Genomic DNA, 57,671 nt, shown 5'->3' with positions numbered 1-57,671 from the left:
TGGCGTAGAGGCTGTTATCTTGTGCTTCATAACGGGCCTGCCCCCCGATGAGCGCCGCTCCGGCGACAAAGCCCTGTGGCACCGGGCTGGTAGGGCTGTCGCTGGTGAGCAGGTCCATGGCGCCAAGATCGATATCGGCACGCGCTGGCATGGCGGCAGCGAGGAGCAGGGCCGTCAGCCCTGCCGCTCTGATTTGACGAAAAAAGGTCATGGACACTCCGTTGTCACGATTGCAGGGGAAGCAGGTTATTTTGCGGCACTGGGCATCTCTTCACGTTTTGGCCAGGCATTGATCACCGCCTTGACCAGGGTGGCGAGGGGAATGGCGAAGAAGACTCCCCAGAATCCCCACAAGCCGCCGAAGACCAGCACGGCGATGATGATGGCCACCGGGTGGAGGTTGACTGCCTCCGAGAAAAGCACCGGCACCAGCAGGTTGCCATCGAGAGCCTGAATGACCAGATAGGCCACCATCAGCCAGGCGAACTCGGGGGTGAGCCCCCACTGGAACAGGGCGACCATGGCTACCGGTACGGTCACCACGGCAGCGCCGATATAAGGGATCAGCACCGAGAAGCCGACCGCGACCGCCAGCAGCACCGAATAGCGCAGCCCCATCAGGGCGAAGGGAACATAGGTGGCGATACCGACGATAAGGATCTCGATCACCTTGCCGCGGATGTAGTTGATGATCTGGTTGTTCATCTCGACCCACACCCGGTTGACCAGGGTGCGGTTGCGCGGCAGAAAGCGGCGCAGGCTGCCCATCAAGACCCGCTTGTCCTTGAGCATAAAGAAGACCATCAGCGGCACCAGAATGAGGTAGATCATGATGGCGACCACGTTGACCAGCGAACTGAGGGAGGCGCTTACCAGATGCTCGCCGCCACTGAGGATGCGCTGGCGAATATTGTCGATGACAGTCTCCACCAGACTGACGTCGATGAGCTCGGGGTATTTGTCCGGCAGGGTGCGGACATAATCCTGAGCGTGGGTCAGCATGGCCGGCGCCTCTTTGGCCAGATTGATCCCCTGACTGACCAGCGTCGGGATAAGACCCAGCAAGGAGGCGACTGCTACCGCAATAAAGAGGATCAGAATGACGCTGGTGGCCAGGGTGCGCGACAGCCCCGCTTTTTGCAGCCGGGCGACCGGCCACTCCAGCAGATAGGCCATTACCAGTGCCACCAGCAGGGGGGCCAGCAGATCGCCAAACAGCCAGATGATGGTGAAGCAGAACACCAGCAACAGGAAAAGGGTAACGGCATCTGGATCGGAAAAACGGGTCTGATACCAGCGCTTCAATACTTCTAACATGACTGCATCCTTACATCACTGGGGCTCAAGATGGTTGTTTCGCCCCGACAACCAACTGCAAAGAGAGGGTATTGTCCGGTTGTTGCTGCACCTCGACATGGTGGCCCTGACGGTGCAGATAGGCCGGAATATCCTGCCGGGAGCCCGCATCGGCCAGCCGGATGGTGACGGTTTGACCGCTTTTGGCCACCCTTAACCAGAGCTTGAGCCGGATCAGCGGCTCGGGGCAACGCCAGGGGGTCAGGTCGAGAACTTCCATGGGGGCTCCATCAGGCTGGTGGCCGCTATTATGGCCGTGATAAGAGCATGAAACAACGCTTGTAGCCCTTGATGGGCAAGGGTATTCTGCCGAGGCCCTTTCTGATGGAGATAGAGATAACGTGGCACGTTTTTCCCCCCTGATGGCATCGCTTCCCCTGCTGGCTTCCCTGATGGGCGCCACGTTTCATGCCGAGGCCAACAATCAGCTTCCCGACATCGGCACGGCCGGGGTTGCTGCCCTGCCCATCGAGCAGGAGGTGCGTTACGGCAACGCCTTTATGCGCTTTGCCCGTGCGGGTCTGCCGATCATCGATGATCCGGTGCTGAGCCAGTACATTGACGATCTGGGTCAGCGATTGCTGACCAACGCCGATGGGGTACGTTTCCCGTTTACCTTCTTCCTCATCAATGATCCCACCATCAACGCGGCCGCCTTCCTCGGCGGGCGAGTCAAGGTGCACACCGGCCTCTTCCTCTACGCCGACAGCGAGAGCGAGCTGGCCTCGGTACTGGCCCACGAAATCACCCACGTGACCCAGCGCCATATCGCCCGTTATATGGAGGCGCAGGCGAGCAGCTCGGCGGTGACCCTGGCCGGTCTGGTGGGCTCCATCGCGCTGGCAGTGATCAACCCGACTGCCGGTATCGCCGCGCTGCAGACCACGCTGGGCCTCTCCATGCAGTCGGCCATCAACTACACCCGCGACAACGAATATGAAGCGGATCGCATCGGCATGAAGACGCTTTATGATGCCGGTTTCGACCCCATGGGGATGGCCAACTTCTTCCAGAAACTGGCTGCCGAATACCGTTATGCCAGCAAGCCGCCGGAGATGCTGCTCACTCACCCGCTGCCGGAGACCCGGATCAGCGAGGCCCGCGCTCGGGCGGGCAGCTATGGTCGCCGCGACTTGCCGCCCAGTCTCGACTTCTGGCTGGCCAAGGTGCGGATTCAGGTGCGTTTTGGTACCGATACCCCGCAGGGGCTGCTGAGCTACTTTGATAGCCGGATCCAGAAGGGGGATTATCCGCTCAAGGATGCCGCCATCTATGGCAAGGCGCTGGCGCTGATCCAGCTCAAGCGCACCGACGAGGCGGATACCCTGATGCAGGAGCTGGCGGCCCGTCATCCGGAAGATCTCTTTATCGTCGATGCCCAGACCGACATCGATCTGGCCAAGGGGCGCAGTGCCCAGGCCATCGCGCGCCTCGAGAAGTTCCGCAGCCGGATGCCGGATAACGAAGTGGTGGTGGTCAACCTCGGCAATGCCTACCTCGAGAGCGGCAACTACAAGAAGTCCATCGCCATCCTCGACCCCTATGCCCGTGCCCATGAGGAGAACAATCTGGCCTGGAACCTGCTGGCCGATGCCTATCGCAAGGCGGGCAGAATGACCGAGCTGCATATGGCGCGGGCCGAGATGCTGGCGCTGCGCGGGGATTATCAGGCGGCCATCGACGAGCTGATCGTGGCACGCGGTACCACCAGCGATCGGATGACCCTGGCTCGTCTGGAGGCGCGTATCACCGAGCTGGAGCGGGCCAAGAAGGATCTCGACAGCCTCAAGGGCTAACGAAACCTATCAAACAAGGGCGCACTATGGTGCGCCCTTGTTGTTTATGGCGGTGGCGTTGATGTGGGGACGGTGATAGCAGCGATGGGCTAGTGACTCAGGCTGCTGGCGGTCGCCTTGAGCATCTCGATCTGCTGCTGGTCGAGCTCGCCGACCAGCGTTTGCTTGAGTTTGCCCTCACTATCGAGCAGGTAGCTGGTGGGCAGGCCGCTTGGGCGAGGGAAGGGGAGGCTGGCATCTTCATTGGCAATAAGGAGCGGCACCTTGATGTGATACTGCGCAGCCAGCTTGTCCAGCTCTGCTGGCGTGGTCGGGTCGTAGTTGATGGCCACCACTGTGATCTGGCCCTCCGCTGCCAGCCTGTTGAGGCGCGGCATCTCGCGCAGGCAGGGGGCGCACCAGGGGGCGAAGTAGTTGACCAGCAGCGGCTTGCCGGCAAAGTGGCGCAGGCTGACCGACTGCCCTGTGGCATCGGTAAATTCGGGGGCGGGTGTGCAGGCGCCCAGCAGGCCCGCCACAATCAGCCAACAAATTCGTTTCAATTCCTTTCCACTGCCGCTTACCCTGACCATCACTTTCCCCTACAATAGCGCCGTTTCTAGTCCCATCTTGCGATTAATCAGGGAGTTACCATGAGCGAGACCCAAATCTACCACAATCCGCGCTGCTCCAAGAGTCGCGAAACCCTGGCCCTGCTGGAACAGCACGGGATCGCCCCTGATGTGGTGTTCTATCTGGAGCAGGCCCCAAGCGAAGATGAGATCCGCAACCTGCTCTCTCTGCTCGGTTTTAGCGATCCCCGCCAGCTGATGCGCACCAAGGAGGATCTCTACAAGGAGCTGGGATTGGCCGGTGTCAGCGGCGATGCCCTCGTCCGCGCCATGCATCAGCATCCCAAGCTGATCGAGCGTCCCATCGTCATCAAGAACGGTCAGGCCCGTATTGGTCGGCCGCCGGAGCAGGTGCTGGAGATCCTCAAGTGAGCACCCGCTTCGCACGTTGGCTGACTCTGGTCGGCTTCTTCGGCCTGCTGTGCTGGGTCATCCTCTGGCATCTGTGGCTGTCGCCCCATCCGGACCTCAACCCCTGGCTGCTGCCGGTGATCTGGACGGTGCCGCTGCTCTTCCCTCTCAAGGGGATAGTGCAGGGCAACCCCTACACCCACGCCTGGGGCAACTTCGTGTTGATGCCCTATTTCCTCCACGCCCTCACCCTGATCACCACGGATGAGGGGGAGCGGTGGCTGGCGGTGGTGGAGCTGGTCTTCACCACTCTCGCTTTTGTCGGCACCATCTATTACGCCCGACTGCGTGGTCGGGAGCTGGGCTTAAGCATTCGCAAAAAGAAAGACGAAGCCAACTGATGACAAACGCCCCGCAAGGGGCGTTTTTTATGGGGAAGCAGCTCTATCCAGAGGGATCACTGTGGCCCTTGGGCTGCCCGATATTGGGCCAGCTGCTGCTGGCTAAAGTCCATCAGCGCGGGATAGAAGCGCAGAAATCCCGCCTCGCATGTTTGCCACTGCGACTCATCGAGGGTCAGTAGCGCCTCTCCCAGTTGTACCGGGCGGCGCAGTCGGCGACCTATGCCATTCAGCGCTTGCCCCAGCCCCTCCCTGTGGCGGTAGGAGGCGATCCAGTTCTGCTCGGCCATCCGCTTGAGGGGAAGCGGCAGTCCATCCTGCAGGCGTGGGTGATCCGCCAATAGCTGCTCATAACTGCGTTGCAGGAAGCGGGGCAGGGGCTCGGTACTGAACAGCTCCCAGTGCTGGCTCAGCCAGTGGTCGTAGATCATATCCACCACTATGCCGCCAAAGCGGCGCCAGGGGGCCTCGAAACAGGCGACGGCCGCCTTGTGCTCGGGGTGGCTGTCGGTGAAGGCATCAATTTTGCGGTGCAGCCAGATCCCCTCATCGAAGTGGGCGGCAAGCCCCGTGGGCAGCGTGCCTTTGACGAAATCGCCGAGCAGATTGCCGGTGAGGGAGCTTCGGGTGTGGGCAGCCAGATGGAGATGGGCCAGAAAATTCATCGGTCGCTGTGTGTCTGTTATGGGATGGCAAGGTGCTTCGAGCCTAACGGATCCCGCCTGCCTTGACCATGATCGGGATTTTGCTACTGCCAGGTGGCTGCCTCTTGCCGGGCAAAATTCGGGCGTGCTAAGGTGATGCCATCTTTGTCACAGGACGCGACAAACCACCATGATGCGCAAAGCCAGAGGCTTTTTTCTGGCCTTCTACTTCAAGCCTTTCTATCTCTCCGAGTGGTTCGACGAATAGATCGAACCTCTGGAGCAGTTCACTGACGCCCGCTCGGGCGTGATCTCGCTCATCCAGATTTTGCCGCTTTTGGTCATCGCATGCTTTCGCCTGCGGTGCCTTGTCCGCGCCTGTGCGCTTTTTATGTAATGGAGTACTCATGATGAAGATCAGACTGACCCTCTCAGCCCTGTTTGTTGCCAGCCTGCTGGCCACCCCCGCCATGGCCAAGGAGTGGAAAACCGTGCGCTTCGGGGTGGAGGGGGCCTACCCGCCCTTCTCCTGGACCGATGCATCGGGCGAGATCAAGGGGTTTGATATCGATCTCGCCAACGCCCTGTGTCAGCAGATGGCGGTCAAGTGCGAGCTGGTGGCGCAGGATTGGGACGGCATGATCCCGGCCCTGTTGTCGCGCAAATACGATGCCATCATCGCCGCCATGTCGATCACCGACGAGCGGCGCCAGAAGGTCGATTTCACCGAGAAATATGCCCATATTCCCAATCGCTTTGTGGCGGCCAAGGGGACCGAGCTGACGCTGACCCCGGAAGGCATGGCGGGCAAGCGCATCGGGGTGCAGCGGGCCACCACCCACGACAAGTACCTGACCGACAATTTTGGCTCGAATGTCACCATTGTCCGTTACGGCAATGCCGATGAGGCCTATCTCGATCTGAAAGCGGGTCGGGTGCTGGCCCTGCTGGCCGATGCCTCTGCCATCGAGCAGGGGCTGCTTGGCAAAGAGGGGGGCGACAAGTTCGACTATGTGGGGCCCGCCCTGACCGATCGCCAGTGGTTTGGTGATGGCATGGGGATCGCCGTGCGCAAGAGCGATAAGGAGCTCAAGGGCAAGCTGGACGAGGCGATCAAGGCCCTGCGTGCCAATGGCATCTATCAGCAGATCAACCAGAAGTACTTCAAGTACGATATATATGGTGGTTGACGGGGGGAGGGAGCTTGCTCCCTCTCTTTTCATTGGGCAAGCGACAATCGTGCAAGGAGGATCGCCATGTTGACCCTGATCGAGGGGGCCGAGATCTTCAGCCCTACCCACCTTGGCCAGCAGGATCTGCTGGTGGCTGATGGCCGTATCGCCTGGATGGGCAAGGGGTTGACGGTGCCCACAAACTGGCCGCTGCATCGGGTCGATGGTCGTGGCCGCTATCTGGTACCCGGGCTGGTGGATCCGCTGGCCCATATCACCGGCGGTGGCGGTGAGGGGGGCTTTGCCTTTCGCACCCCGGAGCTGGCGGCGAGCGAGGCGCTCAAGGCAGGTGTCACTACCCTGGTGGCGGCGCTTGGCACTGACAGCCTGACCCGCACCCCCGCGCAGGTGCTCGGCAAGGTGCGCGAGTTTCGCGCCGCCGGGGTGAGCGCTTTTATGTATACCGGCTCCTACCATCTGCCGGTCAAGACCCTGACCGGCACGGTGGAGTCGGACATCATCCTGATCCCCGAGGTATTGGGGGTGGGGGAGGTGGCCATCAGCGACCACAGATCCAGTGCGCCGACCCACGACGAGCTGGCCAGGCTTGCCAGCGAGGCGCGGGTGGCCGGGCTGCTTGCGGGCAAGAGCGGGGTCAGCTTCTTTCATGTCGGGGATGGCAAGGGGGCATTGGCGCCCCTGCGGGCCCTGCGCGATGAGACCGATATTCCGCTGCGCCAGCTCTATCCCACTCACTGCAACCGCAACCCCTGGCTCTTTGCCGAGGCCATCGAGTGGGGCAAGGCGGGAGGCTGGGTCGACCTCACCACCTCGAGCTTTCCCGATCTGCTGGAGGATGGCGAGCGGCTTGCCGCCGATGCGTTTCTCGAGCTGCTGGCCGCCAATGTGCCTGCTGATCGCATCACCTTCAGCTCGGATGCCAACGCCAGCCTGCCGCGCTTTGATGGCGAAGGGCGGCTAATCGAGATGCGCTGCGGCCAGATTGCCAGCCTGTGGCAGCAGTGCGTGCGCGCGACCCGGCTCGGTGTCTCGCTGGAGAGGGCGTTGGCCGCGGTGACGAGCAATCCGGCACAGGCGCTGGGGCTCGGCAGCAAGGGGCGTATCGGGGTCGGGCAGGATGCGGATCTGCTGCTGGTGCACGACCGGACGTTTGCTATCGAACGGGTTATGAGTGGCGGCCTGTGGCGCGAATAAGGCTGCGAGCAATATCGCAGCCAGTGCGTGGTTGCTCCAAACAGCAAAAGCCCGACAACAAGGTCGGGCTTTTATCTGCAATGTGGAAATCAGGCTTAGATCGCCAGAAACCCGAGGATCAGGATGGGGCCGAGCAGGCTCAGGATAAAGCCGGAGACAATGGCCACCGGCACCACCTGAATGCCCCCTGATTTCTGGATGACCGGCAGGGTGAAGTCCAGCGCCGTGGCGCCGCCGTAACCGATGGCCGCCGAGGGGTGGCGACGCATCAGGACCGGGATGATCAGAATGGCGATAAGCTCACGCCCAAGATCGTTGATAAAGGCAGCAGAACCGAGCACCGGCCCCAGTTTGTCGGCCACCAGAATGCCGGAGAGCGAATACCAGCCGAAGCTCGAGCTCATCGCAAGACCATGGGCAAAGGGCATGCCCAGCAATTGGGCCGCCAGCAGGCTGCCCAGCCAGCTGCTGAGGATGACGGTGGCGGCTATCTTCATCCCCCAGGGGTTGAGCAGGATCTGGCGCAGCCGCATGCCGGAGTTGCGCATCTGCACCCCGATGAGAAACAGCAGCAGCATCAGGGCCCACTCGCTCCACTTGTCGATGGGCAGGGCGCGCAGATCCACCAGTAGGCCCAGCAGCACACCGCCGAGTACCACAAAGCAGAGCTGCAGGGATTCCCACAACAGGTGTAACTTGCCCGGCATCTTGGCATCGCTCGCCTCGTGGGTCGGCGGCGTGCGTTTGTCGAGCCACCAGAGGGCCAGCAGGTTGCAGACCGTGATCGCGGTCAGCATCACCCCGGCGACCTTGAAGATCACCGCCAGATTGCTGCCCAGGTTCTCCACATAGGCAAGCCCGAGCCCCATCAGAAACAGAATGAGGTAGACCATCTTGCCCAGACTCTGGTTGACCAGCTTGATCAGTCGGGCAGAGGAGAGGGGAACCAGATAGCCGATTGCCAGTGGCAACAGGATCAGCAACACATTGAGCAGCATCGAGGCCTCGATCACAAAAACTGATAAAAACACCACCTTATCATTACTTATTGGCTCTGTGTCACATATCTCTCGCTTTCATGGCCGAAAACAGCCCTTTTAGGGGCGGATTGTTACTTTTTTGCCACAACCTCTCTGTTTGAAAAGGTTCTGTGCGAGCCCGAGTGCACCAATGAAATCAAGTCGATCCGATCGGGGGGCCGATATTTCGCTCGGCAAGGGGGTGCATAAAGCCATTTTGGTGCCGGTTTGGCACACATCACGCTTTTCTCTTGCCACTGATATGATTGGGGTATAAAAAGGCGTTATCGGAATAGCCATTGAAACGGCTGTTTATGCAAACAAAGTGCTGAAAAATACGCAAAGAGCGAATAAAAATAGAGCGAATCCCCTGAAGACCCTCGTTCTGTATTGTTTTTTCACTATCCGGGTGATATTTTCGCTGAAGGTTGCCATCGGTTAACTTTTTGTTAAATGGACGATGGTTGAGTCACGCCCCCTGCGGCGTCTAGGGACAGACAAGGTTGTAATGGATGAGCGACGTTGCCGCACTGGAAGTACGTGATCTGCACAAATATTTTGGCACCCACGAAGTGCTCAAGGGCATCGACATGACCGCCCACAAGGGGGATGTGATCTCCCTTATCGGCTCCTCCGGCTCGGGGAAGTCGACCTTTCTTCGCTGTATCAATCTGCTCGAAACCCCCTCATCCGGCACCGTCTCGCTCCATGGCGAGTTGATCCGGATGAAAACCAGCCGCGCCGGCGAGCGGTTGCCTGAGGATATGCGTCAGGTGGAGCGGATCCGCAGCCGACTGGCCATGGTGTTTCAAAGTTTCAATCTCTGGTCACACATGACCATCATGCAGAACATCATCGAAGTGCCGATCCAGGTGCTCAAGGTGCCTCGCGCCGAAGCACTGGCCAAGGCAGAGCAACTGCTCAACCGGGTTGGACTCTGGGAGCGGCGCGACTACTATCCCGGCCACCTCTCCGGTGGTCAGCAGCAGCGGGCCGCCATTGCCCGTGCGCTGGCGGTAGAGCCCGAGGTGATGCTATTCGATGAACCCACCTCGGCGCTGGATCCCGAGCTGGTAGGGGAGGTGCTCGGCCTGATGCGCGAGCTGGCTGAAGAGGGGCGCACCATGCTGGTGGTGACCCACGAGATGTCGTTTGCCCGGGATGTATCGAACAAGGTGATGTTTCTGCATCAGGGGCGGGTGGAAGAGGAGGGCAACCCCAAGGAGATTTTCGCCCATCCCAAATCCGAGCGGTTCAAGCAATTCATCTCCTCCATCTACTGATGGCGGGATGCCTGGTTACCCAATCAACTGTTTTATCAAGGAGAGATACATGAACAAGCTGATGCTGGCGACAGCCGTAGTTACTGCCCTCGCGTCCGGTAGCCTGATGGCCAAGGAGTGGAAAGAGGTCCGGATCGGGGTTGAGGGTGCCTATCCCCCCTTCTCCTGGACCGAGCCCAGTGGCGAGGTGAAAGGCTTTGATATCGACATCGCCAACGCCCTGTGCGAAGAGATGAAAGTGAAGTGCACCCTGGTTAAGCAGGACTGGGACGGCATCATTCCGGCGCTGTTGTCGCGCAAGTTTGACGCCATCATCGCCACCATGGACATCACCGAAGAGCGCAAGAAGAAGGTGGACTTCACCCAGAAGTACCAGCACATTCCGGCCCGCTTTGCCGCCAAGAAGGGCACTGACGTGCAGCTCGACAAAGCCTTTATGGAAGGCAAGTCCGTCGCGGTGCAGCGTGCGACCTCCATGGATACCTTTATTACCGACAACTTCCCCAATGCCACCATCAAGCGTTACGGCACCGCCGATGAAGCCTATCTCGATCTGAAATCCGGTCGTGTCGACTATGTACTGGCCGACTCTGCCGCCATCACCGACGGTCTGCTGAAGAAAGAGGGCGGTGATGCCTTCGAATTCGTCGGCCCGAAACTGACCGATCCCAAGTGGTTTGGCGAGGGTGCCGGTATTGCGGTGCGCAAGGCTGACAAGGATTTGAAAGAGAAATTCAACGCCGCCATTCTGGCGCTGCGTGCCAACGGCAAGTACAAGGAAATCAACGACAAGTACTTCGAGTTCGACGTATACGGCGAGTAAGTCCAAAGACGTCTACGGCAAGTAACGACAGGTTGATCCCGTCAGTAGTCATCGGGCCCGTCATCTCCCTGAGGGAGTTTACGGGCCCGCATTGATTGCAATGGAGTTGCACATATTTCATTCGGACTGCTATGGAGCCTTCTGGTTAGCAGGTGCGTGAAGATTCAGTGGCGATGGAGCTGCATATGTTTGATTTGAAAGGATACGAAGCCTCGCTGCTGGAGGGCGCCTGGGTCACCCTGGAAGTGGCGCTGGCCTCCCTGCTGCTGGCGTTGCTGCTGGGGATGCTGGGGGCGCTGGCCAAACTCTCTCCCTACAAGTGGGCTAGGGCCATCGCCACTGGCTACACCACCATCATTCGCGGCATCCCCGATCTGGTGCTGATGATGCTGCTCTTCTTTGGCGGCCAGGTGCTGATCAACGGCATCTGCACCTGGGTCAACGAGACTTACAACAGCTGGCTACTGGAGAGTAATCCCAATCAGGAGTGGGTCTCCCTGCTCCCGGACTATATCGACATCAGCCCCTTTGTGGCCGGTGTCGCGACCATCGGTTTTATCTTCGGCGCTTACATGACCGAGACCTTTCGCGGCGCCATTCTGGCGGTGGACAAAGGCGAGCTGGAGGCAGCACGGGCCTTTGGCATGCGGGCAACCCAGGTGTTTGTGCGGATCCTCTTCCCCCAGATGATGCGACACGCTCTGCCCGGGTTTGGCAACAACTGGCTGGTGCTGCTGAAAACCACCGCGCTGGTCTCCATCATCGGCCTCGATGACATGGTGCGCAAAGCCTCGTTGGCGGCGGGCTCGACCCAGCAACCCTTCACCTTCTACATGGCGGTGGCGCTGATCTTCCTGATCTTCACCGCAGTCTCCACCTCGGCACTCAAGTGGGCCGAGCGTCACTATGCCATCAAGACGAGGTAAGCCATGGATTTCTCAATCATTCTCAAAGAGTGGCCCACCTACTGGGAGGGGCTTTATACCACCGTCTGGCTGGTGGCCCTCTCTCTGATCCTTGGGTTGATGCTGGCGGTGCCCATGGGCATCCTGCGCAACAGCCGCAACTGGCTGATCAAGGGGCCAATCTGGGCCTATATCTACTTCTTTCGCGGCACCCCGCTGCTGGTGCAACTCTTTATCATCTACTACGGCGCCGCCCAGTGGGAGTGGCTGAAGAACAGTGCCGCTTGGTCGCTCTTCTCCGAAGCCTGGTTCTGTGCTCTGCTGGCCTTCACTCTCAATACCGCCGCCTATACCGCCGAGATCGTGCGCGGGGCGGTACACAATATGCCGCGCGGCCAGATTGAGGCAGCCAACGCCTTTGGCATGACCCGCTGGCAGACCCTGACCCGGATCATTTTGCCCAACTCGTTTCGTCGGGCACTGCCAGCTTATAGCAACGAGGTGATCTTCATGCTGCAAGGCTCGGCGGTGGCGGGCATCATCACCATCGTCGATCTGACAGGCGCGGCGCGGATCATCAACTCCCGCTACTACAGTCCGTTCGAGGCGTTTTTGACCGCAGGGCTGCTCTATATGCTGCTCACCTTTGTCATCGTCTGGCTGTTCAAGAAGTGGGAAGCGCGCTGGCACGCTCACCTGCGTCCGCGCAATGTGTAAGGTGTGATCTGCCAAGATGAGCGAAAATGGCTCCGCCTGTTGCAGGCGGGGCCATTTTTTATCTTCATCCTCTGCCCGCCCGGTTTGCCAAATGGCGGACGAGCAGGGAGAATGCAGCACTCCCGAGCGCCGCCAGTCGTTGGCTGTGAGCCTTATTCCCCAGTTCCCGAGGTTTTATGTACCGGATATTGTTTGAGCATCCCGCTTTCCTGGTTATCGACAAGCAGCCCGGCATCGGCATGCACGACGAGAAGGACGACGGTGAGGCGGTCAATCCGGGACTGGTCAATCGCGTGAAGGCCGATACCGGGCTCACCCTCTATCCGGTACACCGGCTCGACAAGATGACCTCCGGGCTGGTGCTGCTGGCTCGCACCACAGAGGCGAACCGCGAACTGAGCATGGCCTTTGCGGCCCGTGAGGTGAGCAAACAGTATCTGGCGCTCTCCGATCGCAAACCGAAGAAGAAGCAGGGCTGGGTGAAAGGGGATATGCAAAAGGGGCGCGGCGGCAGCTGGATGCTGGTGCGCACACTGGATAATCCTGCTATCAGCTGGTTTGATTCAGTGTCGGTGCGCGAGGGGCTGCGGCTCTATCGCATCAAGCCCCAGACCGGCAAGACCCACCAGATCCGGGTTGCCCTCAAAAGTATCGGCGCCCCCATTCTCGGGGATAAGCGCTATGGCGGTACGCCCTCCGATCGCGGCTATCTGCACGCCTGGCGGCTCAGCTTTACCCTTTCGGGCGAGCCGTTCGACTTTGTCTGTCCGCCCGATGTGGGGAGTGAATTTGTTACTCCCGAGCTCATGGTCGCCATCTCAGCCCTTGCGCCCTGATGCTTATGCGCCCAGCGTCTGACACCATTATCTATTCAGCGAAAGAGCGTGATCCTGACGGACGTGCACCGCGCTGGATCCTGGCCGACTTTGACGACACATTGGCTTCAGGCGACAGCCACGCCGGTTTGCTGCGCTATATTCTGCGCCGCCGGATCTGGCCGCTGCTGCTGTTGCCAGTGATTGCGCTGGGTGGCTTGGTCTATCTTCTTCCCAGCCAGCGGCGGCGAGGTATCTCCCTTATCTGGTGGGCCATCTCGTTGGGGCTTTCTCCTTTGGGCTGGCGCAAGCTGGTGCGCGCCTATTGCCGCACCAGGCCGGGGCTGTATCGTCAGGCTCGCGAATTGCTGCAAAGCGAGGGCGCGCGCTGCTGGGTGATCTCCGCCAGTCCCTGCGCGCTGGTGCGAGCCCAGCTCTATCAGCAACTGCCCGGCCAGTTGCCCCACCGGATCATTGGCTCGCAGATGCACTACCGTTTTGGCGGCCTGATGCCGCGCTTCTATTGCCACGGTCAGCACAAGCTGCTGCCGGAGATTTGCGCCCTCGATGCCGAGCTGGCCTTGAGCGACAGCCTGCACGATCTGCCGCTGCTGGGGTTGGGGAAAGAGGCGTGGTTGATCAATCCGACGCCTGTGCGACTGCAAAAGGCCCGGGTCTGCTTGCCCCATCTGATGGTCAAAAACTGGCAACTGTAATGCAAAGCTGACAGCCATGCGGGTCGTCACCGTTTGATCCGCAAGGCTGTGGCTTGAATGTCACAATCCATTTACATCTTTTGCTGCCAGCTGCGAAAAACAATCTGCAACCCGCCTCTTCTCTTCCTGCTACGCCCTGCTTCTAATGAAACAAGTTGTTAACACTTGCCGCACCGCGGGGTGCTGCAATCCGTTTTAACCGAATCAAGAGCAAGGAGCGCCCGATGAATGCCACCTCTTCCGCCACCCACACCATCAATCCGTTAGGCACTGACGGTTTCGAGTTTGTCGAGTACACGGCCCCCGATGCCAAGGGGATTGCCGCTCTCAAGAGCCTGTTTGTTTCGCTCGGGTTTGCCGAGGTCGCCAAGCACAAACACAAACAGTGCTGGCTCTACCGGCAGGGGGATATCAACTTTGTGGTCAATGCCGAGCCCCACTCCCAGGCGGAGCAGTTTGCCAGCCTGCACGGACCGAGCGTTTGCGGCATGGCATTTCGGGTGAGCGATGCGGGTAAAGCCCAGCAGTACGCCATCGCCAAGGGGGCCAAGCCTTTTGTCGGCAAGATTGGCCCGATGGAGCTCAATATTCCCGCCATCTACGGTATCGGCGAGAGCACTCTCTCCTTTGTCGACCGCTATGGCGACAAGGGCTCCATCTATGATGTGGATTTTGTCTTCTACCCCGACTGGCAGGCCCGGATGGCGGAGGTGGATGCCGGTCTTATGGAGATCGATCACCTGACCCATAACGTGCATCGCGGCAATATGGATGTCTGGTCCAACTTCTATGAGCGGATCGGCAACTTTCGCGAAATTCGCTACTTCGATATCGAGGGCAAGCTGACCGGGCTGCACTCACGCGCCATGACCGCCCCCTGCGGCAAGATCCGCATCCCCATCAACGAGTCGGCGGATGACAAGTCCCAGATTGAGGAGTACCTGCGCCAGTACAAAGGGGAGGGGATCCAGCACATCGCCATGGCCTCCAGCGATATCTACCACACTATCCGCACCCTGCGCAGCCGCGGTACCGGCTTTATGCCGACCCCGGATACCTACTACGAGAAGGTGAATAGCCGGGTCGAGGGGCATCAGGAGGATCTGGCGGCCCTCAAAGAGCTGCGCATCCTCATCGACGGCTCCCCCACCAAGGACGGCATCCTGCTGCAGATCTTCACCGATACCGTGATTGGCCCGGTCTTCTTCGAGATCATCCAGCGCAAGGGCAACGAAGGGTTTGGTGAGGGCAATTTCAAGGCGCTGTTTGAATCGATCGAGCTGGACCAGATCCGCCGCGGCGTGCTGGATGGCGGCGAGGATGAGAAGGGTGCCCGCAAAGAGGGAGCGAGCGATGCGTAACTGGATTAACTTCCCCCATCGGGAGGGGACCCACTCCCGGCAAGCCCATGCCGACCTGCCGGAGCAGGCCATCTATGAGCGCGAGCTGGGGCGAAGCGGCTTTTTCGGCCCGGCTACCCACATGCACCACAAGCATGCCCCCACCGACTGGAGCAGTTGGGAGGGGCCGCTGCGGCCACGGCTGTTTGACTTGAATGCCCTGCAGGAGGAGGTAAGCTCGCTCTCTCCCTGGGTGGCTCCCGACATTCTCAGCAACCCCCACTGCCGCTATCGCATCTGGCGGCTCTCCGAGGCAATGCCGTTTCTGGTTCGCAACGCCGACGGTGACGAGCTGCTCTTTATCCACGAAGGGAGCGGAGAGTTCTTCTGCGACTACGGCCACCTGACTCTTCGCGATGGCGACTACGTGGTGATCCCCCGCGGCACCATGTGGCGCATCGAGCCGACGGCGCCCCTGTTCATCCTGATGATCGAGGCGACCAACGACAGCTACCAGCTGCCGGATAAGGGGCTGGTGGGCAATCACGCCATCTTCGACCCGGCGGCGCTCGATGTGCCCGCCATCAATGAACGCTTTTTAGCCCAGCAGGATGAGAATCCCTGGTCGTTGCAGGTGAAGCGCCACGATCAGGTGTCGGTCATCACCTGGCCGTTCAACCCGCTGGATGCACAAGGGTGGCACGGGGATTTGTGCGTGGTGCGCCTAAACTGGCGGGATATCCGCCCGCTGATGAGCCATCGCTACCATCTGCCGCCGTCGGCTCACTCCACCTTTGTGGCGAGCCGCTTCGTGATTTGTACCTTCGTGCCGCGCCCCATCGAAAGCGATCCCGGCGCCCTCAAGGTGCCCTTCTATCACAGCAATGATGATTACGACGAGGTGCTCTTCTACCACGCCGGGGACTTCTTCAGCCGGGACAATATCGAGCGGGGCATGGTTACCTTCCACCCTGCCGGTTTCACCCACGGCCCCCATCCCAAGGCGTTTGCGGCGGGGCAGGCCTATGCCAAGAAGTTCACCGACGAGGTGGCTGTGATGCTAGACACCCGCGATGCGCTGAACGTCGGTAGCCTGTGTGAAGGGATCGAGAACACCCGGTATGTCTCCAGCTGGCAGCGCCTGGGCGCGGCTGCCGGCAAATAAGGAATCGCTTATGAAATTGGCAACATTGAACAATGGCAAGCGCGATGGCGCTTTGGTGGTGGTGAGCCGGGATCTGACCCGTGCGGTACGGGTGAGCGAGATTGCCCCGACTTTGCAGGCCGCCCTCGATGAGTGGGCCGAGGTTGCCCCCAGGCTGGAGGTTGTCTATCAGCAGCTGAACGAGGGCCGTGTGGCCGAGGCGTTCCCCTTTGACGAAGCGTCTTGCCTCTCTCCGCTGCCGCGCGCCTATCAGTGGGCCGATGGCAGCGCCTACGTCAACCATGTGGAGCTGGTGCGCAAGGCCCGCGGCGCCGAGATGCCCGAGAGTTTCTGGCACGATCCCCTGATGTATCAGGGGGGCTCCGACAGCTTTTTGGCTCCCCGTGGGCCGATTGCCATGGGTTCGGAAGTGTGGGGGATCGATTTCGAGTCGGAGGTGGCCATCATCACCGACGACGTGCCGATGGGGGTAAGCGCGCAGGAGGCCGCCAGCCACGTCAAATTGCTGATGCTGGTCAACGATGTGAGCCTGCGTAACCTCATTCCGGGCGAGCTTGCCAAGGGCTTTGGCTTCTTCCAGTCCAAACCGTCCAGCGCCTTCTCGCCGGTGGCCATCACCCCGGATGAGCTGGGGGATGACTGGCGCGATGGCAAAGTGCATCTGCCGCTTCTGACTCACCTCAATGGTGCGCTGTTCGGTGCGCCCGAAGCCGGGGTGGACATGACTTTCAACTTCTTCGAGCTGATTGCCCATGCGGCCAAGACCCGTCCCCTTGGTGCGGGCTGCATCATCGGCTCGGGTACCGTCTCCAACTACGATCGCAGCGCCGGTTCATCCTGCATCGCCGAGCGCCGCATGCTGGAAATTCTTGATTGTGATCAAGCTATAACCCCCTATTTGCAGTTTGGTGATAGAGTGTCGATCGCGATGGAGGATCGCTCTGGCCAAAACCTGTTTGGCACCATCTCTCAACAGGTGGTGCCAGCGAGCGGTCAGGGAGGTTAGATGACCAGCGCCGGTTGGCGGCAAGGATATTCGGGATATGTCCGGATCACGACGAGCCCTCAACCGGTGCCGGATACACAAGGAGGCAGGTGGCGAGCACCTGCCGGGCTTCGGGCCCAGATAAGATGCAGGGACAGATTATGTTGCAGTTGTTTGGCTATTGGCGTTCGTCGGCAAGTTTTCGGGTGCGGATCGTGTTGCAGCTCAAGGGGCTCGCCTACGAGCAGCATCCCATCAATTTGCGGCAAGGCGAGCAGAGCGAGAAGGCCTATCGCCGGATCAACCCGCAAGGGCTGGTGCCGTTTTTGGTGGATGGCGATGTGCAGATCGGTCAGTCGGTCGCCATCATGGAGTACCTTGACGAGACCTATCCAGCCTACTCTCTGATGCCCTCTTCCCCCGACGCGCGGGCCCGAGTGCGCCAGATCGTCAACATGATCGCCTGCGATATCCACCCGCTCAACAATCTGCGGGTACTCAACTATCTGGAAGAGCACTTCAGGGCCAACAACGAGCAGGAGGCCCGCTGGTATCGCTACTGGATTGACGAGACCTTCACTGCCCTCGAACAGCTGTTGATGACTACCGCCGGTGTCTACTGCGTCGGCAACGAAGTGACCCTGGCTGACTGCATGCTGGTGCCTCAGGTCTACAACGCCCGCCGCTACGACATGACCCTGGACGATTACCCCACCATCCGCCGCATCGTCGCCAACTGCGAACAGTTGCAAGCCTTTATCAAGGCGGCCCCTGCCAACCAGCCGGATGCGCAGTGACCTACTGACTTGAATCGCGGGATGGCGTCAGCACGCCATCCCGCGCGTTATATCTCCTCATCTCTTTATTTCCCTTCTGTATGCGCCTTGCGTGCCTCGTGTTGACGGCTGAATGTCGCCAAGGATCCTGCACTTGTCACACTTATCAATATTTTGCATCGATTGAGTCTTTATTGTTGGTGTTTTGGGCTGCCAGTCACACTCAAGTCAGTTGATTGGGCCTAGTATCGCCACGCCAGTGGAACAGCGGAAAGCAGAAATGCGCACAGGTCGCCTATCAGGGGGCCTTGGCTACCTCCCTGGTTTCCACGGTTTATCCGCACTGCTCTTTTTCGTGTTTACGGTTTGATGGCCCGCACTGTCCGGCCCGTGTCACCGCGCAGATCCCTGTGACAGCGGAAGGTTGACTGGCGCGCCACCGCTTATTTGCAACCACTCTGTGCAACAAGGAGATCTCATGCATTCCTTCAAAAAGTGCGTCGTCGCACTCTCCATCAACCTTGCTCTCTTCTCGTCGGCGTTCGCCTGTACCACCTTGCTGGTCGGCAGTGAAGCCAGCGCCGATGGCTCCATGATGGTGGCCCGCAGCGCCGACAGCGATGCCCTGAAAGCCCAGCATTTCGTGATCCATCCGGCCAAGCAGGGGCAGAGCGGTATGCACAGCTCCAAGGCTCACAACGGTGCTAATGATTTCCGCTATCCCTTGCCGAAAAACTCCCTGCGCTATACCACGGTACCGAACTGGAAGACCCAGCTGCACGGCGCCACCGGGTTCAATGAGAAGGGAGTAGGAGTGAGCGGCACCGAGTCCATTTTTGCCTCACCCGAAGCGCTTGCCTTCGACCCCTATGTGGAAGAAAAGGGGATCACCGAGGATGATATTCCCGATGTGCTGCTCTCCGGGTCCACATCGGCCCGCGAGGCGGTCGCCCTGCTGGGCAACATCATCGAGACCATAGGTGCGGGAGAGGGATTTGGCGTCGCCGTGGTGGATGATAACGAGCTCTGGTATCTGGAGACTGCCACCGGCCACCACTGGATGGCGCAGCGCTTGCCGAAAAATCACTACTTTGCCACCGGCAATCAGGGCCGCCTGCAGCAGTACGATCCGGCCAGTGCCGACATGATGGGCTCGAAAAATCTGATTGAATTTGCCACCGAGAAGGGGCTCTACCATCCGCAAAAGGAGGGGGCGTTCAACTTCTCGAAAGCCTATACCCGCGATGACGAGCGGGACCGCACCTATAACGATCCGCGAGTCTGGACCATCCAGCAGATGTTCAACCCCTCGCTCAAGCAGGCGGTGGATGCTGGTCGCCAGTTCCCGGTCACCCTCTCCCCCGAGAAGAAGATGACGCTGGAGGAGGTCAAGGCGGTGCTGCGCAATCACTATGACGGCACCGAACACGATCCCTACAGCAAGGGGTTGAACGGTCAGGAGCCGTGGCGCCCTGTCAGTGTGTTCCGCACCTACGAGTCCCACGTGATGCAGGTACGCCCCTGGATGCCGCGTGAGGTGGGGGAGGTGACCTATGTGGGCCTCGGCATGGCGGATCTGACCGCCTTCGTTCCCTACTACAGCGGTCTGGAAGCCTATCCGGCGCACTATGCCATGGGCAGCGACAAGGCCGACAGCGACTCCATCTACTGGAAATATCGCAAGCTGCAGACCCTGATAATGACCGATTACCCCAAATTGGCCCCCATGGTGAAGCAGGCTTACCAGAGTTGGGAGGCGAAGATCGCCAAAGAGCAGAAAGAGATGGAAGCCAACTATCTGAAAACGGTCAAAACCGACAAGGTTGCCGCCAACAGCATGCTCAACGACTTCAATTTGCGGGTGATGCAGGAGGCCGAAACGCTGACTGAAGATCTCACCAACCAGATCTTTACAGTGCGCACCCAGGATATTCAGGCCGATATCTTCTTCGCCAACAAGGCGAAAAAGGATTAACCGCGACGCACTCATCATGCCAAAGAGGGGGCTCGACGGTCAGCCTGAGCGGTCGCCGGGCAGATCGGTTTATCTGATCACTTTCCCACTATCGATGCCGGAGCCTGTGCTCTGGCATTTTTCCTTTATGACATCCCGCCAATGTGTCTGGCCCGGGTAGTGGATTTCGCTACCCGATACGAAAGCAGAGACTTTCATTCAGGTTTTTATTTCGCCTTTCAGCATATCAGGCATGTGATCAGCTACCCACTTTTGGTTATCTGATGGCTTTTATGCAGCTTTTCTGTGTTATTTATCACTACCCATTGATTCGACTGTGATGGGCACTCTCTTTATCCATCTCATTTTTTCTCGTTAATCCAAGGCGTTATCGCTTCATCAGACGGCTGTTTGCAGAAAAAGGCGGCTGCTTTCTGAATAAGGCGACCGCGCCGCCGGATCTCGTCACGGCATCATATCCGTCACTACTCACAGGACTACCGCAATGCATATTGTCGACAGATTTTTGGGATACACCGCCATCAATACCACCACCAATCGTGAAGCGGGCGCCGCCGGGGTAATGCCCTCCTCCCCGGGGCAGCGGGTGCTGGCTGACAAGGTGGCGCAGGAGCTGATCGCCCTGGGGTTGACCGTGGAGGTGGCGGATAACGCCATCCTGACCGCCACACTTCCTGCCAATGTGGCGGGGGATCTGCCCACCGTGGCCTTCTTTGCTCATCTCGATACCAGTGCTGAACACACCAACGATACCCATGCCCAAGTAGTGGCCTATAAAGGGGGCGATATCTGCCTCAATGCCGACCAGCAGATCACCCTGCGTCTGAGCGAGTTCCCCGAGCTGGCCAACTATGTCGGTGATCGGATCATCGTGACCGACGGCACCAGCCTGCTGGGGGCCGATGACAAGGCGGCCATCGCCGCCATCGTCAATGCGGTTGCCTATCTGCAGGCACATCCGGAGATCCCCCACGGCACCATCAAAATTGGTCTGGTACCTGACGAGGAGCAGGGATTGCGCGGGGCCAAGGCGTTCGATACCGAACGTTTTGGCGCTGACTTCGCCTATACCCTCGACTGCTGCGGGATTGGTGAGCTGGTCTATGAGAACTGGAATGCGGGGGACGCGGAGTTTGTCTTTCACGGTGCCTCGGCCCACCCCATGTCGGCCAAGGGCAAGCTGAAGAACTCGCTGCTGATGGCGCACAAGTTTATCGCCATGCTGCCGGGGGGCGAAGCGCCCGAATATACCGAGGGGCGCGAGGGTTACTACTGGGTCAAGCAGATGCAGGGCAACAGCGCCCAAACTGTGCTCAAGCTGGATGTGCGCGACTTCACTCAGGATGGGTATCAGCAACGAATGACCCTGCTCGACACTCTCGGCAAGAGCTGTCAGGCCCTGTGGGGTGAGCAGAGCGTGAGTTACCACTTAAGCGATCGCTACAGCAATGTCTTCAACAGCTTGCAGGGGGAGAACCGCTATCCCATCGAACTGGCCCTGGCCGCCTACGAGACCCTTGGGATCACCCCAAACCCCATCCCGATGCGCGGTGGTTATGATGGCGCCGTGCTCTCCCAGAAGGGATTGCCTTGCCCGAACCTCTTCACCGGTGCCCACAACTTCCACTCCATCTACGAGTACCTGCCGGTCAGCTCCCTCGAGGCGGCTAGTGCCGTGGTGATCGAGATAATCAAGCTCACCCACGCCCGTTTCAGCCGCTAAGGAGTCGTCATGTTTCAGGTAGTTATTGCAGTGCTGGTCATCGTGCTGGTGGCCAGACTGATCCTCAAAGGCTATCGGGCCGAGCCGGTGCTGTTTGCCGCCGGTCTGGTGCTGATGGTGGCAAGCCAGCTGGCAGGGTGGGGGAGTGTGCTACCCAAAGGGGTCGAGAGCACCGGAATTACCCTGTTTGACCCCTTCGAGGTGATGCGGGATCTCTTCAGCTCGCGGGCGGCCGATCTGGGGCTGATGATCATGTCGCTGATGGGCTTTGCCCATTACATGGATCATATCGGGGCCAACGATGCGGTGGTGCGCATTGCGATTCGTCCGCTGCGCCGATTGCGCTCCCCCTATGTGTTGCTGTTTTTTTCCTATCTGCTGGCCAGCGCGCTGCAACTGGCGATCCCCTCGGCGACTGGTCTGGCGGTACTGTTGATGGCGACCCTGTTCCCCATCATGGTAGGGCTTGGCCTCTCTGCGGCCTCGTCGGCTGGGGTGATTGCTACTTCCCTCGGGGTGGCCTATACCCCGACTGCTATCGACGCCATCCGTGCAACCGATGCGGTGGGCATGGGCCACAACGTGATCGAGTATGTCTATACCTATCAGGGCCCCGCTGCGCTGGCGACCGTGCTGGTGGTGGGCTTGATGCACGTATTCTGGCAGCGGCGCTGCGATCGGCTCGATGGGCACCAGCATAAGGGGGCCGCAGTGGTGGATGAGTCGGCGAAAGAGGTTGGTGTACCGGGTTTTTATGCCATCTTGCCGATGTTGCCCATCATCATGGCGGTGGGGTTCTCCTCCCTGTTTGTTGATCACATCAGGCTCAACGTCACCACCATAGTGATGATCTCGATGTTTATCAGCATGGTGGTGGAGGCAGCCAGAACCCGTGACATGAAGCAGGTGTGCGGTGGTTTCAGCCACTTCCTCAATGGCATGGGGTCAGCGTTCAGCAACGTGGTGGGGCTGCTGGTGGCGGCGGGTATCTTCGCCCACGGCATCAAGGTGCTGGGGGTGATCGATATCATGATTGTCGGCGCCGAGCATGTGGGTCTGCCCGCATTTGCCATGGCCATCGTCTTCGCGCTGGTGACCCTGGCCGCCGCCATCATCATGGGCTCCGGCAATGCGCCCTTCCTCGCCTTTGTCGAGCTGATCCCGCAGATCGCGGCCAGCATGGGGGTCAGCACAGCCGCCATGATCCTGCCGATGCAGCAGGCCTCCCACATGGGGCGCGCCATGTCGCCAGTTTCCGGGGTGATTATCGCCGTCGCCAGCGGTGCCAAGCTGACGCCGTTTGCGGTGATCAAGCGTACCTCTGTGCCGCTGATGGCGGGCTTTGTCTTCCATACCCTGATCGTGGGGAGCTTCTATCTGTAACTGCCCCTTCGGTTATCAGGAGATGAAATAACCAAAAGCCCTTCACCATTGTGAAGGGCTTTTTGCATCGCGTTATGTTGCTTGCAGTGGGGGGCGTCCAGCTAAAAACGGTACTCGATATGGAGGGTATGGCTGTCCAGCCCTGGGTTCTTGTCATACATATAGGCGTTGGACATGTGCTCATACTGATAACCGATCAGCCAATTCTTGGTGATGGCGTAACCGAGGCCGATACCCAGGGCGAACTGGAAGGGGCCGCCGTAATCCTTGTAGCCGTGGCCGCGAGTGCCAAATTGGTACTGATCGAGCCAGACCATTTCGCCGGGGAGCCATGTCACCCAGTTACCCCATTGGCATTCGATACGGGCGCCGCCCCCCAGTCTGGCGGTCTCTTCATCTTCTACCTTGAGCGTCCCGGCACGTACCCCCAGTCCAAATTGACAGCCTGAGTCTCCCCAGCGCCAGAACATATGGTGGAACTTGGCATCGGCGATTTTAATGTCGAGCTTTTCCTTGCTGAAGGCCTTGCCAAGCTGCAGTACCACGACATTGTCATTTGCCATTGCAGACGGACTGGCGAGCAGAGCTGTCAGCAGGCAGATCCTTGATAGAGTGTTAGCGTCCATGCCCCCTCCTGTCTTATTGCTACCTGTTTCACTGCTGATTCAATCGAACACATATCAGGCATAGACAACGGGCAAGAGTCTTGTCAATTTGTGATAGAAAACTAAAAAAATACATGTTGGCTAATTAATGGTCTATCACGTGCTTTCCATTCGGCTGGATTTTGGATGCTGCGCCCGCTTTGTTCGTTACTTGAACAGTCTGGTTTCGTGAGGAGATGAAGTCGGATCAATGCGTTTAATTTTATTAAACTAGTGATTTGATTACTTGGTATATCTGGAAGGCATCTATGAGTGTTACTATCTTGCAACAGCTCCCATACATCATTGAGGTTTATTTTGCAATAGGCTCAGCTCTCAAAAATAGATAAAGTTATGGTGTCATAGCATAATTAAGAACTCTCTAAATTGGATGTTTTCTCGTCATTAATCCTTGCGTAATTAAATCTCAATTGTTACTAGTAGTTTGATGATTCATAAGTCATGTAAAAACAAAAGCTTACTTGACCTCTTATGCAAGATGGTCTCTATGGTCGGTGATTATTGAGCCTTGACTCAATCGTGGCTGATTGATACGATTCGCGAAAAAATAAAATAAGCATGATGTACGTCACATAATGGCGCTCAATGCACGGGTTGGATGTTTACTGCGCAATCTATGCTGTTGGTTTTTTAATCGGCAGTGCTCGCTATTACCCCCCCGTTTTATTTTTCTCATTCAATTTGCCTGCTTTTTGTCCGGAAATTTTTCATTGCCGTGCGGTAGCTATGTCTATTCACTTTAGTGGCAATTGTCGTGCGGTAGCCATGCATATTTTCATGGAAACCATGGGTTCGTTGCTTGCTCTTTGCTTTTCTTCGCGCTCGTTGCCGCAAGTTAAGCCAAGCCTCCCGTACACAGGCATCGTATGCGGCAAATTCAACTTGCCAATCAGAGCGTCATCTCGGTCTAACGGAGCGAAATGCGTCTGCCTGTCTTGTTTCATTTCCTCAAAAGCTCGCTTCCGCCAAGCATTTACGGAACACTATTGCGCATCTCGCGATACGAACTAATGGAAAATCTTGATACATGAACAATGTCACTCCGCTCCTGGCGGCCATCTTCGCCATTTCACTCGGTGGCTGCGCATATCAACCTAAGCAGGTCGAGGCATCTCGTCCCTTGGTTAACCCGGTTGATATGAATGCACAGCCAGTTATGCCAAGCGCTGTACAACAGGCGCTCAATACGCTGCCTCAGGGCTCGGCGTTCACCCATCACGACACCACATTTACGCTAGGGAAGCGTTATGTCTCGGCGCTTGGGCGTGAGTGTGTCGAGCTGATTTACAGTCAGCAGCAAGGGCACCAGCAACGCAGTGCAGCTTGCAAGAGTGCTGAGCAGTGGTACCAGGTTCCTCAATTGGATCAGGCATCTTTGGGCAATCTGTTTGCCAGGTAACAACGCGAAAGGGTTAGGTTTTGAAGATTAAAAGTAGCCGTTTGAGTTTGATGTTGTGGTTGATCACTGCATCTTTCCCCGTACTCTCTGCCAGTGCCCCCAATCTGGCCCAATCAGATGGTCAGACATTTGGCTATCAACTGGCAAACAACAAAGGGTTGCATTCTGCACCAGGTGGCCAAGCCAATACCGACTCGACCACCGGCACCTTTGCCCAACAGAACCGGCAAGGAATGTTGTTGCCAGGGGAAGCTGATGTACGCAAATTGTTGCCGCAAGCAGAATCTGGATTGCCTCCTCCTTACGGTGCCAACCTGTTTGCCGGTGGTTATGAAACCGAGCGCAGTGATGGCTTGAATGACAATTACCTGATTGCCGCTGGCGACAAACTCAATATCTGGATTTGGGGAGCAGTTAATTTTTCCAATGTGGTGACGGTGGATAATCAGGGTAATATCTTCATCCCTGATGTGGGCCCCATCAATGTCAAGAATGTGCCAGCCAGTCAGGTTAACGGGCTGGTAACCAGCCGCATTGGTGATGTATTCACCAACAATGTCAATGTTTACGTCAATTTGCTTACCACGACCCCTGTTAGTGTTTATGTCACCGGCCCAGTCATCCGTCCTGGTCAATATGCCGGTCAATCGTCAGACAGCGTGCTCTATTTCCTCAAACGAGCTGGCGGGATTGACTCCGAGCGGGGCAGCTACCGCCAGATCAAGGTGCTGCGTCAGAATCGGGTGATCCAGCAGGTCGACCTCTATGAATTTATGCGCCAGGGCAAAATGCCCATTCTCTCCTTCAAGGATCAGGACGTGATTTTGGTTGAACCGCAAGGTCCGATGATCAATGTGGCGGGCAAGGTCCGTAATCCATTCCGATTTGAATTGACCCAGCGCAACACCCTGGGGGCGGAACTCATCAACTATGCGCTGCCGTTGGCCAAAGTAAGTCACGTTGGTGTGATTGGCGATCGTGCCAATGGCCCCTTCTCTGTCTATCTGCCATATAAAGACTTTGCCAATATCCAGCTCAAAGATGGTGACAAAGTGCTGTTTAACGATGACATGCATGCACAGGTATATGATGTGCAGGTCTCGGGCAGCTATATGGGTCCCTCTTACTTTACCGTGCGCAAGCAGACCAAGTTGCACGACCTGCTCAACCACATCCCTATTGATCCTCAGCTTGCCGATTACCAATCTATCTATCTGATGCGCAAGAGTGTAGCGGCGCGGCAAAAAGAGATGTTGGATGAGTCGCTCAATCGACTGGAACGCAGTGTGTTCACCGCTCCTGCAAGTTCGGATGGGGAAGCCACGATTCGTGCCAAAGAGGCTGAACTGGTGATGCGCTTCGTTGAGAAAGCAAGAAAAATCCAGCCTCTTGGCAAAGTAGTGGTCGCAGATAAAGGGATTATCGCGAACATTCAGTTGGAACAGGGTGACCAAATTGTCATACCTAACAGAACTGATTTGATTCAGGTCGGAGGGGAAGTCTTGATGCCACAGGCCGTGGTCTACAACGAGAAAGCCAACCTTGATGACTATGTGGCATGGGCCGGTGGATTCACTGAACGAGCCAATGACAAGCGGATCGCTGTGGTTCATGCCAACGGGTTGGTTGAGTTTAAAGGTCAGGGGAGTGTTCAGCCGGGAGATCAGATCCTGGTGCTGCCCAAGGTCGATAACAAAACCATGCAATCGGTCAAAGATATTACTCAAATCATCTATCAGATCGCCGTGGCTGCTAACGTAGCAATCAAGTAAGCCGCTTCTTGCTGTAAAAAAGCAGACTCGCCAATTGGCGAGTCTGCTATGGGTAAAGCGAAATAATGAATAAACCGATACTTAATCAAACGCCGCGCACATCCCTGCAGGTGTTGAGAGATGTTGTCTTTGGCCTGCTTATTCGTGAGCTTAAAACCCGTTTTGGTAGTTACCGACTGGGTTATGCCTGGGCTCTGCTTGATCCGCTTTTGATGCTCGCCGCCTTCAGCCTGATTTTTGGTCTTCGAGGTCACGGAGGCTTTGGTGGTGCGCCCGCTCCTCTTTTTATCACCGCCGGCTACTTGCCTTTTCTATTTTTCAAGAATGTGGTGAGCAAGTTGCAGTCTGCGGTCAGTTCTAATATGGGACTATTCTGTTATCGTCAAGTAACTCCTTTTGCGACGTTTATTGCCCGCTTCGTGCTTGAGGTGATAGTGGGTGTGGTGGTTGGTATCATTTTGGTATTGGGATTACTGTGGTTTGGTTTTGATGCAATTCCAAATGATCCTCTGCTTGTTATTCTTATCTATTTCTTGCTAATGACCTTCTCCTTTTCCCTTGGTATTTTGTTTAGTGTTATTTGCAATCTATTTCAAGAGGCAAATAAATTCCTAGATCTATTGATGATGCCATTAATGTTTATCTCTTGTGTGATGTACCCATTGATTAGTATCCCTGCACAGTATCAGCATTTGTTTTTGTGGAATCCATTGGTTCATGCCCTAGAACTAATCCGAAGTGGATGGATAGCAGGTTATAGTAGCCCAAACGTAAGTTGGGAATATTTATCAGGTGTGACATTACTACTACTGACATTTGCTATGAGTTGTTATCGGCTGAGCCACCGTCGCTTGATTGCTAGTTAAAATGAGAGTGTATGATCATTCTGGATAATGTTTCAAAATACTATCCGACGAAGTTCGGCCGAAATTATGTTTTGCGAGAAGTTAGTGCTGAATTACCAAGGAATCGCAACATTGGCATTTTAGGTATTAATGGGGCAGGAAAGTCAACATTATTACGTTTACTTGGTGGCATGGACATGCCTAATCAAGGTAAAGTGATTCGTCAATGTCGTGTATCCTGGCCACTAGCTCTTGGTGGTGGATTTCAAGGTAGTATGACAGGGCGAGAAAATACGCGATTCGTATGCCGTATTCATGGCGTCCGAGATACTCAAGAAGTTGAAGAATGGGTGAAGGAGTTTTCTGAAATAGGCCAGCATTTCGAACTGCCAATAAAATCATACTCGAGTGGTATGAGATCAAAGTTTTCTTTTGCTGTTAGTATGGCCTTTGATTTTGATGTTTATCTGACGGATGAAATCATGTCAGTTGGTGATGCTAGGTTCAAGAAAAAATGTATAGAGACATTTGATCAGAAACGTCAGACAGCTAGTTTGATCATGGTGTCGCACGATATGAAGAATTTGCGTCAGCAATGCGATATGGGGATTTTACTCCGTAATAGTAGACTGGAGATATTTGATGATATCGAGGATGCTATTCGAATTTATCAGAATCTTTAATAGGTATAATAAAGAATGACTCAACCTATCAGATCAGAAAAACCATCTCGTTTTGTGCGAAAACTAAGAAAGCTCAGCAATGAGCCAAAACGTTTTTTTATCGATTCTAGTGGTTATCAAATTGCGCATCGCTCTTGGCAAACAAGTCTCAAATTAGGTAGTTTTTTGTGGGTGGTACTCTGTTTTTCAATCGCGACAGTTTACTTCGGTTTTATGGCATCTGATCGCTATGTCAGTCGTGCCGAGTTGATCATCAAGCAAGCTGATCAAATCAAGATGTTACCCGATGCTTTGTCCATGCTGGGTATTGGAGGTAGCAATCATCAAGATGTGCTGTTAATTCAAGACTATTTAAAATCATGGGATATGCTAGCCAAGCTGGATAAAGAGCTGTCCCTCAAATCACACTATCAAAGTAGTTCGGCAGATTATTTTTCACGCTTATCTGATAATGTCAGTCGAGAAGATTTTATCGAGTATTACCGCAAACATTTGACGCTACATCTTGATGAACTTTCTGGTGTGCTTACCGTTGAGTTACAGACATTTGATCCCCAATACGGTCAGCAGGTTGTGGGATTAATGCTTAAAGAGTCGGAACGTTTTATCAACAAGCTGGGCCACCAGGTTGCGTTTGATCAGCTGGCTTTTGTCGAAAAGGAAGTCGATCGGGCTTATCAACGGCTGCAAGACGAAAAAGCCAAGGTGCTGGCTTTTCAAAACAGCCATCAACTTATCAGCCCAGAGTCGACCAGTAGCGCACGATTAGGAGTGGTCAGCCAGATTGAAGGCGAACTGGTGCGCCAACAGGCGGAACTGAAACAACTGCGCAGCTATATGAAGGATTCCGCTCCCACCGTTATCTCGGTCCAGAGCCGGGTTGATGCCTTGACCAGGCAACTTGAGCAGGAACGTGCCAAGCTGACCGGCCAGGACAAGGACGCCATGAATGAAATCACCGCTGGCTATCTGGATGTGCAAACCCAGGCAAGCTTGGCGGCAGACCTCTACAAAACCGGTCTTATCAGCCTGGAGCAGGCCAGGGTTGAAGCGTATCGCAAATTGAAGCATCTGTTGGTGATTACTCAGCCTACTCTGGCGGAAGACGCCGAATATCCGCGTCGCCTCTATAACCTTGCTACCGTGGGCGTACTGCTTTGTCTCTTCTATGGATTGATCGTGATGGCACTGGCGACTTTACGTGAACATCAAGATTGATATTTTTAAATATAAACTTCGTATCCATTTAATTTTACAAAGGGTAGGGGAGTATATTTTTGTTAAAAACAAATAATTATACCATAATTAACTTTTTGTTTACCGAGGCCGGGATATAAATATATGAGTATTATTAGCAGCATCTTTTCAAAAAATAAAAACTTCAAAGGCTTTATTGATGATATAAGTAATGGCACTATCACAGGTTGGGCATGTACTAAAAATAATAAAGCATTGGAAGTGCTTTTATATATTAATGGTGACTATTATTGCTCATTAGTTCCAAACTTATATAGAGATGATTTAGAACGAGCCAATATTGGTACTGGCCGTTATGGATTCTCAGTTGAAATGCCAAAAGAGATTGCTGCACTTCCCGAAATATCTGTTAAAATGGTTGCGGTTCAGCGTGGCAAGAAAGTTGAGATTCATAATAAAAAAATATTGCTAAATAATGACAACCCAGTTAATTCTAAGAAAAAAGGTTCATTAGGTAATATTGATCGTTTTGTTGCCAATACGGTTCATGGTTGGTTGGGCTCATCTGAGCAGGATGTTTTTCCATACCTTACAGCCAATGGAAAACCTTGCTTAATTGAACTTACCGGAATCCAAAGATCTGATGTTGAGCAACAGCATGGATTTGTTAATGCTGGATTTGTCGCCAAAGTTCCACAATGTGGTCATGGCAATATAAAGTTTGAACTACACAGTATCTCAATGAAAGGTATTGATCATATTGATACTAAGCTTATTCGAGGTGGCGTACTCGTTCCTGATTCTATCTCTGCTGTGTTCGAAGCAGTAAAAATTGCCAAGCAAAAAGATTCAGTTGGTATAGTTGTTTGGGAAGGGACACACAATCCGATTGGTCGGGCACAAGTGCTCTACAATATTCTGAAAGGGAAAAGGCCAACACTGATTATATCTTTTAATATCGGTTTTTCTGAACAACCAGTTTGGCAGCCACTGCTTAATTCAGATTGCAAAGTGTTGATGTTGCCATGGAAGGACAGAGAACTTTATAAATCCCTATTCAAAGAACTTGATCTTAATTTTGATTTGGTATGGATTTGTAAACCTCGCTATCCTGCATTTGTTTTGGCTGAGTATATTAGTCATCCGAACACTCGTTATATTATGGACCTTGATGATAACGAGCTGGAAATGTCATCCTCAAAAGCGGCTAAAGAAAAACCGTATGGCTTGCTTTCAGCTAAAATGGCACAGCGCTATATAGACCGGTTGCCAATCCGCAGTGTTGCTAGTAAAACATTGCAAGATGATTTTGGTGGGCAACTTGTTCGTCATGCCAGAGCGAAACAACCAGTTAAACGAGTGAGGGTCTGTGATCTTACACAAGAGGTTAGAGTTGGATTTATTGGAACCGTACGACCTCATAAAGGTGTTGTTGAAGCCGCAAAAGCGATAAAATCGCTGAATGATCGTAAAGGCTATAATATCAAGTTCGTTGTAGGTGGTATTTATGATCCAATGTCTATCAGAAGTGAATTGATCTCGCTAGGTTGTGAAGTCCATAATGAGATTGACTCAAGCCGGTTGTCATACCATTTACAAAATCTTGATGTGATTATCACGGGTTTCCCTGATGATGCTGCCAATAAAGAGATTATTCGCTATCAGATATCCTCAAAAATTGGTGATGGATTATCAAATGAACGCCCTGTATTAGTCCCTGAAGGTCTATCCGTTGCTGATCTGGATTCAGTGCCTGGCGTATATCTATTTAACAGTCTTAATTTTGAACGAGTTTTGATTGGTGCAATTACAGACAAATCTAGCATTTCGTTAGATAAACAGTTTTCCCTACAGTGGAATTATGAGCAATTTAACAAGCTTGCAGATGCGGCAATGAACGATTCACCATCTGGTGAACAGTTGTTTGGAGTCAAGTCAGCAAAACAATTACCTGCATATAATAATAATGTAGTGCTTGTTTGGAAGCAGCATGATACTGGTCTTTATGGGCGTAGAGTGGACCATATAGCCAGATTGCTCGCCGCGAATGGAATGAAAGTTACCTGCCTGGAGATCATGGCACAGGAACAGTTTAAACGTTATGAAAAAGAGTCGGCGCGAGTAGACGCTGACTTTAGATTTATTGTGGAAGATTATAAAAAGAAACGAGATGGCTATAATTATAATGGTATTTTCTACAAAACCATCAGTTTAGATCACACTCAAAGTACTGAACAAGCATTAAAGCAGTACCTGATAGAACAAAAAATTTACCCAGATAATAGTAAAGTTATTTTGTTCCCCGCTGTTCCTGATTGGAAAACCGTGACCAAGGTATTTTCGGGTTATCCCATTATCTGTGATGTCGTGGATAATCAGCTCGGTTGGGAGAAAAAGCAACCATTGGAGTTGTTACAACAATACAAATATTTAATGGACGTCAGTCGTTGTGTGATTTTCAATTCCGAAGAGAATAAATCATTTTTTGAAAAAATGGGTTTTCTCGAGAACCTTAATGCGAGAGTCATCCCTAATTGGTACTCCCTGCCTTTAGATTATCAGCCAAAATCTAGAAAGATTGATAAAGAAAAAGAGATTATTGATATTGTTTACTCTGGTAATATGAATGATCGATTTGACTGGGATACGGTATCTCGTATTCCAAAAGAAATAGACAGGTCGATCAGAGTACATCTAATCGGTAATTGTCAGCGCGCACTGGATAAAATGAGTCTGGTATTGGATGATCCGGCCATCATTTATCATGGACCCATGCGAGAACGGGATCTGCTTGAGTTTATGGAGGGGTGTGATCTTGCAATAATGCCACATATTCATGATGAGCATTCTGGTTTTATGAACCCTATGAAAGTAAATATGTATTCCGCGCTTGGAATTCCATCTTTAGCTACAACAATGCCTGGTGTTGATTTTAATCAAGATGGATTAACACAAGCAGTAAGCTCAGATGATTTTGTTGAAAAGTTAAACACACTAGTCAGTAGAAATGATCATAATTTTTCCATGAAGCCTTCCGACAAGAAATGTACATCATTAGATTATCTTGAATTAGTGTCTTCTTTCGCCCACTAATAATAAATGGTCTTGTGTACCAAAGCGTTTTTTACTTCATCATGGAACTTACAGATGAAAATTTTATTCATTGGATTTAGTGTCACTGAAGAGAAAGAAGGATATATAAAAAATATTCGTGACTTCTATAGGAACAGCAATGTAAACGTATCAATAGATGTAAAAGCGATTGGTGGTGCTACATTTCAGGTAATACCATACTTAATCGATGAATTTATTACCACTAAGTATGACTTTGTTATTTATGAGATCGCTACTTGCTATCGCTTCATTACCAATGTGACCTCATATGAGGAGCTTCTAAAGGAAATTAGCGAAGCAACTCTATCTAAAGGAGCATTGCCCTGCTATGTTAATATGTATAGAAAGGGAATTGATTATAATGAAGACATCCAAGCCATAAGTATTGAATACCATGCTAAAAAAAATGGATATCCTTTTTTAAACCTCATCACTGAAATAAAAAATGAACAAGACGAGATTGAATATTTAAGGGACGGGATACATACTAACACTAAGGGAGCGGATTTATATTCAAATAAGATTTGTCATTTTATAAATACATCATTAAGAGCTATTACCTATTCAAAAAAGACAATATGTTATTTGACTGACTTGTTGCCAGATACGTCTGCAAATACTTTTACTAGAGGCGAGTTTGCAACTTCATATATCTCGATTGATGAAGGAAAATCTATTAGCGTCAAGTTTCCTACTGAGGTTACTGTATGTGGTATTCTATTTATACAAGGTCCAGATAGTGGAACATTGAAAGTGGAGTTCCCAGAAACTGGTTTTGTAAGAAACATCCATATGTATGATGAATTCTGTTACTACAGGCGATATTCATATCAGTTTTTCCCTGAGCAGTTTTCATCTTTCATTACCTTATATCAAACTGATACAATTCCTCAGGTAGAATTAAAGAAAGGCGAGTATAACAATCATCCTAGAATGGGTGATGTTGTTGGTTTTTTAATTAAAAAGAGTTCAAGTCAATGTTTATAACTATAGTTGGTACTGGATATGTCGGCTTATCTAATGCAGTATTGTTTGCACAAAATCACCCAGTTATTGCCTTAGATGTAATTTCTGAAAAAGTTGAACAAATTAATCGTCGTCAATCTCCCATTGTTGATAAGGAGCTGGAAGAGTATCTAGCGACCAAGCCACTTAATCTTAAAGCGACGCTTGATAAATACGAAGCGTATAAAGCGGCCGAGTTTGTGATTATTGCCACTCCCACCGATTATGATCCCGAAACCAACTACTTTAATACTCGGTCGGTTGAGGCGGTGATCCGCGATGTGATGAGCATCAATCCCAATGCGGTGATGGTGATCAAATCCACCATTCCGGTGGGCTTTACCGAGCGGATGCGCGAAGAGCTCGGCACCGAGAATCTGATCTTCTCACCAGAGTTCCTGCGCGAAGGCAAGGCACTGTATGACAACCTCCACCCTTCCCGTATCGTGGTGGGGGAGTGCAGCGAGCGGGCCCAGCGTTTTGCCGACCTGTTGCAAGAGGGAGCCATCAAGCAGGATATTCCTGTATTGCTGACAGGTAGCACGGAGGCAGAAGCGATCAAGCTGTTTGCCAACACCTACCTGGCGATGCGGGTGGCCTATTTCAACGAGCTGGATACTTATGCCCAGTCTCATGGTCTCGACAGTCGCCAGATTATCGAAGGGATTGGCCTGGATCCCCGTATCGGCAGCCACTACAACAACCCCTCCTTTGGTTACGGTGGTTATTGCCTGCCCAAAGATACCAAGCAGTTGCTGGCCAACTACAACAAGGTGCCCAACAACCTGATCCGCGCCATCGTCGATGCCAATACCACCCGCAAAGACTTTATTGCCGACAGCATTATTCGCCGCAATCCAAAAGTGGTGGGTATCCATCGTCTGGTGATGAAGGCGGGCTCGGACAACTTCCGCTCCTCCGCCATTCAGGGGATCATGAAGCGGATCAAGGCGAAAGGCATCGAGGTAGTGGTCTTTGAACCAACTATCAAAGAGGCGCATTTTTTCCACTCTCGCGTCATTCGGGATTTAAATGAGTTCAAAGCAATAAGTGATGTTATTTTGTGTAATCGAATGTCGAATGAGTTAGTAGATATTTCGGATAAAGTTTATACACGAGATTTATTTGGATCAGACTAACAACCAGTGAAATCTGATAAATGTGTTGGTACCGTATTTTATACTTCATCCAGTTTCTATAGCCTCATCAGGATGAATTAATAACTATATGATACGGTACCAATATTTTGGTAACTCCAAAAATAATTAGATATCAAGAAAATTAATCTTTCTTTATCCATACAGGTCAGTGGCGTCTGGATTTTTTAAGATGATGATGTATCCTTTACTGTATGTATATAAGATAATGGACGATTATTGATGATAGCGATATGTGCTATTTTTAAAAATGAATATCCATATATTCTTGAGTGGATAGCCTATCATAGATGTTTAGGCATCAATCATTTCTATATTGCCGATAATATAAGTATTGATGGTTCAACAGAATTACTGAAAGCATTGCATGAACTTGGCGTGATTAGGCGTACTCCATATCCTACGGAACCAGGGATCCCCCCCCAGATTGGTGCATATAATTCCCTTTTTAATTCGGCAGAAGAAGAATGGCTTGCATTTATTGATGCAGATGAGTTCATTACGCCAAGTAATTATGAAGAGGGGTTAAATGAACTTCATATATTGTTAGGGGACACTAATGCCAGTGCCATTGCATTAAATTGGGCTGTTTATGGTTCCTCCTGTTCGATTATTCCTGAAAACACGTTAGTCACCGAACGTTTGACCAAAAGAGCAGGCAAAGATCATCCCGTGAACAGGCATTATAAATCTATTGTCAGAAAACGAGATACTCTTTGTGCTGGTAAAACACCTCACGACTTTATCTTGCATGATGGTAAGTTTTATATAAAAACAACGGGGGCCATAGAAGCGGATAGTCATGGGTTAAGTAAAACAGTAGATTGGATAATAGCTAGAATTAATCACTACGTCATCAAGTCGAGAGCTGAGTTTATTACAAAAAAGTCGGCTAGAGGTCGAGCTACGACGATTGATTCAAATCTTAATAGAACCCTTTCGTTTTTTAGAAATCATGATTTAAACCAAATTGAAGATGTAATTCCTCGTTGGTTTATTCAAAAGATAAAAGCAGAAAAAAAACTGATAATTGAACAGTTGGATTCTTTTGGCTATTCATATACAGATGTTCAGTATCCAACATCATTGTATCGGACCGCACATGGAATGGGCAAGGGATGTATTGATTTCTTGGCTATTAATAACGGAGCCATAGAGATGCGGGGTTGGGCTATCGACAGAAATAATTATCCAATTAAAGATGTCATTGCAGTTGTAAATTCAGAAATAATATTGAAATGCACTAAATTAATATTCCGAGATCGAATTGACCTTTCAGAATCAGGTCTGGGTAGTGGCATTGGCGCTGGGTTTAATGTGTCAATGACTCGTCCCGGTATGGATATAAAGAGTATTGATTTTTATGGGTTGGATATAAATGGGCTTGCTGTTGTTGAATTAAAAGGGAGTGTTGACCCCATGACTATCATGAATGCAAGTTAATGTGTTTGCATAGCTACAATATGAACCGCAACAATATATAAAACATTTCTAGGGCTTATAATGCAATTGATATTTAATTTTTTGGGCTGGTTAATGCCATTAATTAGGCCAAAATTAAAGCCAAAAAAAGATTTAATGAGATGCGAAGAACATTGGGCTGCTATTTCTGAAGATCCCTTTTTCGAGCTATCGCCAACAGTTATGAAACTATGCGGTTGGTATATGCTCAATATTAAGATGACTTTGAGTAGCGCTACAGCCGTTGCAAAAATTTATTTTGATAAAGGTAATGGTTATAATGAGACTGATCAAGTTACGGTCAGGCTTAATTCTGGTGGACTTAAAAAACGAATCATATATTTTAAATACCCTCCTAAGAAAATCAGATTCGACCCATGTGAAGCACCTCTTGATTTTAATATTGAAGAGTTCAGTTTTAGTAAACTTACTGCTTCAAAAGCTAAAAATCTTATGCTAAAAAAGCTAAATGAAAAATGGCAAGGTGAGCAGATAAAAGGTCTTTATAAAAAATATTGTGAATATCTAGATGAGAACTTGTCACCTGTTTCCTATCAACATTGGTTAGAGAAACATGATCTTTCTATCAATGTTGGTGAATCTCATTCAGTAGAGATTAAATACAACCCACATAATCCAAAATTTAGCTTACTACTGGCAACATATAACTCTGATATAGGCTTTCTAAGCTCTTGTATCGAATCCGTGATTCACCAGAGTTATCCTGATTGGCAATTATGTATAGCTGATGATAGATCTGCTAATGTTGAAGTGCATAAGCTACTTGAATATTACCATAATTTAGATTCTCGCATATCATTGATTAAACGTGATGAAAATGGCCACATATCACAGGCTAGTAACTCAGCCCTTTCATTAGCAAAGGGGCAGTATATTGCACTTATTGATCACGATGACTTACTCCCCCCCTATGCACTTCAGATGATGGCCAAAGAAATTGATAGCCATAAATCAGCACAATTCATTTATTCTGATGAGGATAAGATTGATGAGAATGGCCTGCGATTCTCTCCGCATTTTAAACCGGATTGGAACCGCGATTTATTCTATTCACATAACTATATTACACATTTCGCAGTAATTAAAAAAAGTCTAGTTGATTTAATTGGTGGTTTCAACGAGGGAGTAGAAGGTAGTCAGGATTATGATCTTTTCTTACGGGCTATATCTCATTTAGACGATAGTGAAATTATTCATATACCTCATATCCTCTATCATTGGCGTGCGATTTCAGGTTCTACGGCCTTGAGCTCCGCTGAAAAAGACTATACTAGTCGTGCAGGATTAAAGGCTCTTCAAAATTACTTCAGTAAAATAAACACTGACGTAGTGGTCATGCCTCATAACTTGAATAATTGTTATAGGGTTTGTTGGCCAATTCCAAATCCAGCACCTCTTGTTAGCTTGATTATTCCTACTAGAGATCATCTAGAATTACTTGAAAGGTGTGTGAAGACAATATTAGAATGTACATCATATCGTTTGTTTGAAATTATTATTGTAAATAATCAAAGTTCTTGTTTGAAAACAATTAGTTATCTTGAGAGAATAAAAAAAGTAGAACAAGTTCGTGTTATTAATTATGATCATCCATTTAATTTCTCAGCTATAAATAATTTTGCCGTTTCTCATGCTCGAGGCTCTATCATTGGTCTTATTAACAATGATATTGAAGTTCTTTCAGCTGACTGGCTAGAAGAGATGGTTAGGCAGGTCTGTCGACCCGACATAGGTTGCGTTGGCGCTAAACTATATTACCCTGATATGCGAATTCAGCACGCAGGTGTAGTGTTAGGTATTGGTGGAGTGGCGGGTCATAGCCATAAATTTTTTAGACAGCATCATCATGGCTATCATTCTCGCTTAAGCTTGGTGCAAAACTATTCAGCAGTAACAGCTGCGACGCTTCTTGTGCGAAAATCAGTGTACGATGAAGTTGGGGGAATGGAAACTTCACTGAGTGTTGCATTCAATGATGTTGATTTTTGTCTGAAGGTTCTTGATGCTGGCTATAGAAATCTTTGGACTCCTTTTGCTGAATTGATACATCATGAATCAGTGAGTCGTGGTTATGAAGATAACCCAGAGAAACAAGCTCGATTCCGACGTGAAGTCGATTACATGAAAAATAAATGGGGACATCGTTTGAATAATGACCCATGTTATAATGTTAACTTGTCTTTAACGCACGAGAATTTTTCTTATCGAGTTTGAATTTTTAATATGATTAGAATGTCAATTATATTTGGCAATTCTGTTTGAGTAATATTTTTATGGATGAAATAATTAGAAAGAAATTCTTTAAGCCATATTTGAAGCTTAACAAACAGAGTTATGGAAACCAGAGGGCGGTTACGCTAGACGGTCATAAATTGTTTATCTTGCATGAAGGGAAATCCCCGACATTGGCCTATTTTGAATCGGCTATAACCGATCGGTTTCCTGATGCAAGATGTCAATGCGTTGACATTCTAGTTTCCCCTGAAATCCCTATTCCGGAAGGATCTGCTCTTGTAATTATTCGATTTATCTCTCCGAAGTGGCAACGGCACATAGAAAGATATATCGACAGGTGCTCTCGAATAGTTTATTTCATGGATGATGATCTGTTTGATCCGATGGCCCTATCTACGTTACCGAAAGAGTATCGTACCAAGATAATAAGGCGCTCGGCAGCTCAACATCGATGGATCACGCAGTACTGTGATGATATCTGGGTATCTACAGCTTATTTGGCAAAAAAATATTCCCACCTTAACCCGGAAATAGTTTCTGCAAAGCCATCTCCATTACTTCTTGAAAAAAGAAAACCAGTGAGAATAGCTTATCATGGTTCAAGCTCTCATCGGGAAGAGAAGTACTGGCTGCGGCAAATCGTCGAGGGGGTTTTGGAAGCCTGCCCTAGTGCCAGCTTTGAAATTTTTGGCGAGCATGATATCTATAAACATTATCGCGACCTGCCAAGAGTTTCAGTGCTGCATCCAATGAGTTGGCAAAATTATCTTGCGTATACCAAGACCCATCTGTTGGATATCGGATTGGCGCCGCTGCTTGACTCTGATTTTAATTTGGCACGTGGTCCCGTAAAATTTTATGACTTTGTCAGAATGGGCGCTGTGGGTGTATATAGCAATTGCGCTCCCTATAACGATTTCATCGAACAAAACATCAACGGCATTCTGTTGGAGAACGACCCCCAACGCTGGGTTGATGCAATAACATTACTGATTAATAAAGAAAAGAAACGAGTTGAGCTAGCCAATAATGCGAAAATGTATGCTTATTCTTTAGCAAACTGATAACTATAACCTGCACGAGATAATACATGCCTAATAATAATTTTTTAGTGCGAAAAGCTGTTATACCTGTAGCCGGTCTTGGCACCCGAATGTTGCCTGCCACCAAGGCTATCCCGAAAGAGATGCTGCCGATCGTGGACAAGCCGCTGATCCAATATGTGGTCAATGAGTGTGTGGCAGCGGGTATCAAAGAGATTGTACTGGTGACCCACTCTTCAAAAAATGCTATCGAAAACCATTTCGATACTTCGTTTGAACTAGAGGCGACCCTCGAATCTCGCGTTAAACGAAAGCTGCTCGACGAGATACAGAATATTTGTCCGAAAGATGTGACCATCATGCATGTGCGTCAAGGAGAAGCCAAAGGATTGGGCCATGCCATTTTGTGTGCCTATCCGGTCATCGGTGACGAACCGTTCGCCGTTGTTTTGCCCGATGTCATTCTGGATGAATATACTGCCGATCAACACACCGAAAACTTGGCTGCCATGTTGGTGCGTTACAAGTTGACTGGACAGAGCCAGGTAATGGTTGAGCCCGTGCCACTGGCTGATACCGATAAATACGGGATAGCTGATTGCAATCAGGTCAAGTTGCAGCCAGGTCAATCCGCACCCATCACTGAGGTGGTTGAAAAACCGGATATTGACGAAGCCCCCAGCAACCTAGCCGTCGTTGGTCGTTATGTGTTGAGCAATAATATCTGGCCCTTGCTCAAAAAGACGCCTCCCGGAGCTGGTAATGAGATCCAGTTGACCGACGCGATTGCCATGTTGATTGAGCAAGAAACGGTCGATGCATTTCATATGACAGGGCTGTCCCACGACTGTGGCAATAAGGCTGGTTATATGAAGGCTAATATTGCCTATGGCATGAGGCATCATGAAATTGGCCAGTTTGTGACTGACTATATCAACTCCCTGACCTCACAAAAAACCGAAAAGGCTAGTGTTTAATATGAAAATCCTCGTGACCGGCGGTGCCGGCTTTATCGGCTCTGCCGTGGTGCGCCATATCATCCGTGATACTCAGGATGCCGTTATCAATCTCGATAAACTCACCTATGCGGGCAACTTGGAATCCTTGGCCGATGTATCGTCAAGCGATCGTTATGCGTTTGAGCAGGTGGATATCTGCAATCGCGCCGAGCTGGATCGGGTGTTTGCCTTGCACCAGCCGGATGCGGTGATGCATCTGGCCGCCGAGAGCCATGTTGACCGCTCCATCACAGGGCCGGCTGACTTTATCGAGACCAATATCGTTGGCACCTATATGTTGCTGGAAGCGGCTCGCGCTTACTGGAATGGTCTGGACGAGGCGCGCAAGGCGGCCTTCCGCTTCCACCATATCTCCACTGACGAGGTGTATGGTGATCTGCCCCATCCGGATGAAGTGGCTGCCGGTGAACCATTGCCGCTCTTTACCGAGACCACCCCCTACGCCCCCAGCAGCCCCTATTCTGCCTCCAAGGCTTCCAGCGACCATCTGGTGCGCGCCTGGCGCCGTACTTACGGCCTGCCGACCATCGTCACCAACTGCTCCAACAACTACGGCCCGTATCACTTCCCCGAGAAGCTGATCCCGCTGGTCATTCTTAACGCGCTGGATGGCAAGCCGTTACCTGTCTATGGCAAGGGCGACCAGGTCCGTGACTGGCTCTATGTGGAAGACCACGCGCGCGCGCTCTACAAGGTGGTGACTACGGGCTTGGTGGGGGAGACCTACAATATCGGCGGTCATAACGAGAAGCAGAATCTGGAGGTGGTATACACCATCTGCGATTTGTTGGACGAGATGGTGCCAAAATCGGGCTCTTATCGTGAGCAAATCACCTATGTGGCGGATCGCCCCGGCCACGATCGCCGCTATGCCATCGATGCGACCAAGATGAGTGCCGAACTTGCTTGGCAACCGCAAGAAACTTTCGAGTCTGGCATTCGCAAAACTGTACAGTGGTATCTGGATAACCAGCAGTGGGTCAGCAACGTCAAGAGCGGTGCCTACCAGTCTTGGATTGAGCAGAATTACGGGGAGCGTGCCTGATGCATATCCTGCTGTTTGGCAAAAACGGCCAGGTAGGCTGGGAGCTGCAGCGTGCACTGGCCCCGCTGGGCCGCATCACTGCCGTTGATTTTGACTCCAGCGACTATTGCGGTGATTTCAGCAACCCGGCAGGGGTGGCCGAAACGGTACGTCTGGTCAAGCCGGACGTGATTGTCAACGCCGCGGCCCATACCGCAGTCGACAAGGCTGAGAGCGAACGTGAATTTGCCGAGCTGCTCAACGCGACCAGCGTGGCGGCGATAGCCAAAGAAGCGGAAGCATTGGGAGCCTGGTTGGTGCATTACTCCACCGACTATGTGTTCGATGGCCGCGGTGAGCGCCCCTGGGTGGAAACCGATGCGACTGCACCGCTTAACGTCTACGGCGAAACCAAGCTGGCGGGTGAGCAAGGTGCGTCCCTCTGCTCCCGTCATCTGATCTTCCGTACCAGCTGGGTTTATGCCGCCCGCGGCGCCAACTTTGCCAAGACCATGCTGCGCTTTGGCAAAGAGCGTAGCGAGATGTCAGTCATCAATGACCAGTTCGGCGCACCGACCGGTGCCGAGTTGCTGGCTGATTGCACCGCCCATGCGATCCGTGTTGCGCAGAGTAAACCCGAGGTCGCCGGGCTGTACCATCTGATTGCCTCCGGTACCACCACCTGGTTTGACTACGCCCAGCTGGTGTTTGCCAAAGCCAGGGAGGCTGGCGTTGAACTGGCGGTGACGCAGCTCAATGCGGTGCCGACCAGTGCCTTCCCGACACCGGCCAAACGCCCCCATAACTCCCGCCTTGATACCGGCAAATTTCAGCGCACCTTCGATCTGGTGCTGCCGGAGTGGACCGTCGGTGTAGAGCGTATGTTGACCGAGATCCTCGGTAAGTAAATTACTGGCCTGGGATGTAGTGACTGCCTCCCTGGCTGGCAGGGATAAAACAGGAAGGTGTGGCCGCAAGCCACCCTTTTCTTTTGCAATTTAAAAATAAGAAACAAGCATCATGACCAAACGTAAAGGCATTATTCTGGCCGGTGGCTCGGGCACCCGTCTCTATCCAGTCACCATGGCGGTGAGCAAGCAACTGCTGCCCATCTATGACAAGCCGATGATCTACTATCCGCTGAGCACCCTGATGCTGGCGGGGATTCGCGATATTTTGATCATCAGCACGCCGCAAGATACTCCCCGCTTTGAGCAATTACTGGGTGATGGCAGCCAGTGGGGTCTGAATTTGCAGTACAAGGTGCAGCCAAGTCCGGACGGGTTGGCACAAGCCTTTATTCTGGGTGAAGAGTTTATCGGTTCAGACCCCTGTGCGCTGGTGCTGGGTGACAACATCTTCTACGGCCACGACCTGCAGAAACAGTTGGAAGCCGCAGCGGCCAAAGAGAGTGGTGCGACCGTCTTTGCCTACCACGTGCATGACCCCGAGCGTTATGGGGTGGTGGAATTTGATAAAGAGGGTACCGCTATCTCTCTGGAAGAGAAGCCACTGGAGCCCAAGAGCAACTATGCGGTGACCGGCCTCTATTTCTACGACAACAGCGTGGTGGAGATCGCCAAGAGCCTGAAGCCGTCGCCCCGTGGTGAGCTGGAAATTACCGATGTGAACCGTATCTACCTGGAGCAAGGCAATCTGTCGGTGGCCATGATGGGCCGTGGTTATGCCTGGCTGGATACCGGTACCCATGAAAGCCTGATTGAAGCGAGCAACTTTATTCAGACCATCGAGACCCGTCAGGGGTTGAAAGTGGCTTGTCCGGAAGAGATCGCCTTTCGCCAGAAGTTTATTAGTGCCGACCAGATACGTGAGCTTGCTGCGCCATTGGCGAAGAATGCCTATGGACAATATTTGTTAAGAATGGTTGCCAAAGCCTGATGTGATATAGGGGGGGAGGGAAGATGCTCCCCCCATAAAAATTGAATCAAATGTGGATAGACAGATGAATGTAATCAAGACAGCGATTCCTGATGTGCTTATTTTTGAACCCAAAGTATTTGGTGATGAACGTGGTTTTTTCTTTGAGAGTTTCAACCACAAGTTATTTGAAGAGGCCGTAGGATATCAGGTTAACTTTGTGCAGGATAATCACTCCAAATCGTCGAAAGGGGTATTGCGTGGCTTGCATTATCAATTGCCTCCCAATGCCCAAGGCAAGCTGGTGCGCTGTGTGGCGGGTGAAGTGTTTGATGTGGCGGTCGATATCCGCAAAAGCTCACCGACCTTTGGAAAATGGGTCGGTGTTCATCTGTCAGGTGAAAACAAGCGACAGTTGTGGATCCCGGAAGGGTTTGCCCATGGTTTTGTCACGCTGACAGAAACGGCTGAGTTTTTATATAAAACAACGAATTATTATGCACCAGTGAGCGATAGAGGTATTGCATGGAATGATGCCTCGATTGGTATTAAATGGCCCGAATTAAACGCGGACATCCTTACCTCTGCAAAAGATAGTACTGCCAAGTCATTAGAGACCGCAGACCTGTTTATCTAAATTACACTCCCTGCATAACGGCAGGGAGTCTTTAGTTCGCTGAGATAATATGGCTTTATATACGGGTTCGAAAGGCATTCTTGCGAGAAAAAACAGTATTGAACCTATGCTTGGTTGCCCATTACATCATATGGAAGGGGCTGTCTCTTTTTCTGAAAATGATGTTTTAGTTGGCTGGGGCCAAAAAGCCAATACCAATCAGATTAAGCAGAAGGCACAAGCGTTAGGATTGCCCTATTGGCAGCTTGAAGATGGCTTTATCGGTTATATCGGCCACCCCGCCAGGGGGGGCAAGGCGGTGTCGCTGATCGCCGATCCGGTTGGCATCTATTACGATGCCCGCCAGCCCAGCCAGCTTGAGCAGTTGATTGCCACCCCGTGCGAGCCACAGATGTTGGCACGGGCCGAACGACTGATTGGTGAGCTGGTACGCCTCGGGGTCACCAAATACAACTGTTATGCCACTGCCCACGGTCAGTCGATTGTCAGCGGCAGCGTGACCGCCCTCTCTGCTGTCGGGGACTATGGTGGCTTGCCATCAGGGCTTGCCACACGTCTGCAGCAGAGCGCCAAACTCAGGATCCTGCTGGTCGATCAGGTCGCAGGGGATCTCTCCATTCCGGGCGCCATGGCCAGTGAAGCGGATTTTGTAGCGATGGTGGAGGCGGCGCGCCGCAATCATCCCGATGCGCGCCTGTTGCTGCGCACCCATCCCGATACTCGCTTTGGCAAGAAGAGTGGGGTGTTGGCCCGTCTGAACCTGGATGATGTGGAGATTGTTGCCGATCACTGCCATCCCCATGCGCTACTCAAGGTGGTGGATGCTGTTTATACGGTGTCATCCCAACTTGGTTTTGAGGGCCTGTTGCTTGGCAAGCCGGTCTATTGCTTCGGTATGCCGTTTTATGCCGGTTGGGGGCTGACCCATGACAGCAAGCAGTGTGAACGGCGCAACGTAAGAGTGTCGCTCCCCCAGCTGGTTGCTGCAGCCTTAATCTGCTACCCGCGCTATCTTGACCCCGTGCTTGGCCAACGTTGTGAAGTGGAAGAGGTCGTTGCCATCATTGCTCGCCAGCAAAAGCCTGCTCCACGTTGGCGCAGGCTTTATCTGGTCGGTTTCTCGCTGTGGAAGCGCGCCTTTATGCAGGCGTTTTGTCATCACTTGGCCGAGGAGCTTTGTTTTGTTAGCAAGCCTCCCAAGCGGTTGACCGGTGACGAGCAGATATTGGTGTGGGGTAGTCGTCACCCTGATCTCGCCTCTGCGATCCGGGTTGAGGATGGCTTTATTCGCTCCAGGGGGCTTGGATCCAATCTCTGTCGCCCCTCCTCGCTATCACTGGATCCGGTCGGGATCTATTTCGACAGCCGTACCCCCAGCGGGCTTGAGCAGTTGCTCAACTACCAGAGGGTGACGGAGGTGGAGGTCAAGCGCGGTGACGCCCTGATTGCGTTGCTACGTGAACACAGGGTCAGCAAATACAATGTGGGCGAGCCGCAGCATTACGCCAAGCCGGATGATGGTCGTGAGCTGGTGCTGGTGGTCGGGCAGGTAGATGGTGATGCCTCCATTCTGACCGGGAGCCCGCATATTCGCAGTAACGAGCAATTGCTGTGGGCGGTGCGGGCGGCTAAACCCGAAGCCCATATTCTCTACAAGCCTCATCCTGATGTGGTGGCGGGCAATCGTGGCGGGGCGATTTCAGCGGCCTGTCTGGCGGAGTGTGTCGATAGTCAGGTGCTCGATATTGGTCTCACCAGCCTTTATCCCCATGTGGATGAGCTGCATACCATGACATCGCTCAGCGGCTTTGAGGCGCTGGTGCAGGGGGTCAAGGTGACGACCTGGGGCCAGCCCTTCTACAGTGGCTGGGGGTTGACCACGGATGCCAATCCGCCTGCTCGCCGTCAACGTAGTCTGCCGCTGGCGGCTCTGGTCTATCTGACGCTGGTTGCCTATCCGCTCTATATCGATTGGCAGACCGGCCTCTGGATTAGCCCGGAGCAGTTGATCCACCAGCTGGCTAAGCAAGGGCACTCATCGGCCCAAAAGGCCAGCCGTTGGCAACGCTGGCAGGTCAAGCTCGGTTACTTGTTCCAGACGCTCATGCAGCGTCCGGCTCCGTTGAGTTTTCGCTTCCCCCGTTTTTGAGATACATCGTCAATGAAGATTTTGTTACTGCAAGGACCGCTTGGCCCTTTCTTTCAGGCCTTGAGTCGTCAGCTGACCGAAGCGGGACATCAGGTGGTGAAGATCCATTTCAATGGCGGGGATGAGTGCTGGCCCTGTGCTGGGGAAAATCTGCGCTTTTGTGGTAAACCGGAGAGCTGGAATGCATTTTTGCGCCGGGTGCTCAAGCATCACGCTATCGATTCCGTGATCTGCTACGGAGATTGCCGTTACTACCATCTGGTTGCTGGCCGTATCTGCAAGCTGAAGAAGTTGCCATTTTGGGCAATGGAGGAGGGTTATCTCAGACCCGATTACGTCACGCTGGAACAGGGGGGGGTCAATGCCTTCAGCCCCTGGTATGAGCGTCGTGATCAGCTTGCCGAGCTGGACTGGCCTGTGCCTTATGACAGTTCGCTGAAGGTGGGCAAGACCTTTGCTGTGCGCGCCTGGAATGCCAGTCGTTACCATATCAGCAAGGCGCTGATGCAGTGGCGTTATCCCCATTTTGTCAATCATCGCCCCTGGAATCTGGTGCAGGAGGCGATGGGGTGGGTCTGCGGCGCCATGGTGAAATACGGCAACTTGCGCCAGGATCGCGCTTTGCTCAAAGCGTTGCCGCAGTACGCCGGGCGGATCTTCTTTGTGCCACTGCAAGTGACCGAAGATTTTCAGATCAGGGAACACTCTGACTTGAGCGGGGTAGAGGAGATGGTTGCGCAGGTGATCAACTCCTTTGCGCAGCATGCCAAACCCGAAGATGTGTTGCTGTTCAAGCATCACCCCATGGATCGGGGCTATGTCAGTTATCGCGCCCAGATAAACAGACTCATCGCAGTGCTTGGCCTGGAGGGTAGGGTCTTTTACGGTTATGAACTGCCGCTGCCAACCCTGTATCCCTTGCTCAAAGGGGTTATCACCATCAATAGTACGGTCGGTCTCTCTGCGCTGTTGCATGATGTGCCTACCTTCTGCATGGGGCGTGCACTCTATGACATTGACGGCCTTACCACCACAGGCTCACTGGAATCCTTCTGGCACAAGCAGAGCCCCGTATGTGCCGAGACATTCAAACGGGTGCGCCACTCCTTGCTCCATCTGACCCAGCTCAATGCCAGTTTTTACCGTCATCTGAATATGAGTGCACTGGCGGTAATGGAAAAAATGAAGCTTTCACAGCAGCCTCTGAGTGGTGAAGCAGTATCACCGGAACGCTGCATGAGGGTGAATAAAACGATGTGCCTTACATTACCCTGGTTGGCTACTATCGATAGTATTTCTGACCCGTTTACATCTGTGGGATCAACGGTTCTGATGTTACTCGTTTGAATTCTTACCAATTGTGACTTAGTGTTAGTGAGAGGTGAATAAATCCAGGAAGGTTAACATGAACATTCAAGGTTGCTTGTTATCCATTGGACTCTTGGGGTTGTCGACTTTTTCCATGGCGGCGAATCATGATTTTTCACTAATTATTCATGGCGCATCAATTCATAGTGAATGTGAGTCAACAGGCAAAAAAACCAAAAGTTGTGACCTCAATGGATTTAATCCTGGGTTAGGGCTGGATTGGTTTTTTTTGGGTGGGGATGATACAGGAAAGCTGTCGTTACGTGGTGGGATGTATCGTGATTCTTTCGAAAAATCAGCTGGTTACATAGGGTTTTCGTACCGTAAAGAGTGGTTTTTTTCTGAACATACCTATCTGGGATTAGGATTGCATGCAGGCTATCTTGATGGTTCAGGCATTGAGGGGGTTGCTGGATTACCATTCGTTATTTTGGGCTATAAATCACTTGCGTTAGAGGTTGGTTATGCGCCCAAGGTGAAGTGGGTACCTGGTGATACCAAGGTTGCGGTAACAACATTCTCCTTACGTTGGACGTTTTAAACTTTTTTGCAGGTGAAAAATCTTGATTTGCAATATGTATTATTCGATGTGTAGGCTGTAATTGAACACTTTTCTAGGATTATTGTTATTTTCAATTGCATATAATATAATCTTTTGACGGTTGTTTAATTAAAAGTCGGTATACTGTTTTTTAATAAAATTATTCGTCACTATTTAAATAAAAAGCCCTTCACCATGGTGAAGGGCTTTTTGCTATCTGACGTTATCCGCTCGGTTTGGTGTGTAGGCTCAGTAGCCCTGCTGGTGCACGTCCATCACGGCGCGGCCGGAGGGATCTGCCATCTCCTTGAACTTGGCATCCCACTCCAGCGCGGTGGGGGTGGAGCAGGCGACCGACTTGCCGTAGGGCACGGTACGGGCGGCGGCTTCCAGCGGGAAGTGCTCGTCGAAGATGGCGCGGTAGAAGTAGGCTTCCTTGGTGAGCGGGGTGTTGATGGGGAAGCGGAATGCAGCCGCTTCGAACATCTGATCCGTCACTTCCTGTTCTACCATGGCTTTCAGGCTGTCGATCCACGAATAGCCTACGCCGTCGGAGAACTGCTCCTTCTGGCGCCACGCCACTTCGTGGGGCAGCAGATCCTCGAACGCTTCGCGCAGGATATGCTTCTCGATCTTGCCCTTGCCGCACATCTTGTCGGCGGGCTGCAGGCGCATCGCCACGTCCATGAACTCCTTGTCGAGGAAGGGCACGCGACCCTCCACACCCCAGGCGGCCATCGACTTGTTGGCGCGCAGGCAGTCATAGAGGTGCAAGGAGGCGAGCTTGCGCACGTTCTCTTCGTGGAACTCGCGGGCGTTGGGCGCCTTGTGGAAGTAGAGATAGCCACCGAACAGCTCGTCTGAGCCTTCGCCGGAGAGCACCATCTTGATCCCCATCGCCTTGATGTAACGGGCCATCAGGTACATGGGCGTGGAGGCGCGAATGGTGGTGACGTCATAGGTCTCGAGGTGATAGATGACATCGCGCAGGGCATCCAGACCCTCCTGCACGGTGAAGTGGATCTGGTGGTGGATGGTGCCCAGATGATCAGCCACCTTGCGGGCGGCGGCGAGATCCGGCGACCCTTCCAGACCGACGGCGAAGGAGTGCAGTTGCGGCCACCAGGCTTCGCTCTTGCCATCGTCCTCGATGCGGCGCGCCGCATAGAGCTTGGTGATGGCGGAGATGACGGAGGAGTCCAGCCCACCTGAGAGCAGCACGCCATAAGGCACATCGCACATCAGCTGGCGTTTGACCGCCGCTTCCAGCGCGGCTTTCAGCTCGGCCTTGTCGCTGACGTTGTGCTCGACCGCGGCGTACTCCATCCAGTCGCGCTTGTACCACTGTTTTAGCTCGCCATCCTTGCTCCACAGGTAGTGTCCCGGCGGGAAGGTTTCGACGCTCTTGCAGACCGGCACCAGCGCCTTCATCTCGGAGGCGACATAGAAGTTGCCGTGCTCGTCGCGACCGGTATAGAGGGGGATGATCCCCATGTGGTCGCGACCAATCAGGTAGGCATCCTGTTCGGCGTCATAAAGGATGAAGGCAAAGATGCCGTTGAGATCGTCGAGAAACGCCGGGCCCTTCTCCTTGTAAAGGGCGAGCAGCACTTCACAGTCGGATTTGGTCTGGAACTGGAAATCGACCTTGAGGGTCTTTTCCAGCTCTTTGTGGTTGTAGATCTCGCCATTGACCGCCAGCACATGGGTGCGCTCGGGGTTGTACAGCGGCTGGGCGCCATTGCCCGGGTCGACGATGGCCAGACGCTCGTGCACCAGAATGGCTTTGTCGGAGCTGTAGACGCCGGACCAGTCAGGCCCGCGGTGACGAAGTCGCTTGGACATCTCCAGCGCCGATTTGCGCAGGGCTACTGCATCGGACTTGATATCCAGAATGCCGAAAATTGAACACATTGGCGGTAATCCTCTTGATTTTTATATGAGCCCCCCACGTTTGGGCTCGAAATTCCATTTACATTCCTCGTCAGACACAATGCCTAGCGGAAAAACCTTTTGCAAGCGGGAAAACCGCAGAAAATCATGCCGTAAGCGTCAAGCGGATCAACAGAATAATGGCTGCGGCAACGGGGCAGGGTGACGTGAACGTCAAGCCGAGGCGGGTTCGAAGATCACATAGACCTTGCGACAGGGGGTAAGGGTCTCCCACTCACCGACAAAGCCTGCCGGAATCACGAATTGATCGCCGGGTTTGAGGGCCAGCTGGCCGCCCAGACTGTCGTGGATCACCACATCCCCCTCCAGCAGTTGGCAATACTCGTGCTCGGTGTAGTGGATGGCCCAGCGGCCAGGCTCGCAGCTCCAGAAGCCCACGTGAAACTGCTGGCTTGGGTCGGAGTAGTGGTTCCACACCGTTTGCGCCGGGTTGCCCGCTTTAATACGCTCGGGGGCTGGCATCAGCGGGGTAGGGGCCGCCTCGTGGCGGCCCGGCAAAATCCAGTCGTTGAGGGTCTTCATGGTGCCTCCCTGGCAATGGGGATATGAAAACGGGGCCATCCTAGCCCCGCGTTTGTTCGTTTTATTAAACGAGGTTGTGCATAACTTAAACGATGTGCATTCCCTTGCCAAGAGCCCTTGCCAAGGGGCGCAGGCTGACGACTCAAAGCGGCTGCAAGCGGCGGATCACATGACGGGCAAAGCCGCTGCCCGCTTCGTTGTAGACGTTGAACACTGCATCCACCCCCTGCTCCTGCAGGGAGGCGATATCATCCTCGAAGCGGACGATGGCGGCGATCTTGCCGTTGAACCCGTGGCTGCGCAGCTTCTCGATGGCGTAGAGATTCCCCGAGTGGTGGGGCATCGCCAGCAGCACCAGATTGACCTGATTGGAGAGCAGCACCTTGTCCCAGAAGTCGGTATCGGTGGCATCCCCTTCGATGACGTTCATCCCCTGGGCGCGCAGGGTGGGCAGCTTCTCGCTGTCGTTCTCCACCCCGAGGATGACGTTGCCATACTTGTTCTCCAGCTCGAAGTAGGCCCCCTGACCGATCCGCCCCATACCGAGGATGATCACCTCGGCATCACCAAGCTCTATGGGCCTGTCTTCCGGATGGAGGTTGCTCGCTTGCAATCCTCGCAGCCAGTGGCCGATGCGGTGATAAATGCGCTCGCTCTGGGCATTGAGCGGGGCAGAGATCATAAAGCTCGCCGCCAGTGCCAGCGAGACTGCCACCAGCCACTCGTGGGAGAGCCAGCCCGCCTTGGCGGCGATGGCCGCGACGATCAGGCCAAACTCCGAGAAGTTGGTGAGCGCCAGGGTAGAGAGCAGGGCGGTACGCACCCGCAGGTGGGCGCCGCTGTAGACCAGATAGTAGAGGACACTTTTGAGCGGCAGGGCCAGCACCAGCGCCAGTGCCAGCAACATGGTGTCGTGGGTCGGCAAGCCGTTGAGGCCGATGGTGAGAAAGAAGCAGACCAGAAAGAGGTCTTTGAGGTTGAAGAGCGCCTTGGCCAATCCCGCCGCAGCCGGATGGGAGGCGAGCAGCATGCCGATGATCAGCGCCCCGAGATCCGGCTTGAGGCCGACCACTTCAAAACCGGCGGCCCCGACCACCAGCGCCAGAAAGACTCCGAACAGCACCTGCAATTCGCCGTGCCCGGCACGCTCCAGTAGCTTGAACAGCAGCGGGCGCAGCAGCGGCAATCCCAGTACCCAGAGCGCCCAGATACTGGGCCACTTGCCGCTGGAGAAGGCCAGAAACGCCACCGCGAACACATCCTGCATCACCAGCACCCCGATGGCGATGCGGGCGTAGAGGGCATTCATGTCGCTGCGATCTTCCAGCACCTTGACCGCAAAGACGGTGCTGGAGAAGGAGAGGGCAAAGCCCAGCAGCAGCGCCAGCTTCCAGTCCAGCGACAGGGCGAGGTGGAGCCCCAGTCCCTTGCAGACCAGCAGCACCACGGTAAAGAGCAGGGTGGAGAGCAGCAGGTGCAGGCTGGTGGTGCCCCACACATCGCGCCGCATCAGGGTCTTGATATTGAGCTTGAGGCCGATGGTGAACAGCAGCAGGGTGACGCCGAGATCGGCTACCTCGCTCAGGGCGGGAGTATTTTCATATCCCATGCCGTTGAGGATAAAACCGGCGGCCAGAAAGCCGAGCAGGGGGGGCAGGCCAATCAGATTGACTACCATGCCGCAGCCAAAGGCCACGGCGATCAGAATGGGTTCCATAACAGATCCTGCAAGGGCAGGAGATACCTGCCCTGTTTAACGCTTGGGTGGTGATTAGACGATATCGATGTCGACCACGGAGTCGAAGATGTGGTTCGGTCTGAACGGCATGCGGTCGATATCGGCTACCTTGCTCACCCCGGAGAGCACCAGCACCGTCTCGAGACCGGCCTGAAAGCCTGCCAGAATGTCGGTGCGCAGGTTGTCGCCGATGATGATGGTGTCGTCGGAGTGGGCCTCCATCCGGTTGAGCGCCGCACGGATGATCCAGGCGCTCGGCTTGCCGACATAGAACGGCTTCTTGCCGGTCATCCGCTCGATGGGGGCGCACAGGGCGCCGCAGGCCGGGTGCATCATGGGGCCGTGGGTATCGGGGTTGGTGGCGATAAAGCGGGCCCCCTGATCGACGAACTTGGCCCCCTGTTGCATCATGGTCCAGTTGTAGTTGCGGGTCTCGCCCACTACCACGAAGTCCGGGTCGATATCGGTGATGGTGAAACCGGCCTTGTAGAGCTCGTGGGTCAGCGCCCCTTCACCGATCACATAGGCCTTCTTGCCATCCTGACGCTTGAGGAAGTCGGCGGTGCCCATGGCGGAGGTATAGAAGCACTCCTCCGGCACTTCGATCCCGGCGGAGCGGAAGCGGTTTTGCAGATCTTTCTGGGTCTGTGCCGGGTAGTTGGTGAGGAACAAGAGCTTGCTGCCCTGCTCCAGCAGGCGATGGACGAAACGGTCGGCACCGGGGATGAGATCGTTGTTGTGCAGGATGACACCGTCGATATCGCAGATGACGTTCTTCTTCATGAAAACTCCTTGTCAGGGCGCAGGCGAGCCGCCAATCGTTAAGATGTTCAATCATTTATGATTTTTGTGACGCCATTATAAGTCTGTTTGATGACAAGTCTCCCCTGTCTCGCCACTTCGGTGCACAATAAAGCTGCCGTCGGGTCAGTCTGGTGGAGGGGCTGACGCCGGATCACTTTGCTGATGGAGCCGTCGCTATGGACACCCCGATCCCCAAGCCAGTCACCCCCGAACACCTCACCGCCGCGCAATTTATCGCCGGACTGCCGAAACTGGAGCTGCACCTGCATATCGAGGGCAGCCTCGAACCCGAGCTGATGTTTGAGCTGGGTCGCCGCAATAACATCCCGCTGCCCTGGCACGACGTGGCCAGCGTGCGCGCCGCCTATGACTTTGACTGCCTGCAATCCTTTCTCGACCTCTACTATCGCGGCGCCAGCGTGCTGGTGACCGAGCAGGACTTCTTCGACCTCACCTGGGCCTATCTTGAGCGTTGCGCCGCCGACAAGGTGGTGCATGTGGAGATCTTCTTCGACCCGCAGACCCACACCGCTCGCGGTATCCCCTTTGCCACTGTGCTGGGGGGCATCGAGCGGGCGCTGCAGAGCGGGGAGAAGGAGTTTGGCATTAGCTGGCGGCTGATCATGAGCTTTTTGCGCCACCTGAGCGAAGAGGATGCCTTTGCGACGTTGGAAGAGGCTATGCCCTTCCTGTCACGCATTCACGGCATCGGCCTCGACTCGGGGGAGAAGGGCAATCCGCCGACCAAGTTTGCCCGGGTCTTTGCCAAATGCCGCGAGCTGGGGCTGCAGGTGGTGGCCCACGCCGGTGAAGAGGGGCCTGCCGACTACATCTGGCAGGCGATCAACGAGTTGCAGGTATGCCGCATCGATCACGGGGTACGCTCGGCCGACGATCCCGAGCTGCTGCGCTATCTGGCCCATACCCGGCTGCCGCTCACCGTCTGTCCCCTCTCCAACACCCGGCTCAAGGTATTCGGCAATATTGCCCAGCACAATGTGTTACGGCTGCTGGAGCAGGGGCTCTGCGTCACCATCAACTCGGACGATCCCGCCTACTTTGGTGGCTATATGAATGCCAACTTTGCGGCGCTGGCCGATGGCCTTGGCGCGACCATGAGCCAGCTCTGCCGCTTGTCGCTCAATGCGGTGGAGGCGAGCTGGCTCTCTCTGGCCGACAAGGCGCGCCTGACCCGGGAGATCCGCAGTTATGCCGAGACCCACGGCGTGATCTTGCATTGAGTAAGACGCTAATGAAGTCGAGATGACATGCACTATATAAAGAGAGGCCCGCCATCACTGGGGGGCCTCTTTCGTTTCAATGGTCGGTGTGGTTATCGGGGCAGGTCAGCGTTATGCCACTCGCACCAGAAACTTCTCCCCCTGTCCTTCGCGCTTGAAGCGCTCAAGCAGAGTAGGCAGTGCCTCAAAGTCGCCCACCACCAGCGGCGGCAGGGTCAGCTCGCCGCTCGCCATCTGCTCCATCATGGCGACACCGGCGGCCACCAGTCGGCTCCACTGTTTGTCCGAGCCAAAGGCGTGCTGGGCGCCCAGCGCAATCTCGTGCAATGAGTGGCAATGGCTAAAGGCGGGCAACGGATTGTGCGGGATGCGCCCCAGCACAGTCACCATGTGACCGTAGTAGCCCAGCGCGGGCAGCAAGCTCTCTGCCTGTTGGCTGGAGACCAGATCGATGATCCCCTCGAACGGCTCGTTGCCGTTGGCAGTCTGCAAGGTGGCCAGCCAGTCGGGATCCCGATAATCGGCCACCCCCTGCACACCTATCTGCTTGAGCCACGGATGATGACGTGGGCTGGCGCTGGCAAAGACTCGTGCTCCTTGCTGGAGGGCCAGTTGCACCGCAAAGCGGCCGACACTGCTGCCGGCACCTGTGATAAGCAGCGCTTCCCCGTGCAGGCGCGGCAGCTTGGCCAGTGCCTGCCAGGCGGTGAGACCGGGACAGGGCAGGGCGGCGGCCGCCTCGTCACTCAGGGCATCGGGCACCGGCAGCAGGGCGCGGGCCGGTACCCGGGTGTGGCGGGCAAAGCTGCCGTGGTGGCGCAGGTCGGTGTGATAGGCGACCCGGGCGCCGAGACGCAGATGGCTGACGTTGGCGCCGAGGGCCACGATAGTGCCCATGCCATCGACGCCGGGCACCTGACCATCCTGCCAGTTGGAGTGGCCATATTCGATCAGCTTCCAGTCCACCGGATTGAAGGCGATGACCCGGTTTGCCACCAGCACCTCGTCAGGGGCGAGCGGTGCCAAGGGCAGATCGGCGAGGGTAAGCTGGGTCGGTTCACCGGGGGCATGCCAGCACCAGGCTTGGGTGTGATTCATGATGACTCCTTGTGAAAGCGAGGGGAGATAACAACGAGATCATTGCAACAGTGATTCGGTCAGTCATATCACTGTTGCTAATGCGCAACAATACGGCAGGCCCCAACCAGTGGGGCCTGCGTTACGTGGCCGGTTGGCCATTGGCAATCAGCGGCTGGTCGCTGCGTCATCGGCCTGATAGACGGGGTAGTCGGTCAGCCCTTTTTCGCCGCCGCCAAACAGGGTGGCCGGATCGTGGGGGGCCAGCGGATAGCCGTGGCGCAGTCGGTTCGGCAGATCCGGGTTGGCAACGAAGGGGCGGCCAAAGCCAATCATGTCGGCCCAGCCCGCTTCGAGGGCGGCGCGTGCCCGCTCGCCATCATATTTGCCGGCGTAGATCAGGGTGTTGGGGAAGGCATCCCGCAGACCCTGCTTGAAGTTCTCCGGCATCAGGGGGGCATCGTCCCAGTCCGCCTCGGCAATGTGCAGGTAGACCACGTTGAGCTGGCCCAGCAGACGGGCGGCCGCCAGATAGGTCTCCTGCGGGTTGGCATCGACTGTGCCGTTGAGGGTGGTGAGCGGAGCAAGACGCACCCCGACACGTTCGGCCCCGATTTCGCTACTGACCGCCTCGGTCACCTCTTTGAGAAAGCGCAGCCGGTTTTCCAGCGATCCGCCATAACTGTCGGTGCGGGCGTTGGATTCGGAGTCGAGGAACTGGTTGATCAGATAACCGTTGGCGGCGTGTAACTCGATGCCGTCAAAACCGGCGCTGATGGCGTTGCGCGCTGCCTGACGGAACTGGCTCACCACCGCATCGATATCGGCCTGGGTCATGGCGCGCGGGGTGACGGTCTCGACAAAGCCCGGCGCATCGCTGCCGTTATCGACGAACACCTTGACGCCCACTGCGGGCAGGGCTGAAGCGGAGATGGGCTGGGCGCCGCCGATGTTGTCCGGATGGGTGACCCGGCCGACGTGCCAGAGCTGGGCGAAGATGGTGCCCCCCTTGGCGTGCACGGCATCGGTCACCCCTTTCCAGCCAGCGATCTGCTCTGCGCTGTAGATGCCCGGCGTCCAGGCGTAGCCCTTGCCCATGGGGTCGATTTGGGTGCCTTCGCTGATGATCAGGCCCGCCTCGGCGCGCTGGGCGTAGTAGTTGGCCATCATGGCGTTGGCCACGTCACCCGGCTGACTGGCACGGGAGCGGGTCATGGGGGGCATGACGATGCGGTTGGCAAGGTGCAGCTGGCCGAGGCGCAGCGGGCAGAACAGGTGATCGTGGCTCATCTTGAGTTCCTCATGGTGGAAGTGAGGCCACTTTATGCCGCCATCTTGTTGTGAAAAAGAGGGGTAATTGCACAAGAGAATTGTGCTTGATGCAGCAATCAGCACAAACCGCTGGGAAAGGAGGTGTTGAGGCATAAAGTTGAAGCATAAAAAAGAGGGCCGTATGGCCCTCTTCTGTATTCTGCTGGTGGCAGGCTCAAGCCGCGGCGGGCATCACTTTCACCCGCTCGATGCGCCGCTCGCTCACCTCGATCACCTCGAAGTTGAGTTGCTGCAGTTGCAACTGCTGGCCCGGGGTGGGCAGGGTGCCGAAGTGGGAGAGCAGCATGCCCGCCAGGGTCACGTATTCATCGCTCTCGCTCACCAGTCCCTCGTGCTCCAGCACCTGCTCCACATGGTGGATGTTGGTGCTGCCGTTGATCAGCCACCCTTCGCCATCGCGTACGATATCCGGGGTTTCGTCCTCGTCCGGCAACTCGCCGACGATGGCCTCCAGCAGATCGTGGGTGGTGACCAGCCCCTGAATGACGCCAAACTCGTCGGAGACCAGAATAAGGCTCCCCTTGGCTTTGCGCAGCTCCGCCAGCAGGCGGATCACGTTGATGGTCTGCGGCACGATAATGGGATCGTTCTGCTTGGCCAGTTCACTTAAGGATTGCCCT

General features: G+C 53.7%; 53 protein-coding genes (2 of these 53 cut by a window edge). 38 read left to right on the top strand and 15 right to left on the bottom strand.

Going from position 1 to position 57,671, the window contains the following annotated elements; all coding sequences use genetic code 11:
- The 3 genes in view from BN1139_RS15880 to BN1139_RS15870 are tightly spaced (at most 35 nt apart) and all read right to left on the bottom strand, a layout consistent with a single transcriptional unit that may run on beyond the window.
- Positions 1-211 carry the 5' portion of a MipA/OmpV family protein gene (locus BN1139_RS15880; protein ID WP_005352937.1) on the bottom strand. Its footprint begins 596 nt before the window's first position, so 211 of the gene's 807 nt are visible here — the first part of the coding sequence; the start codon lies at positions 209-211; its stop codon lies off the left edge, out of view.
- A 35-nt stretch (positions 212-246) separates the two neighbouring features.
- Entirely contained in the window at positions 247-1,317 is a 1,071-nt protein-coding gene (locus BN1139_RS15875; RefSeq protein ID WP_005352935.1) for an AI-2E family transporter, read from the bottom strand.
- Positions 1,318-1,342: 25 nt separating this feature from the next.
- Complete coding sequence (locus tag BN1139_RS15870; RefSeq protein WP_005352933.1) at positions 1,343-1,576, bottom strand: sulfurtransferase TusA family protein; 234 nt, start codon at positions 1,574-1,576, stop codon at positions 1,343-1,345.
- Positions 1,577-1,697: 121 nt separating this feature from the next.
- Between BN1139_RS15870 and bepA the strand changes: the two genes are divergently transcribed.
- Entirely contained in the window at positions 1,698-3,152 is a 1,455-nt protein-coding gene (gene bepA, locus BN1139_RS15865) for a beta-barrel assembly-enhancing protease (protein ID WP_005352930.1), read from the top strand.
- A gap of 89 nt (positions 3,153-3,241) precedes the next feature.
- Here the strand turns inward: bepA and BN1139_RS15860 are convergent, their stop codons facing one another.
- Entirely contained in the window at positions 3,242-3,724 is a 483-nt protein-coding gene (locus BN1139_RS15860) for a TlpA disulfide reductase family protein (RefSeq protein WP_005352926.1), read from the bottom strand.
- A gap of 60 nt (positions 3,725-3,784) precedes the next feature.
- Between BN1139_RS15860 and arsC the strand changes: the two genes are divergently transcribed.
- Together arsC and BN1139_RS15850 are read left to right on the top strand one after the other, a co-directional pair.
- Positions 3,785-4,135 (top strand): arsenate reductase (glutaredoxin), encoded by a 351-nt coding sequence (gene arsC / locus BN1139_RS15855; RefSeq protein WP_005352924.1) that lies wholly within the window; start codon positions 3,785-3,787, stop codon positions 4,133-4,135.
- Positions 4,132-4,515 (top strand): DUF2069 domain-containing protein, encoded by a 384-nt coding sequence (locus BN1139_RS15850; protein WP_005352922.1) that lies wholly within the window; start codon positions 4,132-4,134, stop codon positions 4,513-4,515. Before arsC ends, BN1139_RS15850 begins: the two co-directional genes overlap by 4 nt.
- A gap of 56 nt (positions 4,516-4,571) precedes the next feature.
- Here the strand turns inward: BN1139_RS15850 and BN1139_RS15845 are convergent, their stop codons facing one another.
- Positions 4,572-5,180: an acyl carrier protein phosphodiesterase gene (locus tag BN1139_RS15845; protein WP_005352920.1), complete on the bottom strand. Its 609-nt coding sequence runs from the start codon at positions 5,178-5,180 to the stop codon at positions 4,572-4,574.
- Positions 5,181-5,307: 127 nt separating this feature from the next.
- Positions 5,308-5,568: a hypothetical protein gene (locus BN1139_RS21460; protein WP_143231930.1), complete on the bottom strand. Its 261-nt coding sequence runs from the start codon at positions 5,566-5,568 to the stop codon at positions 5,308-5,310.
- On the opposite strand from BN1139_RS21460, the gene BN1139_RS15840 reads away from it, so the two are divergent.
- Both BN1139_RS15840 and iadA read left to right on the top strand, forming a co-directional pair.
- Positions 5,567-6,349 (top strand): ABC transporter substrate-binding protein, encoded by a 783-nt coding sequence (locus BN1139_RS15840; RefSeq protein ID WP_005352918.1) that lies wholly within the window; start codon positions 5,567-5,569, stop codon positions 6,347-6,349. The two genes, BN1139_RS21460 and BN1139_RS15840, sit on opposite strands and share 2 nt — an antisense overlap.
- Before the next feature lie 66 nt (positions 6,350-6,415).
- On the top strand, positions 6,416-7,546 hold the full coding sequence (gene iadA, locus BN1139_RS15835; RefSeq protein ID WP_005352916.1) for a beta-aspartyl-peptidase: 1,131 nt from the start codon (positions 6,416-6,418) through the stop codon (positions 7,544-7,546).
- A 95-nt stretch (positions 7,547-7,641) separates the two neighbouring features.
- On the opposite strand, the gene BN1139_RS15830 is transcribed toward iadA, so the two are convergent.
- Positions 7,642-8,544: a LysO family transporter gene (locus tag BN1139_RS15830; protein WP_005352914.1), complete on the bottom strand. Its 903-nt coding sequence runs from the start codon at positions 8,542-8,544 to the stop codon at positions 7,642-7,644.
- A gap of 533 nt (positions 8,545-9,077) precedes the next feature.
- Here BN1139_RS15830 and BN1139_RS15825 point away from each other — a divergent pair.
- The 13 genes from BN1139_RS15825 (at position 9,078) to dcuC (ending at position 23,171) form a co-directional block, all read left to right on the top strand.
- The gene (locus BN1139_RS15825) at positions 9,078-9,848 is read left to right on the top strand and encodes an ABC transporter ATP-binding protein (protein WP_005337310.1); all 771 of its coding nucleotides are present in this window, start codon (positions 9,078-9,080) and stop codon (positions 9,846-9,848) included.
- Between the two features lie 49 nt (positions 9,849-9,897).
- Positions 9,898-10,671, top strand: a complete 774-nt coding sequence (locus tag BN1139_RS15820; RefSeq protein WP_005337307.1) for an ABC transporter substrate-binding protein — start codon at positions 9,898-9,900, stop codon at positions 10,669-10,671.
- A 185-nt stretch (positions 10,672-10,856) separates the two neighbouring features.
- On the top strand, positions 10,857-11,597 hold the full coding sequence (locus tag BN1139_RS15815; protein ID WP_005352911.1) for an ABC transporter permease: 741 nt from the start codon (positions 10,857-10,859) through the stop codon (positions 11,595-11,597).
- 3 nt (positions 11,598-11,600) lie between these two features.
- Positions 11,601-12,293: an ABC transporter permease gene (locus BN1139_RS15810; RefSeq protein WP_005337302.1), complete on the top strand. Its 693-nt coding sequence runs from the start codon at positions 11,601-11,603 to the stop codon at positions 12,291-12,293.
- A 176-nt stretch (positions 12,294-12,469) separates the two neighbouring features.
- Positions 12,470-13,129, top strand: a complete 660-nt coding sequence (locus BN1139_RS15805) for a TIGR01621 family pseudouridine synthase (protein ID WP_005352909.1) — start codon at positions 12,470-12,472, stop codon at positions 13,127-13,129.
- A complete protein-coding gene (locus BN1139_RS15800; protein ID WP_005352901.1) occupies positions 13,129-13,824 on the top strand; it encodes an HAD family hydrolase in 696 nt (231 codons plus the stop codon). The genes BN1139_RS15805 and BN1139_RS15800 overlap by 1 nt, the downstream gene beginning before the upstream one ends.
- A 224-nt stretch (positions 13,825-14,048) precedes the next feature.
- Positions 14,049-15,185 (top strand): 4-hydroxyphenylpyruvate dioxygenase, encoded by a 1,137-nt coding sequence (gene hppD, locus BN1139_RS15795; protein WP_005352890.1) that lies wholly within the window; start codon positions 14,049-14,051, stop codon positions 15,183-15,185.
- Complete coding sequence (locus tag BN1139_RS15790) at positions 15,178-16,329, top strand: homogentisate 1,2-dioxygenase (protein WP_005352886.1); 1,152 nt, start codon at positions 15,178-15,180, stop codon at positions 16,327-16,329. Before hppD ends, BN1139_RS15790 begins: the two co-directional genes overlap by 8 nt.
- A 10-nt stretch (positions 16,330-16,339) precedes the next feature.
- Complete coding sequence (locus tag BN1139_RS15785; RefSeq protein WP_005352883.1) at positions 16,340-17,335, top strand: fumarylacetoacetate hydrolase family protein; 996 nt, start codon at positions 16,340-16,342, stop codon at positions 17,333-17,335.
- A gap of 140 nt (positions 17,336-17,475) precedes the next feature.
- On the top strand, positions 17,476-18,111 hold the full coding sequence (gene maiA, locus BN1139_RS15780; RefSeq protein WP_005352879.1) for a maleylacetoacetate isomerase: 636 nt from the start codon (positions 17,476-17,478) through the stop codon (positions 18,109-18,111).
- A 457-nt stretch (positions 18,112-18,568) separates the two neighbouring features.
- Positions 18,569-20,065 (top strand): C69 family dipeptidase, encoded by a 1,497-nt coding sequence (locus BN1139_RS15775; RefSeq protein WP_005352877.1) that lies wholly within the window; start codon positions 18,569-18,571, stop codon positions 20,063-20,065.
- A gap of 484 nt (positions 20,066-20,549) precedes the next feature.
- Entirely contained in the window at positions 20,550-21,788 is a 1,239-nt protein-coding gene (pepT, locus tag BN1139_RS15770) for a peptidase T (RefSeq protein WP_005352874.1), read from the top strand.
- 9 nt (positions 21,789-21,797) lie between these two features.
- Positions 21,798-23,171, top strand: a complete 1,374-nt coding sequence (gene dcuC / locus BN1139_RS15765) for a C4-dicarboxylate transporter DcuC (RefSeq protein WP_005352872.1) — start codon at positions 21,798-21,800, stop codon at positions 23,169-23,171.
- A 101-nt stretch (positions 23,172-23,272) separates the two neighbouring features.
- Here the strand turns inward: dcuC and BN1139_RS15760 are convergent, their stop codons facing one another.
- Positions 23,273-23,797 (bottom strand): acyloxyacyl hydrolase, encoded by a 525-nt coding sequence (locus tag BN1139_RS15760; protein WP_005352869.1) that lies wholly within the window; start codon positions 23,795-23,797, stop codon positions 23,273-23,275.
- A 1,066-nt stretch (positions 23,798-24,863) separates the two neighbouring features.
- On the opposite strand from BN1139_RS15760, the gene BN1139_RS15755 reads away from it, so the two are divergent.
- From BN1139_RS15755 to BN1139_RS21080, 19 genes are all read left to right on the top strand, one after another.
- A complete protein-coding gene (locus tag BN1139_RS15755; RefSeq protein WP_005352866.1) occupies positions 24,864-25,235 on the top strand; it encodes a hypothetical protein in 372 nt (123 codons plus the stop codon).
- Positions 25,236-25,255: 20 nt separating this feature from the next.
- On the top strand, positions 25,256-27,007 hold the full coding sequence (locus BN1139_RS15750; RefSeq protein WP_013723629.1) for a polysaccharide biosynthesis/export family protein: 1,752 nt from the start codon (positions 25,256-25,258) through the stop codon (positions 27,005-27,007).
- 65 nt (positions 27,008-27,072) lie between these two features.
- Positions 27,073-27,873: an ABC transporter permease gene (locus BN1139_RS15745; RefSeq protein ID WP_005352848.1), complete on the top strand. Its 801-nt coding sequence runs from the start codon at positions 27,073-27,075 to the stop codon at positions 27,871-27,873.
- A gap of 11 nt (positions 27,874-27,884) precedes the next feature.
- A complete protein-coding gene (locus BN1139_RS15740; RefSeq protein WP_005352844.1) occupies positions 27,885-28,535 on the top strand; it encodes an ABC transporter ATP-binding protein in 651 nt (216 codons plus the stop codon).
- Between the two features lie 15 nt (positions 28,536-28,550).
- Positions 28,551-29,753 carry a polysaccharide transporter gene (locus BN1139_RS15735; protein ID WP_005352840.1) on the top strand — a complete coding sequence of 401 codons (1,203 nt, stop codon included), beginning with the start codon at positions 28,551-28,553 and terminating at the stop codon, positions 29,751-29,753.
- A gap of 123 nt (positions 29,754-29,876) precedes the next feature.
- Positions 29,877-32,825 carry a glycosyltransferase family protein gene (locus tag BN1139_RS15730; RefSeq protein WP_005352838.1) on the top strand — a complete coding sequence of 983 codons (2,949 nt, stop codon included), beginning with the start codon at positions 29,877-29,879 and terminating at the stop codon, positions 32,823-32,825.
- A gap of 54 nt (positions 32,826-32,879) precedes the next feature.
- Complete coding sequence (locus tag BN1139_RS15725) at positions 32,880-33,833, top strand: SGNH/GDSL hydrolase family protein (protein WP_005352833.1); 954 nt, start codon at positions 32,880-32,882, stop codon at positions 33,831-33,833.
- Positions 33,824-34,990, top strand: coding sequence for a nucleotide sugar dehydrogenase (locus BN1139_RS15720; RefSeq protein WP_005352832.1), 1,167 nt, complete (start codon positions 33,824-33,826; stop codon positions 34,988-34,990). The genes BN1139_RS15725 and BN1139_RS15720 overlap by 10 nt, the downstream gene beginning before the upstream one ends.
- 240 nt (positions 34,991-35,230) lie before the next feature.
- Complete coding sequence (locus BN1139_RS21090; RefSeq protein WP_005352831.1) at positions 35,231-36,451, top strand: glycosyltransferase family 2 protein; 1,221 nt, start codon at positions 35,231-35,233, stop codon at positions 36,449-36,451.
- A gap of 60 nt (positions 36,452-36,511) precedes the next feature.
- Positions 36,512-38,704 (top strand): glycosyltransferase family 2 protein, encoded by a 2,193-nt coding sequence (locus tag BN1139_RS21085; RefSeq protein WP_005352830.1) that lies wholly within the window; start codon positions 36,512-36,514, stop codon positions 38,702-38,704.
- 380 nt (positions 38,705-39,084) lie between these two features.
- Positions 39,085-39,789 (top strand): glycosyltransferase family protein, encoded by a 705-nt coding sequence (locus BN1139_RS15715; protein WP_232297615.1) that lies wholly within the window; start codon positions 39,085-39,087, stop codon positions 39,787-39,789.
- 26 nt (positions 39,790-39,815) lie between these two features.
- Positions 39,816-40,745 (top strand): UTP--glucose-1-phosphate uridylyltransferase GalU, encoded by a 930-nt coding sequence (gene galU / locus BN1139_RS15710; RefSeq protein ID WP_005352827.1) that lies wholly within the window; start codon positions 39,816-39,818, stop codon positions 40,743-40,745.
- A gap of 1 nt (position 40,746) precedes the next feature.
- A complete protein-coding gene (rfbB, locus tag BN1139_RS15705) occupies positions 40,747-41,832 on the top strand; it encodes a dTDP-glucose 4,6-dehydratase (RefSeq protein ID WP_005352824.1) in 1,086 nt (361 codons plus the stop codon).
- The gene (rfbD, locus tag BN1139_RS15700) at positions 41,832-42,719 is read left to right on the top strand and encodes a dTDP-4-dehydrorhamnose reductase (protein WP_005352822.1); all 888 of its coding nucleotides are present in this window, start codon (positions 41,832-41,834) and stop codon (positions 42,717-42,719) included. Before rfbB ends, rfbD begins: the two co-directional genes overlap by 1 nt.
- A 112-nt stretch (positions 42,720-42,831) precedes the next feature.
- Entirely contained in the window at positions 42,832-43,710 is an 879-nt protein-coding gene (rfbA, locus tag BN1139_RS15695) for a glucose-1-phosphate thymidylyltransferase RfbA (protein WP_005352821.1), read from the top strand.
- A 64-nt stretch (positions 43,711-43,774) separates the two neighbouring features.
- The gene (rfbC, locus tag BN1139_RS15690) at positions 43,775-44,326 is read left to right on the top strand and encodes a dTDP-4-dehydrorhamnose 3,5-epimerase (RefSeq protein ID WP_005352818.1); all 552 of its coding nucleotides are present in this window, start codon (positions 43,775-43,777) and stop codon (positions 44,324-44,326) included.
- Between the two features lie 49 nt (positions 44,327-44,375).
- The gene (locus BN1139_RS15685) at positions 44,376-46,475 is read left to right on the top strand and encodes a capsular polysaccharide biosynthesis protein (RefSeq protein WP_005352816.1); all 2,100 of its coding nucleotides are present in this window, start codon (positions 44,376-44,378) and stop codon (positions 46,473-46,475) included.
- A gap of 12 nt (positions 46,476-46,487) precedes the next feature.
- Positions 46,488-47,822 carry a capsule biosynthesis protein gene (locus tag BN1139_RS15680; protein WP_005352810.1) on the top strand — a complete coding sequence of 445 codons (1,335 nt, stop codon included), beginning with the start codon at positions 46,488-46,490 and terminating at the stop codon, positions 47,820-47,822.
- A gap of 58 nt (positions 47,823-47,880) precedes the next feature.
- On the top strand, positions 47,881-48,384 hold the full coding sequence (locus tag BN1139_RS21080; protein ID WP_074045191.1) for a hypothetical protein: 504 nt from the start codon (positions 47,881-47,883) through the stop codon (positions 48,382-48,384).
- A 249-nt stretch (positions 48,385-48,633) separates the two neighbouring features.
- Here the strand turns inward: BN1139_RS21080 and asnB are convergent, their stop codons facing one another.
- The 4 genes from asnB to BN1139_RS15660 form a co-directional block, all read right to left on the bottom strand.
- Positions 48,634-50,298, bottom strand: coding sequence for an asparagine synthase B (gene asnB, locus BN1139_RS15675; protein ID WP_005352808.1), 1,665 nt, complete (start codon positions 50,296-50,298; stop codon positions 48,634-48,636).
- Positions 50,299-50,490: 192 nt separating this feature from the next.
- Entirely contained in the window at positions 50,491-50,859 is a 369-nt protein-coding gene (locus BN1139_RS15670; RefSeq protein ID WP_005352797.1) for a cupin domain-containing protein, read from the bottom strand.
- A gap of 142 nt (positions 50,860-51,001) precedes the next feature.
- Complete coding sequence (locus BN1139_RS15665) at positions 51,002-52,576, bottom strand: cation:proton antiporter family protein (RefSeq protein ID WP_005352794.1); 1,575 nt, start codon at positions 52,574-52,576, stop codon at positions 51,002-51,004.
- Between the two features lie 54 nt (positions 52,577-52,630).
- Positions 52,631-53,380, bottom strand: a complete 750-nt coding sequence (locus BN1139_RS15660; protein ID WP_005337281.1) for an HAD-IIA family hydrolase — start codon at positions 53,378-53,380, stop codon at positions 52,631-52,633.
- Positions 53,381-53,577: 197 nt separating this feature from the next.
- Between BN1139_RS15660 and BN1139_RS15655 the strand changes: the two genes are divergently transcribed.
- The gene (locus tag BN1139_RS15655; protein ID WP_005352789.1) at positions 53,578-54,642 is read left to right on the top strand and encodes an adenosine deaminase; all 1,065 of its coding nucleotides are present in this window, start codon (positions 53,578-53,580) and stop codon (positions 54,640-54,642) included.
- A 111-nt stretch (positions 54,643-54,753) separates the two neighbouring features.
- On the opposite strand, the gene BN1139_RS15650 is transcribed toward BN1139_RS15655, so the two are convergent.
- From BN1139_RS15650 to BN1139_RS15640, 3 genes are all read right to left on the bottom strand, one after another.
- Positions 54,754-55,740: a zinc-binding dehydrogenase gene (locus BN1139_RS15650; RefSeq protein WP_005352785.1), complete on the bottom strand. Its 987-nt coding sequence runs from the start codon at positions 55,738-55,740 to the stop codon at positions 54,754-54,756.
- A 147-nt stretch (positions 55,741-55,887) separates the two neighbouring features.
- On the bottom strand, positions 55,888-57,009 hold the full coding sequence (locus tag BN1139_RS15645; RefSeq protein ID WP_005352776.1) for an alkene reductase: 1,122 nt from the start codon (positions 57,007-57,009) through the stop codon (positions 55,888-55,890).
- Between the two features lie 196 nt (positions 57,010-57,205).
- On the bottom strand, positions 57,206-57,671 hold the end of the coding sequence (locus tag BN1139_RS15640; protein ID WP_005352775.1) for a TerC family protein. It continues 1,070 nt past the right edge of the window; the window shows 466 of its 1,536 coding nt (coding positions 1,071-1,536); its start codon lies beyond the right edge, outside the window; it ends in the stop codon at positions 57,206-57,208.

It is taken from the genome of Aeromonas veronii bv. veronii (assembly GCF_000820225.1).
Lineage (GTDB): Bacteria > Pseudomonadota > Gammaproteobacteria > Enterobacterales > Aeromonadaceae > Aeromonas > Aeromonas veronii.
The sequence above is the reverse complement of the archived record's forward strand: the minus strand, read 5'-3'. Positions and strand labels throughout refer to the sequence as shown.

Bases quoted from the DNA above. Each gene is read 5' to 3' on its own strand.
- BN1139_RS15875 (WP_005352935.1), bottom strand. From the start codon at position 1,317: ATGTTAGAAGTATTGAAGCGCTGGTATCAGACCCGTTTTTCCGATCCA.
- BN1139_RS15870 (WP_005352933.1), bottom strand. From the start codon at position 1,576: ATGGAAGTTCTCGACCTGACCCCCTGGCGTTGCCCCGAGCCGCTGATC.
- BN1139_RS15860 (WP_005352926.1), bottom strand. From the start codon at position 3,724: ATGGTCAGGGTAAGCGGCAGTGGAAAGGAATTGAAACGAATTTGTTGG.
- arsC (WP_005352924.1), top strand. From the start codon at position 3,785: ATGAGCGAGACCCAAATCTACCACAATCCGCGCTGCTCCAAGAGTCGC.
- BN1139_RS15845 (WP_005352920.1), bottom strand. From the start codon at position 5,180: ATGAATTTTCTGGCCCATCTCCATCTGGCTGCCCACACCCGAAGCTCC.
- BN1139_RS15840 (WP_005352918.1), top strand. From the start codon at position 5,567: ATGATGAAGATCAGACTGACCCTCTCAGCCCTGTTTGTTGCCAGCCTG.
- BN1139_RS21460 (WP_143231930.1), bottom strand. From the start codon at position 5,568: ATGAGTACTCCATTACATAAAAAGCGCACAGGCGCGGACAAGGCACCG.
- iadA (WP_005352916.1), top strand. From the start codon at position 6,416: ATGTTGACCCTGATCGAGGGGGCCGAGATCTTCAGCCCTACCCACCTT.
- BN1139_RS15830 (WP_005352914.1), bottom strand. From the start codon at position 8,544: ATGCTGCTCAATGTGTTGCTGATCCTGTTGCCACTGGCAATCGGCTAT.
- BN1139_RS15825 (WP_005337310.1), top strand. From the start codon at position 9,078: ATGAGCGACGTTGCCGCACTGGAAGTACGTGATCTGCACAAATATTTT.
- BN1139_RS15820 (WP_005337307.1), top strand. From the start codon at position 9,898: ATGAACAAGCTGATGCTGGCGACAGCCGTAGTTACTGCCCTCGCGTCC.
- BN1139_RS15815 (WP_005352911.1), top strand. From the start codon at position 10,857: ATGTTTGATTTGAAAGGATACGAAGCCTCGCTGCTGGAGGGCGCCTGG.
- BN1139_RS15810 (WP_005337302.1), top strand. From the start codon at position 11,601: ATGGATTTCTCAATCATTCTCAAAGAGTGGCCCACCTACTGGGAGGGG.
- BN1139_RS15805 (WP_005352909.1), top strand. From the start codon at position 12,470: ATGTACCGGATATTGTTTGAGCATCCCGCTTTCCTGGTTATCGACAAG.
- BN1139_RS15800 (WP_005352901.1), top strand. From the start codon at position 13,129: ATGCTTATGCGCCCAGCGTCTGACACCATTATCTATTCAGCGAAAGAG.
- hppD (WP_005352890.1), top strand. From the start codon at position 14,049: ATGAATGCCACCTCTTCCGCCACCCACACCATCAATCCGTTAGGCACT.
- BN1139_RS15790 (WP_005352886.1), top strand. From the start codon at position 15,178: ATGCGTAACTGGATTAACTTCCCCCATCGGGAGGGGACCCACTCCCGG.
- BN1139_RS15785 (WP_005352883.1), top strand. From the start codon at position 16,340: ATGAAATTGGCAACATTGAACAATGGCAAGCGCGATGGCGCTTTGGTG.
- maiA (WP_005352879.1), top strand. From the start codon at position 17,476: ATGTTGCAGTTGTTTGGCTATTGGCGTTCGTCGGCAAGTTTTCGGGTG.
- BN1139_RS15775 (WP_005352877.1), top strand. From the start codon at position 18,569: ATGCATTCCTTCAAAAAGTGCGTCGTCGCACTCTCCATCAACCTTGCT.
- pepT (WP_005352874.1), top strand. From the start codon at position 20,550: ATGCATATTGTCGACAGATTTTTGGGATACACCGCCATCAATACCACC.
- dcuC (WP_005352872.1), top strand. From the start codon at position 21,798: ATGTTTCAGGTAGTTATTGCAGTGCTGGTCATCGTGCTGGTGGCCAGA.
- BN1139_RS15760 (WP_005352869.1), bottom strand. From the start codon at position 23,797: ATGGACGCTAACACTCTATCAAGGATCTGCCTGCTGACAGCTCTGCTC.
- BN1139_RS15755 (WP_005352866.1), top strand. From the start codon at position 24,864: ATGAACAATGTCACTCCGCTCCTGGCGGCCATCTTCGCCATTTCACTC.
- BN1139_RS15745 (WP_005352848.1), top strand. From the start codon at position 27,073: ATGAATAAACCGATACTTAATCAAACGCCGCGCACATCCCTGCAGGTG.
- BN1139_RS15740 (WP_005352844.1), top strand. From the start codon at position 27,885: ATGATCATTCTGGATAATGTTTCAAAATACTATCCGACGAAGTTCGGC.
- BN1139_RS15735 (WP_005352840.1), top strand. From the start codon at position 28,551: ATGACTCAACCTATCAGATCAGAAAAACCATCTCGTTTTGTGCGAAAA.
- BN1139_RS15730 (WP_005352838.1), top strand. From the start codon at position 29,877: ATGAGTATTATTAGCAGCATCTTTTCAAAAAATAAAAACTTCAAAGGC.
- BN1139_RS15725 (WP_005352833.1), top strand. From the start codon at position 32,880: ATGAAAATTTTATTCATTGGATTTAGTGTCACTGAAGAGAAAGAAGGA.
- BN1139_RS15720 (WP_005352832.1), top strand. From the start codon at position 33,824: ATGTTTATAACTATAGTTGGTACTGGATATGTCGGCTTATCTAATGCA.
- BN1139_RS21090 (WP_005352831.1), top strand. From the start codon at position 35,231: ATGATAGCGATATGTGCTATTTTTAAAAATGAATATCCATATATTCTT.
- BN1139_RS21085 (WP_005352830.1), top strand. From the start codon at position 36,512: ATGCAATTGATATTTAATTTTTTGGGCTGGTTAATGCCATTAATTAGG.
- BN1139_RS15715 (WP_232297615.1), top strand. From the start codon at position 39,085: ATGGATGATGATCTGTTTGATCCGATGGCCCTATCTACGTTACCGAAA.
- galU (WP_005352827.1), top strand. From the start codon at position 39,816: ATGCCTAATAATAATTTTTTAGTGCGAAAAGCTGTTATACCTGTAGCC.
- rfbB (WP_005352824.1), top strand. From the start codon at position 40,747: ATGAAAATCCTCGTGACCGGCGGTGCCGGCTTTATCGGCTCTGCCGTG.
- rfbD (WP_005352822.1), top strand. From the start codon at position 41,832: ATGCATATCCTGCTGTTTGGCAAAAACGGCCAGGTAGGCTGGGAGCTG.
- rfbA (WP_005352821.1), top strand. From the start codon at position 42,832: ATGACCAAACGTAAAGGCATTATTCTGGCCGGTGGCTCGGGCACCCGT.
- rfbC (WP_005352818.1), top strand. From the start codon at position 43,775: ATGAATGTAATCAAGACAGCGATTCCTGATGTGCTTATTTTTGAACCC.
- BN1139_RS15685 (WP_005352816.1), top strand. From the start codon at position 44,376: ATGGCTTTATATACGGGTTCGAAAGGCATTCTTGCGAGAAAAAACAGT.
- BN1139_RS15680 (WP_005352810.1), top strand. From the start codon at position 46,488: ATGAAGATTTTGTTACTGCAAGGACCGCTTGGCCCTTTCTTTCAGGCC.
- BN1139_RS21080 (WP_074045191.1), top strand. From the start codon at position 47,881: ATGAACATTCAAGGTTGCTTGTTATCCATTGGACTCTTGGGGTTGTCG.
- asnB (WP_005352808.1), bottom strand. From the start codon at position 50,298: ATGTGTTCAATTTTCGGCATTCTGGATATCAAGTCCGATGCAGTAGCC.
- BN1139_RS15670 (WP_005352797.1), bottom strand. From the start codon at position 50,859: ATGAAGACCCTCAACGACTGGATTTTGCCGGGCCGCCACGAGGCGGCC.
- BN1139_RS15665 (WP_005352794.1), bottom strand. From the start codon at position 52,576: ATGGAACCCATTCTGATCGCCGTGGCCTTTGGCTGCGGCATGGTAGTC.
- BN1139_RS15660 (WP_005337281.1), bottom strand. From the start codon at position 53,380: ATGAAGAAGAACGTCATCTGCGATATCGACGGTGTCATCCTGCACAAC.
- BN1139_RS15655 (WP_005352789.1), top strand. From the start codon at position 53,578: ATGGACACCCCGATCCCCAAGCCAGTCACCCCCGAACACCTCACCGCC.
- BN1139_RS15650 (WP_005352785.1), bottom strand. From the start codon at position 55,740: ATGAATCACACCCAAGCCTGGTGCTGGCATGCCCCCGGTGAACCGACC.
- BN1139_RS15645 (WP_005352776.1), bottom strand. From the start codon at position 57,009: ATGAGCCACGATCACCTGTTCTGCCCGCTGCGCCTCGGCCAGCTGCAC.